A 46911-nucleotide genomic window follows, 5' to 3' on the forward strand; every position below is an offset into this window, starting at 1 on the left:
TTTACGAGCGAGTAATCGCTAGTAGCGTCGAGCAAGTTAAAAGAGAAGAAGACTTGTCTTGGCATCAGGTAAATGGAATTCATCAACAGGTATACGAACGCAAAAAAAAAGTAAATTGGGGACAAGTAAAAAGGTTGGGTTTTGACGAGATAGCAAAACATAAAGGTCACAAAAAATTTGTGACGGTAGTGAGCGATTTAGAGAAAGGAGAATTGATAGAAGTCATCGACTCTCACCAACAAGAAGAAATCGCTGAAGTTCTTCTACAGCAACCGTTAGAGGTCAGAGAGGCAGTCGAAGAAGTCAGTGTAGATATGTGGGAAGGATTTCCAAAGCTTATCGAAAAAGTGTTTCCCAATGCCCAAATTGTCGTCGATAGATTTCACGTTATGAAAGCGGTGAATGACAATCTAAATAAAATCCGAAAGCAGGTGAAGTTTAAAATCAAAATCAAAGGAGCAAAATGGTTATTGCTGAAAAACCAAAAAGACTTAAAAGAAGAGGGATTGGAAAAATTAGAGGCCGTTTTAAAACAGTCAAAACGTTTACGAAAAGCTTATCAGCTTAAAGAGGATTTTAGAGAAATTTATGAAACAACTCAAGACCCAGAGAGCGGAAAAAATAAATTTAAAGAATGGTTGTGTAAAGCACAGAGTATTTATGGTGATGCTGTCAAGACAATTCGCAATCATCTTAACACAATATGTAATTATTTCTTGAGCCGAACAACCAATGGTGTTATGGAGGGTATTAATAATCGTCTTAAACTGATAAAGCGTCAAGCTTATGGCTTTATAAATTTTGAAAATATGCGAATGCGCTTTCTGTCTTGCTTTACTTAATAAGTTTTTCTTATCACCTTGTTTTGCGAAGACCCCGATTCTCCTCGATCGCTCGGCGCGTCGTCCAGTTCTCCTCGGTTCTCCTTACGGCGGTGTCGAAGTCAATTTCGATCGCGACACCATGCAGCGAGTGGTGGTCAAAGAAGACTTTTCACCCTTTTACGCCCGACGTCTGGCCTTGAAAATGGGCTTGCGAGGAGAAGCGATCGAAGCCGTCAGCGCGATCGTCGAAAATATGTATCAGCTTTTCGTGCAGAAAGACCTCGACCTCGTCGAAATTAACCCCCTCGGCATTCGCGATACTGGCGAAGTCATGGCACTCGACGGGAAAATCACGGTCAACGACGAAGCCCTCAGCCGTCACGAAGACCTCGCTCGATTGGTTCACGAAAGCCACCTCGATTCAGAACTCTCTTCAGAAACTGCCTTTCTCAACACCGAATACGTCTCACTCGACGGCAACATCGCCATCGTCTGCAACGGGGCGGGACTCACCATGTCCACCCTCGACCTCGTCTGTCAAGCCAAAGGCAAACCCGCCAACTTCCTGAACCTCGGCAGCGAATTATGTTGGCGAGAAGCCAAACTTCCCCTTCAAGAACGCCTCAAAATTGGCTTAGAACGAGTCACCAAAGCCTCGCGAGTCAACGTCGTTCTCGTCAACCTCATCCTCGGCGTTACCTCTTGTGAAGATATCGTCGAGACCCTCATCGAAGTGGCCGAACGCAAACAGAGCGATCGTACCTATCGTTGGATAGTCCGTCCCATCGGCAGCGACTGCGACATCGCCCAAAAAGCCTTCGCCGACACCGACATTACCGTTCTCGAGAATCTCGACGAAGCCGTCGCCCTAGCCGTCAAAGCCAACAAATAACAGTCACCCGTCACCCGTGGGGTGCGTGACTTAAAAAATCGGGTGTCGAACGTGAGACCAACAAACCGTCACGCACCGCCAATGTACTCCCCTGCTCCCGCTCGTCCCATCACCGCCCTATGCAGTTCACCTCTGAAACCAAAGTTCTCATCCACGGCATCACCGAACCCCTGGCCGCCACCCATACCGTCTTGATGAAAGAATACGGTACCCAGGTCGTGGCGGGAGTTGCCCCCGGCCACGGCGGTAAAACTCAGAACGGCGTACCGATTTACGACATGGTGGAAGAGGCGGTTAAAGAGCAAGGTCCCATCGACGCCGTGGCAATTTTCGTCAAACCCTTCCTCGTTCTCGACGCCGCCTTAGAATCGATCGCCGCAGGCATTCGCAAACTGGCCATCGTCACCGAAGGAATGCCCCCGATGGACATGGTACGCTTGGTTCGCAAGGCTGACATTACCGACACCCTCGTCGTCGGCCCCACCAGTCCCGGCATCATCGTTCCCGGTCAAATTCTCCTGGGAACCCACCCCGCCCAGTTCTACACCCCCGGTTCGGTAGGAATTATCAGCCGCAGCGGAACTCTCACCTATGAAATCGCCCTCTCCCTCACACAAGCTGAGTTGGGACAGTCTATCAGTGTGGGAATCGGCGGAGATGGAATTCTCGGTTCCTCCTTCGCCCAGTGGCTGCAAATGCTCGACGAAGACGATCGCACGGAAGTCATCGTCCTCGTGGGTGAAATTGGCGGTTCCACAGAAGAAGACGCCGCCGAATACGCCGCCGAAGCCATCGACACACCTACCATCGCCTACGTCGCCGGACGCTTCGCCCCCAAAGGAAAACGCCTCGGACACGCCGGAGCGATCGTCGCGGCCCACCTCAGCGGAACGCAACAGTACACGGGAACGGCTCTCCTCGAAACGGACATCGGTACCGCCGAACATAAAATCGAGGCGTTTAAAAAGGTCGGTATTCCCGTCGCCAACCGCCCTTCAGAAATTCCCGCCTTGGTGAAGAAGGCTTTGAAGAAGAAATGATGAGGAGTCGTAGGGTGCCGTGACGCGGCCGAAAAATGTGGAACGAAGTCAGAACGATGAGATGTTACCGCGTCACGCACCGCCCCCAACCGGAAGATGATGAGATGATGAGGAGTCGTAGGGTGCCGTGACGCGGCCGAAAAATGTGGAACGAAGTCAGAACGATGAGATGTTACCGCGTCACGCACCGCCCCCAACCGGAAGATGGGGAGATGATGAGATGGGGAGATGATGGGATGAACGATCGAAACGCTGCGTCGAAAGGGTTTCACTGGCTCGATAACGATACCGTCGCCGCTTGGACGTTTCTGGCACCGGCGTTACTGTTGCTGTTGGCGTTCGTTATCGGACCGATCGGCTATCTCATCTATCTCAGCTTTACGACAGGGAGTTTTACCCAAACTGGAACGCGATGGGTGGGACTTCAGAATTACTGGCGATCGCTCGTCTCTCCCGATTTTTGGCAAGTGGTCGGAAATACGCTCTATTTCTCCGTCGCGACCGTGGTTCCCAGCATTGCGATCCCTCTGGGATTGGCGGCTTTGCTCGATCGCATCCAGACCTTTCGCGGCTTCCTCAGAAGTGCCTATTTTATCCCCTCGATTACCTCGACTGTCGCGGTGGGTTTGGGGTGGCGTTGGCTGTTTCAAACCGACGGCCCCGTCAACCACTTTTTGGACATCTTTGGAATCGATGCGATTCCCTGGTTGGGAAGTCCCGTGTGGGCGATGCCCGTGTTAATTTTACTGAGTATCTGGAAACAACTGGGTTTCAATCTGGTGTTGTTTCTGGCAGGATTGCAAACGATTCCCCAATCCCGTTACGAAGCGGCAGAATTGGACGGAGCAACGCCGTTACAACAATTCTGGCACGTCACGATTCCCGGTTTGCGCCCCACGTTGGTTTTCGTCATCGTCACCACCACTATTTTTACGCTTCGCAGTTTCGAGCAAGTGTACGTCATCACGGGAGGCGGACCGCTCAATTCCACGAATATCTTGGTGTATTACATTTACGAACAAGCCTTCGCCTTATTCGATTTGGGATACGCCGCCGCTGCTGCAACGTTGTTGTTAATGGTGGTGTTAGTTTTGGTATATTTGCAGTTGAAATTGACCAGCGAGGATAATTGATAATTTTTTATCACATCATCAGATCTTCACATCATCTCCCCGTTGGGGGCGGTGCGTGACGCGGTAATATTCTATTGACCTGACTTCGACCAACATTTTTCGGCCGCGTCACACACCCTACGCCTCTCCTCATCATCATCTCTTCATTTTCCTCGGTCTTCCACCTGCGTCGAACGTCCATAGGGCGCGTTTGTGTTCGTCGCCGTAACTGATGTGAATGGGTCGATCGCTCCCGTAATAATATAAAGAATCGAAGGGAAGTTTGCGATCGCAAATCCAATCGACAAGGCGATCGCTGGCTAAATTAACAATATAAAAATCACAAGCCGCCCCCGGTCGCTTACAGTAGTAATTGCCTTTGGTATTCTTCTCAAATGCCATGTGTTGGTCGAGGTTGGGTGCAACGCGGCCGTGACGGCGGCCGGTTGCGGGATCTTTGCGTTCGAGATATCGTTTGAGATCGGCAGAGCAAAAGCCGTAAGTTAACCCGAAGCGATCGCGGCCGAATTCGTCGATAACAGGATCGACAATCTCCTCGACGAGACGGTACAACGCCGGGAGGGTTTCGTCTGGGTTTTTCGGAAACGGATCGATGCGATCGCGGTATTTATGGTAAGTTTGCGTACAGGTACAAACGTCGTGGAGGGTTAGATATTTGCCGAGTTTGAGGGTTCCCAGTTCCACAGTTCTACGAATGCCTCGTATCGGGGTACTGTTTGTTATTTTAGTTTGGCTTTTGGCGGCCTGTTCGTCGGTGCCAGTGTTATTCGATCGCGACCTTATCGAACGGGCGATTTTACTGCAATTTCAGCAAAATCAAGAACACCTCGCTTCACAACTTAAACTCTCGCAAACGCCCGATTGGTCGGTCGATCGCGTGTCGGTGGATTTTAACGAACCTCTCACAATTCAAGACTTGCCCGCTTATCACCTCAAGGGAACTTACAATTTAATTGTAGATTTGTCCACGGGACGGAAAACTCGTAAAAAACAGCCGTTCGACTTATATATTCAAGGACAAAAAGAAGGGAAAACTTGGCGTTTGGCGCGGTATTTTAAAGGTAAAAACGAATCCGAACCGACCTGGAAAACCTACCTGATCGCTCCCGAAAACTACTAAATTGGGAAGATTCACTAAATTAAGTAAGATTTAAAATATTACCTAGCACGGTCGATTATCAATTGAACTCGTCCGTCGGCGTGTGTCACCCATCCCGTCGCTTCTTGCAGGGGCGATCGCTCTTCTTCCCGTGACTTCTCCGCTTCAGTTGTTTCCCCCAACGGCTTGGGTTCCCAGCGAGAAAACCCGCCCACCGTCACGCGATCGGGCGTTTCCCGCGACAGTCCGCCCCGTCCCGTAACCACAAACCGACTCCCCGATCGCAACGCCGAACAGCCATCGGCCACCAACCCGGACAAATCCACGACTTCTGACGAGAGTTCCACCAACGGCGAATTGGTCTCCACCTCCGGTTCTCGCAACTCCACCACACCGCTAAAAGACGACCCTAACGCCGAGGTTGCAGTAATATCGCTTTCTGGAGTCAGTTGCGATCGAAACGCCGTTCCGAACACCCCCACCGCTTCGATTTGAATGCGTCCGCCGAAGCTGTTGAGGGCGTTAGCGGTAATGTCGCTGTTATCCAACGCCACCAGGGTATCGGTGTCGATCTCGATATTTCCCCCCGGTTCCGTTCCTCGGGCGTTAGTGGAAATGCGACTTCCCCCAAACAGCCGCAAATCCGCCAAGTTCAAACGCAAACTTCCCGCCCCCGACGCACTGTCGCCGCGAATCCGTCCCCCGGATTCTAGAGTCAAACGGGAGGTGTCGATCGCCAAAGATCCCGCCTCGCCGCGATCGCTACTACTCACCGTCAGTTCCGCCCCGTCGCGCACGAGGATGCGATCGCCGTTGACGAGCAAATCTCCCGCCGCCCCGCCCCCTTCCGAACTGCTAAATACACCGCTGGGAAAGCGGGTTTGCGACTCGTCCACGAAAAAATCGCGGTTTCGCACTTCCACCGCCGCCGTGGAACCGCTTAACTCCATCTCCGAGACGTTCAACACCACCCGTCCCCCATCGCCGCCGCCGAAGGTTCCCGCACTCACCTGTCCGCCGTCTCGCGCCACCAATCGGGGCGTTTCCACGAACAAATCCGCCCCCGGTGCGTCGCTAAAGGTTGTGGTGGAGAGGGTTGCGGGAACGCCGTTTTCGTCGGTTCCGATGAGTTCGATCGCCTCCGTCGCCCGCACCGTCAGGGTTCCCGCCGCACTGGTTATCGCGTCGCCGCTGGTTCCCGTGGAAATCGCGCCTCCCTCCGCCAAACGCAAAATTCCCGTATCGACGGTTATCGTTCCGCCGCGTCCCGTACTTCCGGCTTCCGAGGTCGTGACGATGACGCTGTTGAAGGTTCCCGCGTTGACGCCGCGCACTTCCAAAACGTTCGATCGCACCGCAATACTCCCCGCATCGCCACCCCCAAGAGTAAATGAGAGAATTTGCGCTCCGTCCGCGATGAGAATGCGATCGGCGTCTAACTTGATGCGTCCGCCGTTTCCCGTGGCGGCGGTGAAACTCGACCCCGACCAACTACTTTCGCGGGTTTCGATTTCCCTCGCCCGAACTGTAAAGGTTCCCGCATTTCCCGCCCCGAAGGTATCCGCCCCGACGATCGATCCCTCTTCCACCACCAAGCGATCGCTTTCGATGAAAACGTTTCCGCCGTCCCCACTCGCCCCCGGCCCCACCGCCGCGAAAAAACCACTCGCAAAAAAATCTTCTCCTGGGGCGATTCCCCGCACGTCCACCAACGCCGTGGTACGAATTTCGATCCCGTCTCCCGGTGCGTCTCCTAGAGTATCCGCCAACAGCGTCGAACCGTCCGCTAAAAACAGATTGCGGCCGATAACCGTCAAATGTCCGCCACCATTTCCGCTGACATCCACCGAAGACGCCGCCGACAGACGAATCTCGCCCCCAGTTGCAGCAGAAACCGAATTTTCGTCGAAATTCCAAGTTCCCCCCTTCAGAGACACCAGAGAAATCGACCCGTTGGCGGCGGTGAGATTCCCCCCGGTGATGGCGATGTCACCGCCGATCAGTTGTAGCGTCGCACCGGGAGACACCGCAAATCCTAGGGCGCGATCGTCGCGGACGGTGGAAAAGTCGTCGGCGAAAGAGAGGTTGTGACCGCTTCCTGTGACGGCGATATTGCCAGAATTCGGCCCCATCTGCACTCCCAGGGGAACGGACACCGACAGCAGGGGCGGATTGTCTTCGAGAATACTGGGAAAACTGGAACCGTCGGAGAACAGCAGGCGATCGCCCGTCGTCCCGAAAAACGACCCACCGATATCGAGACGGGCGTTATCGCCGAGGGTCAGCCCGTTACGATTGAGAAGATAGAGGTTTGCGACGCCGTTGGCGCGAAGAGTTCCGTCGATAAACGAGGGCGCGTTCCCCGTGATGCGGGTAATAATGTTGGCGATCGCGGCGGAATTCTCGAACTGGGCGATCGATCCCGTTTCTAAATCGAACTGAGAAAAGCTGTGAAACAGATTGTGTCCCGCCGTCGTTCCCCCCGTAATGCGATAGAGGCGGTTATCGATTTCAACGGTGGAAGGAACGGGAAGAGAAGCATCGGGAACGATTTGCGCCGCACTGGGTTCGGACAACACCCCCAAAACGAGGGCGAGGAGAGAAACCGTGTTCGACGGCCTAAAAGTGCGGCGAACTCTCATAAACCGATACCAGAAGTAGTGTTTCAGGGAGATGAGGTTACAGGATGTCTCCCCCTCTCCCCCTCTCCCCCTCTCCCTCTCTCCCTCTCTCCCTCTCTAATCCTCTTCGTCCCCTTCCACCTGGGCGCGATACTCTTCAGCGGTGAGGGTTTCATCTAACTCGTCGTCGGGGTTGTCGAGACGCACCTTCAACAACCAGCCTTCCCCGTAAGGATCTTCAGACAAGCGTTCGGGAGATTCGATCGCCTCTTCGTTGCGATCGGTGACGGTTCCGGAAATCGGGGCGTAGAGATCTTCGACAGCTTTCACCGATTCGATCGAACCGAAGGTTTCTCCTTTTTCGACAGTATCGCCCACGTCCGGTAATTCCAAGAACACGATATCGCCCAACTCATCGAGGGCGAAGGCGCTAATACCGATCGTGGCGATTTCTCCGTCGAGGCGAACGTACTCGTGAGAGTCCAGATATCTGAGATCCTCGGGATATTCTAATGCCATAAGACTGTCTAGCAGTGGGGTCGCTATCAATATACTGGAATTTCCTGCTAGACGGAACGCCTCTGACGGCTTAACGCACCAGTTCTGGCTGTGGCGTCTCGGTTGTAGGCGTGGCGTCTTCAGACTGTTTCTGCGCCAGGTACACCGCCAATTGCGCCTCGATTTGGTCTTTGACGATTTGGCGGTACTCTAAAAAGTGTTCGGCTTGGGCGCAAACGGAGAGGTAACTGCTGATTCCGCCTCGATTGTGGCGGTACATCAGCCAGAGGTTGCGCCAAAACTGAAACCGGGTTTTTCGCAGGATTCCTTGACGCCAGGCGATCGTCAGTAACGCCCGAACGACCACCCAAGAGGTGTTTTTCTGGGTGGCTTTCCCTTTATGGGGATAGGTGGCTTCGCCGAGGAAGCGGAAATGGCGATAGGTGCGATCGAGAAACGCTGCCGGGTCGTACAATCGCCAGAAGGCGTCGATATACTCGTGGGCGATGTCTTCTAACGGACGGGTGGGGACGAAGTTCATCAACGTGGTTTGGTTGATGTTGGCGTTTTTCTCCCGCAGGCGTCCTTCTTTTTCTAAACGATGCCACAACGCGGTATCGGGAAGGGCTTGCAGCATACTGAATAAGGCGGTGGGAATGGCGGTTTTTTCGACGAATTCCACGATGCGATCGCCCGCCCCGGCTTTTTCGCCGTCGAAGCCGATGATGAATCCCGCCATGACGCGCAAGCCGGATTTCGCAATTTGAATTACGGCGTCGCTGAGAGGATCGCGGGTGTTTTGATATTTCTTGGTGGTGGCGAGGCTGTCAGCGTCGGGGGTTTCGACGCCCAAAAACACCGATCCGAAGTTACAGGCTACCATCATATCCATCAATTCCTGGTCTTTGGCCAAATCGACGGAGGCTTCGGTGGCGAAGGAGAACGGATAGTTGTGTTCCACCATCCAAGGTTGTATGGCTTTCAGCAGCAGTTTGACGTTGCGTTTGTTTCCGATGAAGTTGTCGTCTACCAGGAAGATGCTGCGACGCCACCCCAATTCGTAGAGGCGATCGAGTTCGGCGAGAAACTGTTCGGGGTTTTTGGTGCGCGGTTTGCGTCCGTAGAGGACGATAATGTCGCAAAACTCGCATTGGAAGGGACAGCCTCGGGAAAATTGCACCGACATTTCGGCGTAGGCGTCGAAGTCGAGGAGATCGAAGCGGGGAACTGGGGTTACCGTAACGTCGGGTTTTTCGCCGTTCGATCGGAACACGCCGCTGGTTTCGCCACGGGCGATCGCTTCGACGAACATCGGTAAGGTAATTTCCCCTTCGTCGAGAATGAGAAAGTCCGTCTCGACGGCTTTTAAATCCTCCGGTAACGCGGTGGGATAGGGACCGCCCACGGCGACAGCTTTTCCGCGACGTTTGGCTTGCTGCACCTGCGCCAGCATATCGTCTTTCTGGACGATCATCGCCGACATCAACACCAAATCCGCCCAGTTCCAATCCTCTTCGGTGACATCGCCCACGTTGCGATCGACCAGTTTGAATTCCCACTCTTGCGGTAAAATCGCCGCGACGGTGACGAGTCCCAACGGCGGTAACATGGCTTTGCGGCCGATGAGTTCGAGGGTTTTCTCGAAAGACCAAAAGCTTTTAGGAAACTTGGGATACAGTAACAGAACGCGCATCGTCAACCTTTCGCTCTCCCGTGCGTGACAGCATTGCCGTCAGACGGCGTGTCAAACTTTGTTGCACTATAACATTTACAAAAAATTGCGGATTCGGCCGTACAGTAGATCGGTGAATTTCCGCGCAACCGTCGATGGCTGAAGTTGTCTTAGAAAAGGTCTACAAACGATTTCCCCAGCGAGGCGACGCCTCGGAGGAAGCGGGGGTGTCGGTGTTGCGCGACATCGATTTGACGGTTCGCGACGGCGAGTTTTTGGTTCTCGTGGGACCGTCGGGATGCGGGAAAAGTACGCTGTTGCGGCTGATTGCGGGGTTGGAATCCCTGACGGCGGGAAAAATTTACATCGGCGATCGCCTGGCTAACGATCTTCCGCCAAAACGCCGCGATGTGGCGATGGTGTTTCAGAGTTACGCCCTCTATCCCCATCTCACGGTGTACGAGAATTTAGCCTTTGGCTTGCGTCGCATGGGACGCCGCAAACCGCCGCCGTGGGAGAGTTTGGCGGTGTCTGCAACGCGGAAATTTCCGAAACCGCTGCGCTACGTGACGCCTCGGGAACGGGAAATCGCCGAACGGGTGCAGCAGGTGGCGCAAATGTTGCAAATCGAGATGTTGCGCGATCGCCTTCCCAAGGAACTGTCGGGGGGACAGAAGCAGCGGGTGGCGTTGGGACGGGCGATCGCCCGCGATCCGGCGGTATTCTTAATGGACGAACCGTTGAGTAATTTGGATGCGAAGTTGCGTTCCGAGACGCGGGGTCAACTGGTGGAATTGCAGCGTCAGTTGGGAACGACGACGGTTTACGTGACGCACGATCGCATTGAAGCGATGACGATGGGCGATCGCATTGCGGTGATGAACGCCGGACAACTCCAGCAAGTGGGTGCGCCGCTGGAACTGTACGAACGCCCTGCAAACCGCTTTGTGGCGGAGTTTTTGGGGTCGCCGACGACGAATTTCATTTCGGTTCGGGTGAAGGATTCTTTGAAGTTAGTCTGTTCCCAGTTTCGCCTGACGCTTCCTTCGAGTTGGGAGAAGTGGTTGCGCCACTACGACGGACAGTCGGTGTGGCTGGGGGTGCGTCCGGAACACTTGAGTTTGAGTGCAGCGGCGGCGAAAAATTTACAATTGCGGATCGATCGCCTGGAAACCTTGGGTAGCGAAACCTATGTTATCGGGAGTGCGGTGGACGATCCGTCGTTGTCGGTACAGGCGAGACTTCCGGGCGATCGGCGGGTGGCGTTGGGGGATGTGATTTGGTTGGCGATCGATCCCGAACGGGTGCAGTTGTTCGATATGCAGACTGAAAGAGCGATCGGTTGGGTTTAGTGGTTCGATCGGCGCAACGTGGCTTTTACTGCTGGATGAACTAGATCGTCTGGAACCTGGTTGCGATCGATATACTCGTTAATTTCCGGTTGATTGTCCAAATAAAAACTCAAAGCATCGAAAACTTGTGCCAGTGTCAAATGAGGCAAATGGTTGAGAATTTCTTCTGGCATAATTCCCAAACGCCACAAACCGACAATGGCTCGGACTGAGGTACGAGTTCCAGTTACGATCGGCTCTCCGCCCAAAATTTCAGCGTTGCGCGTCACGTATCTCGAGAGCGTTTCGGAAGACATAATTCAAAGCTCGATCGCACAACTCGATCGCACAATATATCTTCCAGCATAGCAAGATTTAAAGAACTCAGCCAAAATAAAACCCCGGTGTCTTGGAGATGCCGGGGTTCTGGTTCCGTTTCTCACTGTTTCAACAATTTCTTCGCCTTTTGCCAAAAGGCTTCTAACTCCTCCAACGAATACTCCGAAAGGGGGCGATCGCACGCCGCTTCAACCTTGGCAAACCGCTCTAAAAACCGATGGTTTGTCCCGTGTAACGCTGCTTCTGGGTCGAGATCGTACCACCGCGCCAGATTAATAATCACGAACAACAAATCTCCCAACTCTTCCTGTTGGCGTTCCTTGCTTTCGTGCCGCAAAGCTTGGTGAAACTCGTCGAGTTCTTCGTGAAACTTATCCCAAACACCCTCAACGTTCTCCCATTCAAACCCCACAGCGGCAGCTTTCTTAGAAATCTTCATCCCCGCTGTCAGTGGCGGTAACGTGCGAGCGTAGCGAGTTAATTTCGAGGTCAGTGTCGGTTGAGTTTCCCCCTTTTCCTCGGCTTTTATTTTCTCCCAATTCTGTCGAACTTCCCCAGAAGTATTCGCTTCCACATCGGCGAAAACATGGGGGTGACGACGAATCAGTTTTTCGGCGATGCCATCTGCCACCTCTGCCAGGGTAAAATGACCGTATTCTCGGGCAATTTGCGCCTGTAACACCACTTGTAACAGCAAATCGCCCAATTCTTCGGCGATCGCATCGCTGTCGCCACAACGAATCGCGTCTACCGCTTCGTAAGCTTCTTCGATGATGTAGGGAATCAGACTTTCTGGGGTTTGTTCCAAATCCCAGGGACATCCTCCGTCGGGATCGCGCAGTTTGGCGACGACTTCGACGAGGCGCTGTAAGGCTTGCAACGTGGCGGTTTCTGGAGTCAGCGAATCGGACATGAGGTCGAGTGCGAAACAACTTCGCCGATCGTACCGCGATCGCGAATGACTTGCGATCGAATGTAACTATGGTGTATGATAGAAGTTCACTGGGCGGTTAGCTCAGCGGTAGAGCGCCTGCCTTACAAGCAGGATGTCACTGGTTCGATCCCAGTACCGCCCATTTTTGAATTAAATAGGATAGCAAAAGCTAAAACCCCGGTGGCATCCGGATCGATCGCTCCCCAGGACGGCCGTACCAATCGAAGGGATCGAGCCGTTCCATTCGTTGCTCCCGTCGCCACTGACGCTCTAACTCCCGATTCATCACCTCGGCTTCTTCGGCTTCTTCGGTTTCCCGTTCTTCGATGTAATCCTCCATCAACTTCTGAACCCGAGCCTGAACTTGCGCGTATTCCTCAACTCCCTCGTAAGCATAGCGGTTGTAACCGTTCTCCACGATGAGCGTTTCGAGATACTGAATCCGATCCTCGGTGTCGGGGTGCGTCGAAATCCAAGCGGGAATTGACGGCGCATCGTCCCGTTCGTGCAGTTCCACCATCACGTTCCACAACCCGTCGGCGGCGTATCCCGACGTGGCGAGAATTCGCGTTCCTAAGATATCGGCTTGTCGCTCTTGGTCGCGACTGTAATCGAAAAACATTAAATTGTTGAGAATCCCCCCAGCGTAGGGAACTAACCCCACGACGTTTCCGAACATCGTGGCGTCCACCATCCGTTGAAATCCGTGAGAGAGAACCGCGTGAGACAGTTCGTGAGCCAACAACCCCGCCAGTTCCGCTTCTGATTCCATGGCCAAAATCGCTCCGGCGTGAATAAAGATTTTTCCGCCGGGAAGGGCGAAGGCGTTGACGTTCTCGTCGAGAATCACGTAAAACTCGTAATCCATGTCCCGCCCCGTCAAATCGGCCAGGCGATCGCCGATATCGTTGACGTAATCGGTCACTCGAACATCTTCGACGAGGGGAAGCTGTTCCTGGGCGACTTCGACGAATTTCTCTCCGACGGTGTCTTCCCCTTGTAGCAGTAGCAACGCCAGTTGTAACGTCGGGATGGCCGCGAAAGGCGAACCCGTCGCGAATACACTCAACGCCCCAGTGAAAACTGAGGCGATCGCACTTTCTCGCAAGTCCGCTCGTAAATCCCGTTGGAATTCTTCAAACATTTCGTCGGCGAAACCCCGGAAATTGTCCGCCCTCGAATGTTCGGGAAGCAACAGCGAAAACTGACGGGCGGCGATGGAGGCTTCGAGCCATTTTTCGGCGTCGGCGAGATGGTAGATATAGGTTTCGACGAGTTGCGCTTCGGTGGGATACATCGACGCCGCCCGTTCGAGAACGTCGAGGGCTTCTTCGGGGCGATCGCGATCGCGCAACACCGCCGCTAACCTTAAATAACCGGGGATAAATTCGGGATGTTCTTCAATAAGGAGTTCTAGGGGGACGAAAATTCGCGTTTCGAGTCCCTGTTCGATTCCAGCAGTCGATTCGCGCCAGTATACCGCTCCGGCCGGAGAGAGTAAATCTGGGTCGGAAAACGGTACGGCTCGCGGCCTGAATTCGCCGATGTCTATAGAAAACGGTGGCTTGACTTGGCGATACAGGGCTTCGGCGTCGGTATAATTTCCAGAGAGGTATAGGCGATCGGCTTCGAGAAGAATTTGCAGGCGATCGATATCCGGTGCAAAACTCGATAGGGGATCGTCTTCGTTCTCGGTTGGGTCGGTTGTTGCTTTGGGAATGTTTCCCTCGCCGCGATCGCCCTCTATTTCCCAACGATCGGGTTCTGATTCGGCGGGAGCAGCACGTTCTTCGCTGGGCGTTTCGATATCGGACGCCTCGGGGATCTCGGGAGTGTTTTTCGTTTCAGAACGAGGAAACTTGAGGGTTTTCGTCAATCGCACCGTTGGCGAGATAGCGTAAACTTCGCTAGGGAACCCCCCAAGAGAAAGAAGACTTCCCAACGCGATGAGGGGCAGTTTTTTGAAAGGGTGCATCGCCTTAACCGAATGGGAATTGTTATCTCGATCGTTGCCTTTAATGTAACAAACGAATTGGATGGCGTTTCGAGGACGGCGATACCCCCCAAACTCTCCACTCGACGTTCGGTCATCGAGTTGCAATTTCGAGGCGTTTGACAAGCCTTTTTTAGAAAAATTTCAAAAAAATTTAGATTTTGTTACAAACAACACGAAACCCCCATAATTATTACGGTGTAGGGGCGATCGAGCTTGTCGATCGCCCCTCATACTGTTAATATTGGTAAAGAATATAAAAAATTGGGAAACATTAGCTGCTATGGGTCGCGTTGGCGTTTTGCTCCTGAACTTAGGAGGTCCGGACAAGCTCGAAGACGTCCGACCTTTTCTCTATAACCTGTTCTCCGATCCCGAAATTATCCGCTTACCGTTTCCGTGGTTGCAGAAACCGCTGGCGTGGTTGATTTCGAGTATGCGATCGCAAAAATCCCAAGAGAACTACCGAGAGATCGGTGGCGGATCGCCCCTGCGTCGCATCACGGAAGAACAAGCCAACGCCCTGCAAGCGAGCCTGGAGCAGCGAGGATACGACAGCCGCGTTTTCGTAGGAATGCGGTACTGGCATCCGTTTACCGAAGAAGCGATCGCCCAAATTCACGGTGACGATCTCGACAAACTCGTCATTCTGCCCCTGTACCCTCAGTTTTCCATCAGTACCAGCGGTTCGAGCTTCCGCCTCCTCGAAAAACTTTGGGAAGACGACCCCCAATTACAAAAAGTCGACTATACCGTCGTTCCCTCATGGTACGACCGACCGGGCTACTTACGAGCAATGGCCGATCTGATCGCCAAAGAACTCGACAAACTCCCCGATCCCGATCGCGCCCACATTTTCTTTAGCGCCCACGGCGTCCCCCGCAGCTACGTCGAAGAAGCAGGCGACCCCTACCAACAAGAAATCGAAGCTTGCACCGAGGCGATCGTCGAGACGCTCGGCCGCCCCAACGACTACACCTTAGCCTATCAAAGCCGCGTCGGCCCGGTGGAATGGCTGCAACCCTACACTGAGGATGCGATCGCCGAACTCGCCGAAAAAGGCGTCGAAACCCTCGTTGTCGTTCCCATCAGCTTCGTCTCCGAACATATCGAAACCCTGCAAGAAATCGATATGGAATATCGCGAACTGGCTGAAGAAGCGGGAATCCACAACTTCCACCGCGTCCCCGCCCTCAACACGCACCCGATGTTCGTCGAAGACTTAGCGGATTTAGTCGTCGAAGCCGCCAACGCTCCCAACCTCACTTTCGATGGCGTCATGCACCCCCCCAAACAAACCAAATTCTACCCGCCCGAACGCTGGGAATGGGGATTGACTATCTCGGCGGAACGGTGGAACGGTCGTTTGGCGATGTTGGGCTTTTTGGCCTTAATGGCGGAACTGATTACTGGATACGGACCGCTGCATTTCGTGGGCATTTTATAGAAAATGCAATATAAACGTAGGGTCGTTGCATACAGCGACCCTACAGGGTTGCGGGTTAAATTTTTCACCACAGAGACACAGAGGACACAGAGAGGTGCGATCGGTTTCGACACAACGAGATCGAAATTGACGGCCTAACGAACCGTCAACTCGTACCGTCCTCGTCCGGTGTTATCGTAAGCGTTTACCCAAACGAAATAGGTTCCCGTATAGGGCAATCGTACCTGTAACGCCGAGTTGGTGTTCCCCGGTCCAATATCGTCGTTTTGCGCGATGGGTCGAACCGCTTCGCTCAACAGCAACAGATACGTATCGAAGTCGGGGCTTTCGAGAGTAACCGTCACCGTTTGTCCCTCCCGTCCCTCAAAGCGATAGACATCGTACAAACTCCCGTCTTCGGGGAGGACTAAGTCCCCAGCTTGCAACTGACCTCGTTCCTGTAACAGCAGGTTTCCCGTTGGAGGAGACGGTGCGACGTTACGATCGCCGCTGTTGAGACTGAGGCGATAGCGTCCGGACTCCCCCCCTTGATTGGAGTTCGCCAAGAGGATGTAGCGTCCGGTTTCCGGTAGGCGAACGTGGATTCGGGCGTTACGATTTCCGCCGCCGTTGTTATCTTGGGCGACATCGCTGCCGTTGGGGCCGAGTAGAATCAGGTAGGGATCGAACTCCAAGGACGACATCGCCAGCGTCACCGTTTGGCCGGCGTTTCCTTCAAACATATAAGCGTCGAAATAGCTGTTATCGACGGGGAGGACGTTGTCGCCGTTGCCGAGTTCTCCGTCGACCGGCGGGTCGTTGAGTGCCAAGGTTTGGGGAAGTTGGGAACCCGGAAGCCGACTGCCGATTTGGGGCGTCGTCGCCACGCGGTTGTCACCGACCGAAGCCAGGAACGATCGCACGTCGCGAACGGGAATGGCGAAGCCAATGCCGATATTGCCTCCTTCGCGGCCGAGGGTGAAAATCGCCGTATTGACTCCTACCATTTCGGCGTCCGAGTTGAGTAGCGGTCCGCCGGAGTTTCCGGGGTTGATGGCCGCGTCCGTTTGAATCGTGCCGTCGTTGGGGTCGATGCGGCTGACAATACCGACAGTGAAGGTATTTTCAAAGCCGAAGGGACTGCCGATAGCAAAGGCTCGCTGTCCCACCTGTACGGAGTCGATCGGAGCGATGTCGATGGTGGGGAGGTTGCGAGCGTTACGAATTTGTAAGGCAGCTAAGTCTTGACCGCTGGGGTCGAAGCCGATGACGTCGGCGACGTATTCCCGACCGTCGGCCAGACGGACGGTGACGGTGCGTCCGGCGTTGGCGACGACGTGAGAGTTAGTCAGAACGAGACCGTCAGAGGTGACGATGCTGCCGCTTCCGGTTCCCTCTCCGGCGACGATGGCGACGACGGCGGGACTGGCTTCTTCGTAGACGCGAATGTTCGTCCGCTCGTCTTCATCTTGAGCGAGGGCAGGTCGAGGGGCCAAGGGAGTCGGCGACGCGATCGCGACCGTGGCGAGTCCGGCTGCGAGAAGGCTCGAGGCAGCGAAACGGAGAAGTCGAGAAGTCATGGTTAACGGGGAGGCGTCGGTAAATCGAGAGGTTGACCCGAACGGTTGTAGACGAGGATATCCCATTGACCGTTGAGGTTAGCTTCAAAGGCGATCGTCTTGCCGTCGTCGCTGATACTGGGATTGCGAACGGTGGCGTTGAGGCTGCCGGTGACGTTCCGCAGTTGGCGGATTTCGCGATCGTAAAGGAAAATCCCCGATCGCCCTTGACGGTTGCCCGCAAACACAATGTACCGCCCGTCGGCCGAGACGTCGGGATGTTCGGCCACCGTTGCCAGGGAGTTTAACCCTGGTATAGCAATGGTACGTTGGGTTTGCAAGTCGTATAGGTAAATATCCTGGCGTTTTTCCCGCTCCGACACGAACACGATGTACCGTCCGGCGATGTCCGGGTTCGTTTCCGCCGCCGGAGAGTTCAAACTGCGTCCGCCGGGATCGAAGGGGGTGTTGAGGAGGCGAGGATACGCCGCACACCCGCTCGAAACGGCTGCGATCGCCATCGTCATCAACCAGGTTCGGAATTTCACAGAAAAATTCGTCGAGATAGTTCTATTGTGGCGGTTTTTTGGCATCTTGCGCCAAGGCTGTGACGCTGTTTTAACTGCCATTGGGGCGATCGAGTTCGATGCCGGGTCCGCGATCGATAATTTCGATATCCCACTGTCCCCGCCGTCCCGTCTCGAACACCACATATCGCCCGTCTGAACTGATGTTGGGGTTGCGAACCCAGCCGCGATAACCGCCCGTCAGGACTTGGGTGCGTTGGGTGATGCGATCGTACAGCTCGATTTCCGGACGGCCGCGATCGCTGGCCACGTAGACTAAATAGCGCCCCGTATAGCTGAGACTGGGGGTTTCGGCGATCGCGTCCTTGCGGTTGAGTCGGGGCAACTGCGCGAACTGCTTACGTTGGAGGTCGTACAGCAAAATACTGCGGGTTCCGTCCCGGTTGGAAACGAACGCCAAAAAACGCCCGTCTCCACTCATGGCGGGCTGTTCGTCCGTGTAATAGCTGTTGAGGGCGACGGGGAGTTGGGGGCGACTCGTCGGGGTACAACTGCCGAGTCCTAAGACGGCAATTCCGAGTCCGATTCGCGTCCCCAACCGTCTCAGCCAGTCTTTGACGGGTCTTGTCTGCGCCTCTTGCGTTCCTGCCAACGTTCCTCGCGACTATCGATCGAACTGACTGGAATTGTCTTCTTCGAGTTCATCGTCGTAGGGATTATAATCGCTCGCCACGTCCGGTTCCCCGAAATCGTCGAAGTCGTCCACAGGCGGGTTCGGCGTGCGACTCGTCGGAGGACGACGACGGGGTTCCTCATCGAAATCCGGGTTAATGTCTGCATCGCGGGGCGAACTCGAGGGTTGGGGCGGTTCGTACTCTTCGTAAGTCGCCGTGGTCACGTCCGGCTCGTCTTGGGGCGGACGGGAGGGCGATCGCCCGTAACTCGAAGTGTAGTCGTCGTCCGCTAACGTGGCTTCGACTTCCGTACTCGGTCGCGTCGGGCGAGGTTGAGACGGTCGCGGACGGCGGGATGGCGAAGGACTCGTACCAGACGGGCGACTCGGCGGACGGCGAGACGGGCGACTCGGTGGACGGTTGACATCGCTGTATCCCGCATCACCCCAGGTATCGTCGTTTAAATTCACCGGGGGACGGCCGCCAGAACTCGGGGGACGGCGACGAGGGGGTTTGCGCGTCGTATCCGATGGCGGACGTCGACCGCTGCTTCCGGAACTGCGCCGCGTCGGGGGGCGTCGAGGTTCGTCTTCGTAGCCATAGGACTCCCGAGGCGATCGGCGATCGCGACTCCCCGGAATGCGACGATTGGGCGGATAAGGTTCGTAGGGTTCGATTTCCTCGAACTCCGCTTCGTACTCGTAAGCTTGATAGTCGGGGCTGACTTCCCGTTCTTCGTCCACAATGGGCGTGTTGCGTTTCGCCTGTTGCGTGACGATCCCGCGCAAACGAATGCTTTCGACGGCGAAGAATACCGCCGAACCGGTCATCAGAAACTGACCGAATTGAAGAATGGGGTCGAGACGCCATCCTTGGAAAAACAAAATCCCACCGCACAGCAAGGCCACGGCGGCGAAGAAAATATCGTGATCGCGAGCGAGATTCGGACGCGTCGATCGCAGCAGGTACAGCGCCACGCCACAGATCACCAGGGCAATGCCCATTAAACTGCCCCACCCGAAGCCGTAAGCGACTTGGGCGAGGACGGGTCGAACGCTCGTTACGTGCAGCAGGCCGCGACCGCCTAATGCGATGTTTACCATTAGCCTCTCTCCTACATCAGTCTCATCTTAGCGATTTACACAGACAATCTCCAAGGCGAGCGACGTTCTCAAATGAGAAGCAACAATGCCCACCGTCAGCTTGTCGAGCCTGCTGCTGACGCCAACTCGTAAGAACGCCGAATTAAGAGCGGCGAACTTTATCTTGTTGGCTCAGGAAAACTAGCGCCACCGTCGCCGGAATGACAACGATAACGGCTCCAGCAATCAGGCTATAGAAAAAGTTCATCAAAGAGGGGGTCATAAAACGCGCTTCCTCAAACGATACAAAATAATTCTTTACTAAGTTTAACGATTTGAGGCACGCTTGGAAAGACAGTTTCCGCCGAACCGCTCTCGAACTGCTAGGTTAGGGCGCTTTGACTGTCTCGACGGGGATCGATCGCCCCGAGAGCGAGATACAATAGAGTTCAGAAATTAGTTACAAAGCTTAATAATTGAAAGCGATCGAATGAGTACCCTAAACCTCGTCAGTTTGAGCCTCAGCGTTCTCTTAGGCTTAACTATCCTCCTAATGATTATCCGCATCGTTCTCACCTGGTATCCCCAAGCAGAACTGCAAAAATTCCCCTTCAGCCTGGTGGCGATTCCCACCGAACCCTTCCTCGCCCCTACCCGCAAAATTATTCCGCCTCTCGGGGGGGTTGACATTTCGCCCATTATATGGGTTGGAATTTTTAGCCTAATTCGCGAAATTCTCCTCGGTCAACAAGGGTTGTTGACGATGATGCGGTAGTTCGGCCGGAGAGAGGGAGAGAGGGAGAGAGGGGGAGAGGGGGAGAGAGGGAGAGGGGGAGAAACTATTAACTGTTCCCAGATCCGCTGTTCCCTGTTCCCTGCTCACTGTTCACTGTTTTTCTCCATCCACTTTTCGACGAAGTTGGTGTACACCGTACCTTCGAGGAATTCGGGGGTTTCCATAATCTTTTGGTGGAAGCCGATGGTGGTGGGGATTCCCGTGATCGCACATTCTCGGAGGGCGCGACGCATCCGAGCGATCGCCCGTTCGCGAGTCGGCCCCCAAACGATGAGTTTGCCGATCAGCGAATCGTAATAGGGGGGAATTTCGTAATCCGTGTAAACGTGGGAGTCCACGCGCACGCCGACACCGCCAGGGGGCAAATAACCGCTGATGCGTCCGGGGTGGGGGCGGAAATTGCGATCGGGATCTTCGGCGTTGATACGACATTCGATCGCGTGTCCCCGCAACTCTACCTCGCCCTGAGTCACGGGCAGCTTTTCCCCTTGAGCCACCTTAATTTGAGCCGCGATTAAGTCCAACCCGCAAATGGCTTCCGTGACCGGGTGTTCGACCTGAATTCGGGTGTTCATCTCCATAAAATAGAAATTTCCCGACGCATCGAGGAGAAATTCCACCGTTCCCGCCCCGACGTAATTAATCGCTTTGGCGACTTTGACCGCTGCCTTACCCATTTTCTGACGTAATTTCGGATCGAGTGCGGGACTGGGGGCTTCTTCGAGGAGTTTTTGATGTCGCCGCTGAATCGAACAATCCCGTTCGCCCAAGTGGACGACGTTTCCGAATTGGTCTGCCAGAATTTGAAACTCGATGTGGCGGGGGCGTTCGATAAACTTCTCCATATAAATGCCAGGATCGCCGAACGCGGCTTCAGCTTCCCCTTGGGCCGCCATAAACAGTTTCGGTAAGTCCTCAGCATTGCGAACCAGGCGCATTCCGCGTCCGCCACCCCCAGCAGTGGCTTTAATCATCACCGGATAGCCGATTTTTTCAGCCAGAGCCAGGGCTTCGCGATCGTCGCGGAGTAAACCGTCGCTCCCCGGAACCGTGGGGACGCCAATGCGATTCATGGTTTCGCGGGCGGTGGATTTGTCCCCCATCTGTCGCATGGAGTCGGGAGAGGGCCCGATAAAGGCGATTTGGTGATCGGCACAGATTTCGGCAAATCGAGCGTTTTCGGCGAGGAAACCGTAACCGGGGTGAATGGCGGTGGCGTTGCGCGTCAGGGCTGCCGAGATGATGTTGGGGATGTTGAGATAGCTTTTGTTGCTCGACGGTTCGCCAATACAGACGGCTTCGTCTGCAAGTTGGACGTGGAGGGCGTGGCGATCGACCGTGGAGTACACCGCAACGGTTGCAATGCCCATCTCCTCGCAGGTGCGGAGGATGCGAAGGGCGATTTCTCCTCGATTGGCAATGAGAATTTTCGAGAACTGCATCTTTGAGTGTCTAGGGGCAATGCGGGGATTTCGGAAGCCGGATCGGACGCGACGAAAAAATTTTCCGAAAATAGTGACAATTAACTCGTCGCTATGTTAAGTTACCATAGTGCGGTTAAAAAACGTTAACCGCGCAGATACCACGCGGATGTGGTGGAATTGGTAGACACGCACGCTTGAGGGGCGTGTGGAGCAATCCTTGCGAGTTCGAGTCTCGCCATCCGCATTGTTCGACTTGCTGTCGAAATGAGTATAGAGAAGAGGGGTAGCCACGAGCTGCCTCTCTTTTTTTGTATCCTTGTCAAAACTAGCAATCCGTGTGCGATCGTGGCGATCGCTTGGAGCAAGCTAGGTATAGCGTGAATTGAACTGGAGGGAGATATGACAATGGAAATGACGGCTGAGGAACTGTTAGAGCGCTACGCAGCGGGAGAGCGAGATTTTGCCGGAGTCGAGCTAAAAAATATCGATCTAAAAGGGAAAAATATAAGTCACTTAAATTTAAGAAACAGTTTTTTGTCTAATGTTAATATGGAGAGAGTAAACTTAAGAAATTCCGATCTGTCGGGAACGAACTTAAGTAACGTCAATTTATTTTATGCCAATCTGGAGTTTTCCAATATTTCTAATTCAAATTTAAGTAATGTCGATCTACATGGTACTCATTTAAATAGTTCTGATTTGAATCAAGCAAATCTAAGCAAGGTTAACTTAGGCTGTGCCGAATTAGAAAATGCTAACTTAAAAAATTCAAAATTTACTCAAGTTACTTTAAACGGGGCAAATTTAATAGCTGCTTGTCTTGAAAAAGCTAGTTTAAGAAAAGCCGATCTGCGGGAGACCGGACTACAGCATGCCGACTTGAGTTATGCCAACTTGCAAGAAGCAGATCTATCTGAAGCTACCTTATATGGAGCTAATCTTAGATGTGCTAATTTAAGGGGTGCTAGAATGTATACAACAATTCTGGCTGCAGCTAATTTGACTGAAGCCGATCTCAGAGGTATTGACTTAGAAGACTTAGAGACTGTCGATCTGAACGAGGCTAATCTAACGGATGCTCTCTTTGATTTAGATATTTTAGAATCTTAATGCAATCTTGGGAAGTGTTCAGAAAATCGTGACTGACCGGCCCAAAAACCTTGATTTTCCGCTTGAAAATCTGGACTTACACAAAAATCCGAGTACTCTCAATCTTGAAATATGAAAATCCAAGTTTTTTGAACTTATCGATCTGAAAATCTTACTTTCTTCTCTTAAAAAAGTTTCCTACATTTCGCATCGATCTCGATCTCTAATTCATTCTTGTGTTATATTTTGTTGAAGCCAGTATACTCAATGAATTTCAACTTAGGGAATAGAAAAAAATTCTATGTTAGTTAGTGGGCGTAGGGTGCATTAGTGAGCTACAAAATTAGGTTGAAGTTGAGCTAATTCGATTCCCATGTCACGCACCAACAACCATTTTTACGTTCTTGAAATGCCCCCGTCGGTCTTGACTTCCACCAATCGATCGTCTACATTTTTGTAGCGATAAGTCGTTACTTTCTCAACTAAATACACTAGACTTAGATCTTTGTAAATGTAGATTTTCTATCATTTATTTGAATTTTGAGTGAGTGATTATTTATATATTTTATTGATTGTTAATTATGTTATGTAAAGATCTACATCGATTTCTATATTTAGCTCGACACATTTTAAGAGTGTTTTTTTATCAAAATGAATAATTGGAGTAGACTCTTGTGGAGAAAAGTATGCAGAACAAGCAAATTCACCGTAATATTTTCTACATAGTTCTGCTACAATTTCTTTCTTAGGTTCCAACACGAATAGGAGGTTTTTAATGTGTTTTTCAAAATCGATCTCTGATGGAGAAGTCTCAGACTTCAATCTCCAAACACTAAACTTATATTTCCTTTTTGTGCCTGAATATAAATCTCCAGATTTCCAGAATTTTGTCGGCTCTAATTTTAAAAGTTCGGAAATTCTATCGGGTTGAAAATCGAAACGCGAAAGAGAAAAATACACTGCCACTTCCATGAATTTACATAATTAGTCACAGTAACGGGTGAGGCTTAATGAGAAGAGTTAGACATAGGGTGCGTTAGTGGGCTACAAAATTTGGTTGAAATTGAGCTAATTCGATTCTCAAGTAACGCAATGACGACTATATTTTACATCCTTGAGATTCACCCGTCAGTCTTGACTTCCATTAATCGATCGCCCACATTCTCGTAGCGATAAGTCGTCTTTCCATCAGCTAAATTAGTGGGAGCATCCCATTTCGGCAATTATAGATAAGCAGCTACTATTGAGAATACTGGCTTGCCTCTCACAGAGACGAATTCACCTACGTCTTGAAACGATTTTCAACAATCAATTGTCATGTATCTTCCAAAACGGGATGCTCCCAAATTAGTGTTCTATATTAAACTAATACGAAGTTCGACGCTTCTGAAATATCTGGGTTTTGGCTATAAAAATCTTCATGAGTAAAGTAAGAGTATCCATTGATTGCTCTATAATTTTCGATACCTAAATATAATGAAAGCTCCCATACAGCTTCTTGACCCATATATTCAATGTCAACTTCAGATTTCTGTAAAATATTAGATAATTCTTCAGGATGCGTATTAGGTAAGCATAAACTTAGAATTGCGAAAATAAATTGAGATACTCTGGCATCAAAATCTTCAAATTTACTATTGCTTTCTATATTCTGATTATAAAAATCACTTATTTTTACTCCTTTTTTGTAAATTAAAATCACACAATAAAGACCAGTAATTACAATAAATGATAAAACCAGTCCATTGACTTTAGAAGGCAAAAATCGAGTTGTAGATTCAATATAAAATAAATCTAAATCTTCTGATTTACTTTCGTAGACAGTTATCCATTCATTTTTAGGAGGAGATATGTAGGCACTTGAGTTGTTCGATCGAGTGATTTCTCTTACAGAAGTTATCACAGAATCAATTTGATTTGACTTAATTTGGTAATTAACAAATTCTTCACCCATAACCAGAAAGTATCGCCCTATAATATTTATAGCTTCATCTCTGTGAGAGGCAAGCCAGTATTCTCAATAGTAGCTGCTTATCTATAATTGCCGAAATGGGATGCTCCCTTAGTGGGCTACAAAATTCGGCTGAAGTCGAGTTAATTTGATTCCTACGTCACGCACCAACAACCATTTTTACAGTCTTGAGATGCCCCCGTCAGTCTTGACTTCCATCAATCGATCGCCCACATGGTCGTCAGTATAGACGATCGATTGGTTGCCATGGAGCAGGTCGGAAATCCTGTCTTCGGAAAACTGTCCCAATCGCTCCCGTTCCGGCGTCGATTTCGACAAACTCATCCGCAGCTCTGTATCGTGGAACTCCACACGCCAGAAATTTCTACATCCCCGCAAAAGCCAGCAACCCGTTTGCGATCGCCAATTTACGGTTTACGATAGTTGCGACACCGGTTACGACCCTCTCTCGACGCATTGAGCAGGCGATCGGTGTTCGATCTGTCGTTCGAGAAAAAAATAATGACGAGTTCCGTATCCACCACCGATCCGCTGTCAGAGCTGTTCGCAACGATTTGCGATCGCCGCGACAATCCCCAAGAAGGTTCCTACACCTGTAAGCTGTTCGCCGGAGGCGACAACAAGATTTTGAAGAAAATCGGCGAAGAAGCCGCAGAAGTCGTCATGGCGTGTAAAGACGACGACGCCGACGACATCGCTGGAGAAGCCGCCGATTTGATGTATCACACCCTGGTTGCCATAGCACATCATGGCGTAGATATCGAGGATGTTTACAAAAAGTTAGAGGAACGGCGGCGGTGATGAGGTGATGAGGAGTCGGTGCGTGACGATTTATCGGTCTCACGTTCGACACCCGATTTTTCAAGTCACGCACCCTACAAACTTGTCTGTGGGCGGTGTACATTGTCGGTGCGTGACGATTTATCGGTCTCACGTTCGACACCCGATTTTTCAAGTCACGCACCCTACGAAAACTGTAAAAATGGCGCACGAAACCTTAATTCAGGCGAATCTCGAAAAATTCTTGCTGGTACTGTCTGTGTCGCTGAGCGTGGTGACGCTGTCGCGGACGGTGAGCTTTATGCGCCAGATTCCTTATACGTTGCTTCTCGTCATTGTGGGGGTGCTGCTGGCGTTTGAAGACGTGCGACTGGTGAACCTCTCGCCGGAGTTGATTTTGGAGATTTTTCTACCGCCGTTGCTGTTCGAGGCGGGGTGGAATCTCCACTGGAAGGATCTCAAACGGGATTTATTTCCCGTGACGCTATTCGCCGTGGTGGGGGTGTTAGTGTCCGTTCTGGGAATCGGTTGGATGCTGGCGCAGTTTACGGACATTCCCCTGGCGGTGTCGCTGCTGGTGGGGGCGAGTTTGGCGGCGACAGATCCAGTTTCAGTGATTTCGCTATTTCGCGAGTTGGGCGTCAGTCGACGCTTGACGACATTGATGGAAGGGGAAAGTCTGTTTAACGACGGCGTGGCGGTAGTGGCGTTCGGACTTCTCGTCAGCTTAGCGTTGGGAACGGAGGAGTTTTCTGTGCGATCGACGATCGCCGATTTCGCGGTGTTCGTCGGCGTTGGCGTGGGAATGGGAAGTGCGATCGGCTTCGGGATTTCCTATCTGACGCAACGGTTCGATCTCCCTCTCGTCGAACAGTCGCTAACCCTAGTAGCCGCTTATGGAACTTACGTCATTACCGAGAACCTGGGCGGTTCCGGGGTGATTGGCGTGGTGACGACGGGGGTGATTTTGGGGAATTTCGGATCGCGCATCGGGATGAATCCGAGAACGCGGTTGTTGGTGAGCGAGTTTTGGGAGTTCATCGCCTTTTTCGTCAACTCGATCGTGTTTCTGTTGATTGGCGATCGCGTCCAGTTCGAGAGTTTACAAGAGAACCTGGTTCCGATGGGAATTGCGATCGCCGCCGTGTTGCTGACGCGGGGAATTTCGATTTTTGGGTTGGGAAGTTTGAGTAACGCGCTGGCGAACTCGAGAATTAGCGTTAAAGAACTCACGGTGTTGTGGTGGGGCGGTTTGCGCGGTTCGGTGTCCATCGCCTTGGCGTTGAGCGTTCCGGCGATGCTATCTCAACGGGAAGATATCATCGGAATCGTCTTCGGCGTGGTATTGTTCACGCTGCTGGTGCAGGGATTGACGACGAAATCCCTGTTGCAGAATCTGGGGTTACTCGACGAACAGTCTCGTCGCGAGGAGTTCGTCGAAGCGATGGCGCGTCGATCGGCTCTAGAACGGGTGTTGAACTATCTCGAAACCAGCGATCGCCCCTCCGAAATCGACGAAGAGTTTTATCAATACCAGTTTGCCTTGGTACGCGGCGAGCTGCACAAACTGCAACATCAGATCGAGGGATTGCAAAAAGAAGATCCCGACTTGCAGGATTATGCCAACGAACTCGTCAAAGAAAAACTTTTAGCCATCGAAGCCGATACTTACGCCGAATTCGTGCGATCGGGGCAGTTAAACAAAGAACTCGCCCCGTTTTTACAAGAAGTCCTTCAAAAAACGTGATGCCAATCTCGAGCAACTTTCCCAGCAGGCAATGTTACGATCGAAAATGAATTAACCGTTGAGAAGCGATCGCAGGTAGTTCTCCAGAACCATTCCAAGAACTCTCGGCGACAACGCTCGACTTTATCGCTTGGGACGGAGGGTATTGTTTTGGACGAACTGAGAATCGCGCTGGAGTTAGCCACAGATGAGGAACTCGAAGGGTTGACACAACTGCTCTTCCGTCCTCGGTTCAATCCGTTGGATTACATCAACGTTCCCGATCCGATCGAGGTGCAAAGTCGCCACCGCGAAGACTGGATCGATTCGCTCGAAACCCGGTTTCGCTTTCTCGCCGCAGATGGCTTAACAGTATTGCGCGGACAGAGCGATCGCGTCACCTACCGCGACGTATTGATCCGAATCTGTCGTTACTTAAAAATTCCCTACAACAAAGACCTCTCCACGACAGATATAGAAGCCGAAATCTTTTTACATCTAATGGGGCGCACCTGGAAACAGCTTCCCGCCTCAGAACAGAAAGCCTTGATGGTGCGGGTTCAGAAATCTCTGGCCAAGTCCAAACTTCCCCAACCCCTCCCGGTTCACGTTCAACGCGATCCCGTCGGGTGGTTAGTCAAAGGTGGAAGTGCGCTAGCAGTCAGTTCGGTGTTGCGTCCGATGTTGCTCAACCAGTTGGCGCGTCAGTTCGCCATCGAATTCGCCAAACACCAAATGGCGAAAGAAGCACTCAAAAGCGGTGCGCTGGCGACGTCGAAATTTAAAAGTTACGTGGCGTTACAGATGGCGCGGCGGGGAATGGCATCGGCGACGGCGCGATATACGATGACGCGGACGGTGTTTGCCTTTGTGGGGCCGGCGTTGTGGGCGTGGTTTTTCGCCGATATCGGCTGGCGATCGATCTCGACGAATTACGCTCGCATTATTCCCACCGTGTTCGCGTTGGCACAAATTCGCCTCACGCGCGGGGAAACGTGGGAATTTGCCTGCGGCTAGGTGTTTTCGGGCAACTCGGGAAACCGTCGGGGTCTCCAAGTTTGGAAGAGGTCTCATCAATTCCCCGAGTGGTGTACGATCGAAACACACAGCATTTCGTATCGAAGCCAGTGTCTACAGACTCGACGCGCCTTCCCGCTTGGGCGGTAATTTCCCTAGCCACCAACGGCGTGTTAATCGCGACGGTGGCCGTCCTTCTCGCTCGAGAAGGCAATTGGTCGCCGACCGTGCGAGCCGATGCCTCTGTCACCGTCGAGGCGACGCCGATGCCGCAACCGACTCCCACTCCCGAAGTGGGTCAGCGTCAGCAACCGTCTTACGAAGATTGGGTGGCGATCCTCGAAAAAGAGGCGGAGGCGATCGCCGCCAAACCCCCCGATCGCCTGTACGTCTTAGCGGGGGATTCGATTAGTTTGTGGTTTCCCAACGAACTGTTACCGCCGGGGGTCACGTGGCTCAATCAAAGCATTTCCGGAGAAGGCTCTGACGGACTCTACAACCGCCTGCCCCTCCTCGACGATACCGAACCCGAGAAAATTTTTATCAACATCGGGATTAACGATATGTTGCGGGGGACGGACGACGAAACGATTTTGGAAAACCACCGCAAAATTATTAAAGACATTCGCTGGATTCACCCAGAGACGGAAATCGTCGTGCAGTCGATTTTGCCCCACAGTGCTGAAAACGCCACCTGGGAGGAACGCGAGAAGTTACTCGAGATTCCCAATTCCCGCATTCGCAACCTCAACGCTCGTCTCGAGGCGATCGCCGAAGTCGAAGGGGCAAAATTCCTCGATTTATATCCCCTCTTCAGCGACGATGGCGGCCGGTTGCGAACCGACTACAGCACCGACGGACTCCACCTCAACCGTCGCGGTTACGAAATTTGGCGGACGGCACTACTCGTATTCGACAACGAGCGGTTGCAGGCGTCAGACTCGGTAGAATAGCAGAAAACTGACGATAAGCCACTCACCCCCAAATATGGATACAAAAGCCTTTAAACGATCGCTCCAGCAGTCCAACAACTACCACCGTCGCGGTTTCGGCCACGAAGCCGAAGTCGAGGGAATGCTGAAAACGGAGTATCAAAGCAATCTCATCGGCGAAATTCGCGCCAATAACAACACCCTGACGCGGGGTGACGTGACGATTCGCCTAGCCGAAGCCTTCGGGTTTTGCTGGGGGGTCGAGCGGGCCGTGGCCATTGCTTACGAAACCCGCAGCCACTTCCCCGCCGAGCGCATTTGGATTACCAACGAGATTATTCACAATCCTGGGGTAAATCAGCGTTTGCGCGAGATGAACGTGGGCTTTATCGAAGTCGTGGACGGAGAAAAGGATTTTTCCGGCGTCCGCGAAGGCGAAGTGGTGATTTTACCCGCGTTTGGGGCGACGGTTCAGGAAATGCAGCTTCTCAACGATCGCGGCTGTACCATCGTCGATACGACTTGTCCTTGGGTGTCGAAGGTGTGGAACAGCGTCGAAAAACACAAGAAACGCGATTACACTTCCATCGTTCACGGGAAATACAAACACGAAGAAACTCTCGCCACGACCTCCTTTGCGGGTAAGTATTTGGTGGTGTTGAATCTCGACGAGGCGCAGTACGTGGCTGACTATATTCTCCACGGCGGCGATCGCGAGGCGTTTTTCGAGAAGTTCCACAACGCACACTCGGACGGGTTCGATCCCGATCGCGATCTCGATTGCATCGGGATCGCCAACCAAACCACGATGCTGAAAAGCGAAACCGAACAAATCGGTAAGTTGTTCGAGCGCACGATGCTGCAAAAGTACGGACCGACAGAACTCAACCAACACTTTATGGCGTTTAACACCATTTGCGACGCCACCCAGGAACGCCAAGACGCCATGTTGGAATTGGTGAAAGAAGACCTCGATTCGATCGTGGTGATCGGGGGCTTTAATTCCTCGAATACGACGCACTTACAGGAAATTGCGATCGAACGGGGCATTCCCTCCTATCACATCGACAGTGGCGATCGCATCGGACCGGGAAATCGCATCGAACACAAACCTTTAAAACGAGATTTGGAGGTAACGGAAAATTGGTTGCCTGAAGGTAAACTCGTGATAGGCGTCACGTCGGGCGCTTCAACGCCGGATAAGTCGGTTGAAGAGACGATCGAGAAGATTTTTCAACTTAAAACACCTGCGTTGGTGTAAGGCGATCGCTCGTTTTAAGGGTGCATCTCACTTTTGTAAAAATATGAGTCTGGGGTGGGTTGGACTTCGGCAACGCTGCCGTCCAGGGGTGGAGCGATCGCGAAACCCAACAACAGCTCAATTCACTGCAAAGACTCCGATCTAATAAATTTACACTTTTGAGATGCACCCTTTTTAAGGGTATTATCTACTCTAAAAGGGTATCTGTTCGATTTTCATATATTTTGGGATATTTTTTTATTTATCGCTCTAGTGCTTGTTTTGTATTTTAGAAATCCCAGAACTATGCCCAATACAATTTGGAACGAATCTTTAGAAATTGGAATTCCAACTATCGATCTACAACACAAACAACTCATCGAACAAATGAGCTTGTTAGTGGATGCCATGCGCGAAAATCGTGCGAACAGCGAAATTTCCAAAATTATCAATTTTTTAGAAAAGTATATCGATCTCCACTTTGGGTTTGAAGAACAGTGTATGGAGTCTTATCGCTGTCCAGTTGCCTGTCAAAACAAAGAAGCTCACAAGAAGTTCGTCAAAAACTTTCGTGAGATTAAAGCTCAGTTCGATCGCGAAGGATCGAGTTTGTCGTTGGTGTTGAAAGTCAATCAAAGTCTTCTCGATTGGTTTCTCAACCACATTCGTAAAATCGATACCCAACTGGCGCGATCGCTGGTGTGCGATATTCATGAAAAGCCGTCTTAGCCTCACGGAAGGCTGCCAGATCGATCGAGAAGCATTAAGTTAAGTTAAGAAGCGTTACCCGATCTCGATCGCCATGCAACCGACCGAACTCAACGACACCATCGCCTTGGGAAACTCCAACCTCCACGTCAAGCCCTTGGGGATTGGGGCGTGGTCTTGGGGCGATAGCTTTTTCTGGCAATACGGCAACGGCTACGGAGAAGAACAAGTCCGACAAGCCTTCGACGCCGCTATCGATGCCGGAATCACCTTCTTCGACACCGCTGAAGTCTACGGACAGGGGGAATCCGAACGACTCCTCGGCAAATTCGCCAAAACCTGCGACACTCCCGTCCAAATCGCCACCAAATACGGACCGTTACCCTGGCGGTTCCGCAAATCCGACGTTTACGACGCCGTAACTGCCAGTCTCGATCGCCTGCAAACCGACTGTATTTCCCTCTACCAAGTCCACTGGCCGTTTACCTTCTTCATGTCCCAAGAAACCCTGATGGACGCCCTCGCCGACGAAGTGGAACGGGGTCGCATCCTCACCGTGGGAGTCAGCAACTACTCCGCCGACGAAATGCGTCTAGCCTACGACCTCCTCAACCGTCGCGGCGTTCCCCTCGCCGTCAACCAGGTTCGTTATTCGCTGCTGTCGCGGAAAGTCGAAACCAAAGGCATCGTCGAAACTGCCAAAACCCTCGGCGTAACGCTATTAGCCTACAGTCCCCTCGCCCAAGGACTCTTGACGGGGAAATATACCCCCGAAAACAGCAATCCCAGCGGCGGACGTCAACTCGATCCTAAGTTCCGCCCCGAGGGATTGCGGGCGATCGAACCCGTCACCTTGATGTTAGAACAGTTGGCGGAACGATACGCCAAAACCCCCGCCCAAATCGCCCTCAACTGGCTGATTTGTCAGGGCGGCGTGGTTCCCATTCCGGGGGCGAAAAACGCCGAACAAGCCCGACAAAACGCCGGGGCGTTGGGATGGTCTCTCATCGCCGACGACGTGAAACGTCTCGAACAAGCCAGTCGGCCGTGGCTGTGATGCAGACAGTCACCAGTCACCAGTCACCAGTCACCAGTTGAACAAGATCGCGACGCACTGCTGGAGATCCCCGGCATCTCCAAGATGCCGGGGATCTGACCTGAGTAGCAATACATATTTTATGTGTTTTGTCAATCCTCTGTCTCGAAAAGTTTTCTGCACCACTAAGTATTATCCGGTCATCCCATCACAACGCTTCCTTGGAAGGATCAATGTAAATATTGCCCCGTGGGGCGTGCGGTTTTCCACAGAAATCGAGCCGCTGTGGGCTTCGATGGCAGTTTTGCAAAACGCTAATCCCAATCCCGTTTGAGAAACTCCTTGCATGATTTGACCGATTTCAAAAGGCTCGAAAATCTGCTGTCGAACTTCTGGCTTGACGCCCGGGCCGTCGTCGGCGACGCGAACGCACAGGTCACCCTCGTCCCCGTATTCGATCGCGATTTCGACAGTCGAGCCTTTCGGCGAAAACTTCAGGGCATTGGCTAATAAATTATCGAGAACCCGACGACAGATCGTTTCGTCAGCGTCGATGGTGTGTCGAACGTCGGGAAAACGGGCGACGAGTTGGATTTGCTTGCGTTCGGCGAGAGTCTCGAACTCGCTCAACGTGGTGCGAACCAAACTGACGAAATCGACCGGTTGGTAATGAAGCTGTAACTTATTGGCATACACTTTAGCCACGATCAACAAGCTATCGACCATCGACTGCAACCGCAACCCCGAACTACTGATGTATTTGACGTATTTTCGTTGTTTGGTGTCGAGGGGAGTCGTGGCTAACATATCCGCCGACATCACGATACTGCTCAGGGGATTTCGGAAATCGTGAACTAAAGCGTTCGATAACTCTTCGCGGGTTTTTAATAACGCCTTTAACTGGTCGTATTGTTGTTTGACGCGCAGTAGCGATCGCACCCGCGCCCGCAACTCCACTGCGTTAACTGGCTTACTGATAAAATCGTTCGCACCGGCTTCGATTCCCTTGGCTAAATCGAGCTTTGAATCGAGTGCCGTTACCATTAAAATCGGTACGTGCTGATACTGGGAATGCGATCGAATATAGCGACACACCTCGAACCCGTCGAATTCCGGCATCATCGCATCGAGCAGGATCGTATCGGGAAGCTGGCGTTCGATTTCCTGTAACGCCTCCCGGCCGCTTTGGGCAAATACCAGGTCGTACCCTTCGCGAAACAACAAAATCTCGACGACTTCAAAATTGTCTGGCTCGTCGTCTACTACTAAGAGTTTCGGGGTATCGTTCATCAACATTTGCGTCGTTCCGTCTCAGCCTTTGCCAAACCGACCGATCGAGAGCGACGGGCCTCCAAATAACAACAAGAAAATTGATACGGGGACGACGAAGTTCTCATAGCTGTTCGGTGGCTCCACGGGGTTCCCCAACACTCAGCCAACTGTCGCCACGGGATTGCCAAACAACGGCAGTCTCGAAGACCGGACTGTCGTTGTTGTCTCTCGAGCGAACGTCGGCGTTAAAAGACATCGCGTTCTCGAGATCGACAGCAAGATCGCCTTCGCGTATCCGCTAGATCGAGATCCCAAACTGTAACGTTTGGGAGTGTCCGATCTCAGCTCCTGCCGACTGAGAAGGACGTTAAAGGATAGATTCTGACTCGGCCGTCGGAGACAGTAACCGTTCGAGGGTCTCTAGCAACAGTTTTAAACGCACGGGCTTAGGAATGTAATCGTCTGCACCAGCTTTGAGGCAGCGATCGCGATCGCCAGCCATCGCTAACGCCGTCAGTGCGACGATCGGCACGTCGGCGATATCGGCTTCGCCTCGGATGCGAGCGATCGCCTCCAATCCATCGACTAACGGCATTTGTACGTCCATCAAGATCGCGTCCGGTCGATGTTGTTTGGTTTTGCGAAAGGCGTCTAAACCGTTCTGGGCGATCGCCGTGCGGTAGCCGTTGGCGCAGAGGAAACTCACCAACATTTCAGCACTGGCTTTGTGGTCTTCAGCTAACAAAACCAAAGGTTTTTCAACATCCGGTATAGAGGACGAGGAAGACAAAAGATTCTCGACGTCCTCTTCTTCGATCGCGCGTTGTCCTTGAGAAATTTGGGCGGGAATCCACACCGTAAAGCAACTTCCACCCCCGACGCGACTGTCGACCTCGATGCGACCGCCGTGAAGTTCCGTCAACCGCTTCACCAACGACAACCCCAGACCCGTTCCGCTGTAAGTGCGACACAGACGGCTATCGATCTGCACGAACGGCTCGAACAGGCGATCGCAATCTTCCGGGGCGATGCCGATTCCCGTATCGCTGACGGCAAAGACCGCGTAAAACTTATCGTCGGCGTCGGAACTCTCGCTTACCAACGAGACGTCCAAACTCACGCGACCGCCATCGGGAGTAAACTTCACGGCATTGCTGAGTAGGTTGACCAAAACCTGACGCATCCGTCGTTCGTCGATATCCAGCACCACCGAGTTGTCGCGCACTTCGAGATGGAGGTGGATGTTTTGTTTCGCTGCCATCTGTTTCACGAAACTGAGACTCGACTCGCACAGTGGTAATAGCGTCGTCGGCGATCGATGAAGTTCGAGGTGTCCGGCTTCGATCTTGGATAAGTCGAGGATGTCGTTAATTAATTCCAATAAATGCCGACCGCTGCGTTCGATGGTGCCGATCGCTTTGATTTCCCGGTCGTCCAACACCCCGTAAACTTGTTCTAACAAGCCTTCGGAAATGCCTAAAATCGCGTTGAGGGGCGTTCTCAGCTCGTGGCTCATGTTGGCGAGAAATTCGTCTTTGAGGCGGGTGGCTCGGGCGAGTTCGGCGTTGGTGCGCCGGAGCGTCTCTTCAAAGCCTTTGCGATCGGTAATGTCGAGAACGGTGCCTAAAAATCCCCACAACTGGCCGCTGGCATCGAAAATCGGTTCGCCGCGAGCAGAGAGATAGCCCAGTTCTCCCGTATCGCGGTAGAAGCGATACTCGACGGCAAACGATTGTTGGGCGGCCACAGCTTGTTCGACGGTGTCGCGGTGACGCGGGCGGTCGTCGGGGTGGATGCAGGCGTCTAACTCGGCGTAAGTGGGAGCGCCTCGGTGGAGATCGCGCTTGAAAATGCGGAAGGTTTCTTCAGACCACTCGATCTGGCCGGTGTCGAGGTGGTATTCCCAACTGCCCAAACAGGCGATGCGTTGGGCGCTCAGCAACCGCGCTCGGCTCTTGCGAAGTTGCACTTCGGCCGTTTTGCGATCGCTGATGTCGCTGATGCGAACCAAGTTAAACCGGGTTCCGGCCACTTCGATGGTTTTGGCGGCTAAATTACCCCAGAAGTAGCGACCGCGACAGGTTGCGTATTCGATTTCGCGACTCCAAAACCCCCGTTCTCGAATTTCGCGGGCGATGTCTCGAATTTCTTCGAGGGTAAAGGGATGGCGCTGTAAGCTGTTGCCTTCGATACCCACGAGTTCCCATTTCGACTCGGCCTCGAACAGTTCTAAGGCGCGGCGGTTGCAATCGACGGTCAACAGCGAATCGGGATCGACGAGAAACAGGGCGTCGGTCGATTCGTTGAAAATTGCCTCTCGTAAGTCGCGGTTTTGGACTAAATCGAGTTCGACGTGCTTGCGCTCGGTGATGTCTTCTGCCACGCCAACGATGCGATCGATCTGGCCGGTTTCGTCGGTTACGGGAAAGGCGCGATCGCGAATCCAACGCAGTTGTCCGTCCGATCGCACGATGCGATATTCTTCGTCGAGGGTTCCCCCGTTAAAGGATTTAAAAAGACCGAGAACGCGATCGCGATCGTCGGGGTGAATCGAAGCTTCCCACGCTTCCTGAGTTTTGGGATATCCCGGCCCCCACAAACGCTCGTAAGACGGGCTGACGTACAGCAGTTCCTCGAATCCGGGGGTGACGATTGAAAAGACGTCCTCGATGGTTTCGGCCAGTTGCCGAAATTTGGCTTCGCTCTCTTTCAGTGCTGCGTCGGTCGCTTTGCGAGCCGTGATGTCGAAAAACATACCATCCCACACGAGGGATCCGTCCGGTTGGCGTTCGGGTTCTGAGAGTCCTTGAATCCAAACGAGACGACCTGAAGGGGCGATAAAGCGTCCTTCCCAATGCCAACGGCTTCGAGTGCGAACCGAACGGTCGATCGAGATATCGAAGCTGGGGCGATCGTCGGGGTGAATCCGGTCGAACAACGTCCTCGCGTCGCGACAGACGCCTTCGGGGTCGAGTTCGAGCAGATCTCGCAGGCGATCGCTGACGTAGAGAAAGGTTTGCCTTCCCTCGAGATCGCGGACAAACTGATCAATGACTCCCGGTGCGTTGGCGGCAATGCGTTGAAACCGGGCTTCGCTGGCTTGCAGTGCCAGTTCGGCCTGTTTGCGGTCGGTAATGTCGGTATCGGTTCCCATCATCTTCAGGAGCGTTCCCGACGCGTCTCGCCACACTCGCCCCCGCACGAGAATCCATCGCAACGAGCCGTCTTTGTGAACCATGCGATGCTCGAGGACATACTCGGGGGTGCGTCCGTCGAAACAAGCGGTGGCGGCCTCCATGACCGCGTCGCGATCGTCGGGATAGACATACTGCACCCAGCGATCGATGTCGTTGGGGATTTCGTCGTCCTCGTACCCCAAAAGGGCTTTGACGTTGGGATCGAGGTAAAACTCGCCGGTTTGAAGGTTCCACTCCCAAATCCCCACTCGGGCGGCGCGGGTGGCTAAGGCATATCGCTGCTGGCTGGTTCGCAGGGCGTCTTCGGCGGCTTTGCGAGAGCTGATGTCGAGGGCGATGGCCAGAAACAGCGATGTTCCAGACTGTTCGATTTGCTGGAGGCGAACGTCGACGGGATAAGTACTGCTGTCAGCCCGTTGGTGGACGGTTTCAAAGATGAGTTGGGGGACGCAACCGTCGACCAGAGGGGCGACGTGCTGGCGAAACCGATCGCGGCTGAAATGGGGGGTGATGTCGAGAACGCTCGCCCGCGCCATCTCTTCGGCCGTGTAGCCCAGGTTTTGCAACGCCCCGCGATTGACGTAACGAAATTGTAGGGTTTCGGCATCGATAATGTAAATTTCGTTGACACTGGCTTCGAGAACGTCGAGCAGTTGCGATCGCTCGGCGGTTTCGGCACGCAGTTGGGCGGTGCGCTGTTCGACTTGGCTCTCGAGGGTGCGGTTGAGGTCTTGTAAGGTCAGTTCGGCCTGTTTGCGATCGGTAATATCGGCGATCGCACCAATGAGTTTGACGGGCTGACCGTTTTCGCAGACGACGCGAGCGGTGGTTCTCACCCAGCGCGATCGCCCGGTCGCGGTGAGAAAGGGAACTTCGAGATCGTAACCCCGACCGCTTTCGAGGGCGAGGGCAAACGCTTCGCAGACGGTATCTCGAGCCTCGTCGGGATAGAATTCGAGCAATCGGTCGATATCGAGCAGGGGATGGGGGGAAACATCGCAGGGAAGTTCGTGAATGCGATACATTTCCTCGGTCCAGATGACTTTGCCCGCTCGCAGGTCGATCGACCACCCTCCAACTCGACTGAGACGTTGGGTTTCTTGCAGGAGGGTTTCGTTCTGGCGCAGGCGTTCTTCGGCGTGTTTGCGATCGGTGATGTCCTCGAAGGTGCCTAAAATACCGATGATGTTTCCGTCGGGATCGAGCAGCGGGACTTTGTGGGTACGTATCCAGCGAGTTTGACGCGAGGACGCCTCGCCGCGACCTTCGACGATGGTAATGGGTTCTTCGAGGTGGAGTTTGTCCCGTCCCGAGGCCATGATTTCGAGGTCGTCAGCTCGGTAGAGGGGGGCTTCGCGATACCAGGGACAGTCGAAGTCGCTCGCTCCGACGAGGTCGTCGGGATCGTCGCGTCCCGCGAGTTCGGCGAGTTTTCGGTTACATCCGAGAAAGCGACCGTCGCGATCTTTCCAAAAAATCGGTTGGGGGACGGTATCGAGAACGAGGCGCAAAAAGGCTTGGCTGTTGCGGGCGGCAGTTTGGGCGGCTCGGTGTTCGGTCAGATCTCGCACGATCGCCACACCGGCTTCGATGGGTTCGTTTTCGTCTCCGATGGGGACGACGCAGATGTTGTAGTGACGACAACCGAAGAAAAGGTCGTCGCAGGCTCGATCGCCCGCCAGGGCTTGACGGTACAGGGGTTCGATCGCCGCACAGGTGTCGGGGGGTAAGACGTCCCAGATCGTTTTTCCTTCGAGTTCGTCTTTTTGAAAGCCTCGGGTTTGACAGTTCCAACCGCCGACGGCTTGATAGCGCAAGTGGCGATCGAACAGGAGGACGGCACCCTCGGGAAAGTTATCGATGAGGGTACGCACTCGTTGCTGGCTGCGGTGCAAGCGCTCTTGGAGCTGGCGGTTGCGGGTTTCGAGGTCGCGCACGCGTTCGGCGCGATCGATGGCGGTGCTCAGGTGAACCGCGAAGTGGTGCAGGACGGCTCGCTCGGCGTCGTTCCATTGTCTCTGTTGAGGGCAGTTTCCGACCCGGATCGCTCCCCATTGGCGAGCGTCGGACCTGTGAAGGGGAACGGTGAGGTCGGTGTCTGCAATCTGGGGTTGGGGGAAGGCGGCAACGATGCGTGTGCTTCCGTCTGTGTCGTAACGCACGATCGCCACGCGATCGCCCTCGAGCCAATGCTGTATTTCTTCGACGGCTGCCTGTAAGATGTCTTCGAGTTCGAGCGATCGCCCCACGCGCAGCGCCATTTCTGCGGCGATCTGGGCGGGATCGGGAGGTGGCACACAGCGATCGTCGGTTTCGTTGCAACACCATGCTAAAGCATCGGCAACTCTTGCGAATTCCACAACGCGACAGGGAGGTAGATGTTGTTGCACCCGTTGGTGACAGACGGTTCGAGTCTCAAGAGAGTTATCGATGAGTAGAACGGTAAGGGAATGAGTCACGGTTGTTTTCGGTTGCACCGGGTCGGTACGCTCGCAGAAGCAGTACGTAGCCCTTTCGCCACAGCAGGGAGCAGGTTGGAGAATCGGTGTGTGGAGAGGGAAAGTCGAGCCACGGGAATTCCTTCGCCGAAGCCGTTCGTCCTGGGATCTCGCTTGGGGGGTGAGGGCGTGCGAACAAAACGAGTCGTTTTCGCGCGAGGCACGAACGTTTTTCGCAGCCTGGGGTTTCTGGGATCGCTCGGGACGCAAACGGAGAGCGAGGGAATTGAGGTCGCTCGCGTCGAATTTAGGAGGGGTGAGAAGACCTCTCCAAAGTCCTAAAAGTTTTCCTTTTCTGTGATAGCACGCAAATCGAAAATTAGCTGTGTTTAAAATCAATGCAGAAATGTCGATTTTATGGCTTCACTCTGCAATTTTTATAGCGATCGCTACAGTTTTTTACGCCAGTTGCACTCGATTCTTTTTGCGATCGGTCTGATTTACTGTGAAAATACTTTCTAATTTTTTAGAAAACAGAGGCTCTGCTCGGCTCAGCTTAGATGAGATTGCGTTCTGCACTGACTGTGTGCGATCGCCGAGTCTATTGACTTTTATTTCGCAAAACTTTAAGTTTTATCGGGGTTTTGACAGTCGTGACGATCGTGATGTTCGGGGAAGACGCGATGGGGAACGCCGTGCGCGATCAGATCGACGGGACATTGGTAGGTTTTTTCGAGCATTTCTGCCGAAATCTGCTTTTCTCCGTGGTAAAACAAGCGACGGTTGAGACAGCCGATCGTTTTCACGTAAGTTGAAACTGCACCGAGATCGTGGGAGACCAACACGATGGGAATTGTTTCGTTGAGCTGGCGCAGCAGTTCGTAAACGTTCGTTTGCATTTTCGGATCGATGCTGGCAGTGGGTTCGTCGAGGAGCAACACCCGTGGCTCGCTGGCTAAGGCACGAGCGATGTAAACCCGCTGTCGTTGTCCGCCGGACAGTTCCCCGATGGGGGTGCGGACAAAGTCTAACATTTCTAATTGTTCTAAGGCGTGATCGACGATGTCATCGTCCTTGGCGTTATAGCGTTTGAGCAGTCGCCGCTTTCCGAGACGACCCATTCGTACGACATCTCGCACGCGTACGGGAAACTCGCGATCGAAATCGATACCTTGCGGGACGTAGCCGATAAATCGACGCCCCTGTTTGACGGGACGGCCGAAGATCTCGACACGACCGCGCATCGGTGCGATCGATCCTAACAATACTTTTAAAAACGTCGTTTTGCCGCCGCCGTTGGGGCCGATAATGCCGATAAAATCTCCTGCTTCAACACTTAAGTTAATGTCTTCGAGAACGGGATCGCGATCGTATCCAGCCCAAAGATGACGTACTAAGATGGCAGGGGAAGACTCAGACATTTTTGAGTTGATAATTGATAGTTTGATAGGGAACGGGGAACAGGGAACGGGGAACGGGGGGTAGTGCTGCACTCTAATAATGCTGGTCGGACACGATCCTTCTGTGGCCAGGATTTGAAAGCCAAAGTAGCATTACTCCTCATTGCTACCTGAATTTTAAAACCGAATATCTTCACTCTTGACTCTTCACTCTTACCTCTACACTGAAAGACGCTCCCCCACTCCCTCGATCTTCCTCTAATCAGTTCCCAAGACTTCCGAGAAGATTTGAGACACTTCGAGTAGGTTATCAGACCAATCGCGGGCGAGGGGAGTAATTGGTATTACTTCTCCGTCGATTTCGCGAGCGATGAGTTCGGCTGACTGGGTATTGAATTCGGGTTGGGTGAAGACAATTTTAATATTTTCAGCTTGGGCTTCGCTGACGAGTTCGGCCAGTTCGGCCGCACTCGGTTCTTGTCCTCCAACTTCGATGGGAACTTGTTCGAGATCGTAGTCTCGGGCAAAGTAGCCCCAGGACGGATGAAATACGATGAATTTTCGATTTTCGAGTCCGGCTAGATTGTCGCGAATTTGCGTGTCGAGTTTGTCGAGTTCTTCGAGAAAGTTAGCGAAGTTGGTGTCGTATTCGGCTCGGTTTTCGGGATCGAGTTGTGTGAGGGCGTCGTGGATATTTCGGGCTTGGATTTTAACGAGAGTGGGAGACAGCCAAACGTGAGGATCTAAGGTTTCGCCGTCCTGTGCGTCTTCGTGTTGGTGTTGGTGTTCGTCTGCGTCTTCGTGTTGGTGTTGGTGTTGGTGTTCGTCCTCGTGGTGGTGATGAGCTGCCATTTCCATTTTGTCGATGCCTTGGGTGGAATCGACGACGAGCATTTCGGAATTAGCACTTCGGATGCGTTCCATCCAGGCTCGTTCGTAAGGGACACCAATACTAATGTAGGCTTCGGCTTCGTTGAGGGCGCGGAGTTGTTCGGGGCGTGGCTCGTAGGTAGCCGGAGATGCGCCGGGTTGCACCATCACGTTTACGTTAACATTGTCCCCACCAATTTTTTCGACGAAGTACTCCTGCGGAACGATGCTGACGGTGATGTCGAGGGTGGTGTCGGGGGAGTTCTCGGGGGAGTTCTCGGGGGTCGTGTCGTTGGACGTCGGGACGTTGCTGCACCCGACGATCGCACTGAGTCCTAGGGATACAACGGCTGTGGGAAGAGATACCCTCATCTAAGCTTTTCTCCTGTGGCCTGGCGATCGCGACCGACGCGATCGTCAGTTTTGATAACGATAATCATTTAAATAACATAGAATGCGGGTCTTGACTAGGGAGGTGGAGGGATTCTGGCAATTCCGAGGCTTGAATTGTGAAGGAAGTCTTCACGATCTGTACAAAAGTTGTAAAATTGCCGTTTCTGTGACGCTAGCTCTGCCCAAAACCCTCTTGTAACTGAATTATGAACTGTGGCTTCACAATAGGGGCGCGATCGCCAGAACGACTGATGGGTGAGGGGTGAAACCCTCTACTCAAATACAGTTTGTCAAAGGCGATCGCCGAAAAATCTGTGATTTTACCGAAATTTTAAAAATAACATTGCGATGCACTCAAATTGCTTAAGCAATTTCCGAAGTCTGTTTAAAAAACACTCGTTAAAGTTTTTGTAAAGTTCAGTGTTTTAACTCAAGACAGATTCACAAGAACTTCACTATATTAAAACTGGAAAGGCGAAGAAATGAGTTCGACTTCAAAAAAACACACCCAGGCTTTTTTGAAGCTACGTTGTTCGATAAAATTACGATTTTCAATTTCTGGTTTTCATCGAAAGGCTTAAAATTGAAAATCTTCGTCCAGCTTGACAATATGAAAACCCAGACTCAAACACAACGAGAATACTTTTCGAGCCTTAAAATAATGGGTGTTCCTGCCAAAAAAAATATCGATCTTAAGTTTTTTTTAGGCGGAGCAAAATAATGTCTAAGCCCAGTGCTGACGAACAATATATGTTGGAACTCGTCAATCGGATGCGACAAGATCCAGCGTCAGAACTCAATTTACTCCTCAATAGTCCAAGTTCGGAAGTCCGAGAAGCCTTAAGTTATTTTGATGTCGATCGAAAAATATTAGAAGAACAATGGCGTGACTTAAAAGCAGTCGCGCCCGTAGCTTGGTCGGAAAAACTCCAAGATTCAGCCCGAACCCATAACGAATTGATGGTGTATTACGATCGCCAATCGCACAATCTTCCGAACGAACCGCGTTTGCTCGATCGCATCGAAAAGACTGGATACGAAGCAGCAAAAGTTGCTGAAAATATTTTCGCCTATCCCGAATCCGTTTTTGCCGGACACGCTGGATTCGCCATAGACTGGGGTAATACCGAAACGGGAATCCAAAATCCACCGGGACATCGTATTACCCTGCTAAACGAAGACTATCGGGAACTGGGAATTTCCATCATCGAAGAAAACGATCCCAACACCACGGTCGGCTCGTTACTGATTACCCAACATTTCGGACTCGATCGCCAAGCAGCTCGGTCGAACGCCGATCCTTGGTTGTTGGGAGTCGTCTACGACGATAGCCGTCGCAACGATAACTTTTATACACCTGGCGAAGGTCTCGAAGCCGTCACCGTAGAGGTCAAAAACCGCGAAACGGGAGAAACCTACCAGACCCAAAGCTGGCGTTCTGGGGGCTACCAGTTGCAACTTCCCGCTGGAACGTACACCGCTACCTTTAAAGGAGACTTCGATCGCGACGGACGCAACGATACTGTGTCTCAACGGATCGCGGTACGAGACGAAAACATCAAACTCGACCTGATAACAGACAGCCTCGACCTGTCCACCTCTGTGACGGCGACTCTCGAGAGCGTTGACAATAGCATCGACGACGGCGAACCCAGCAATAGCAACACGCAAACCGCAAACTCCCACGGTGAAATCGCCTTTGACCGCGAACTGACCCTCTCCCTCACGCCGTTTTCCGGTCGCAGCGTGTCCGGGGATTGGCTCGAAGGACACAGCGGGTCAGACACTCTTCTGGGAAGCGACATCGACGACGCGTTAGAAGGAAACGCTGGAAACGACGTTCTCGTCGGACGCGGCGATCGCGATCGTCTCGATGGAAACGAGGGTGACGACTCGATCTTCGGAAACACCGGCCGCGACACCCTCGATGGCGGCCTCGACAACGACGATCTCTATGGCGGTCGCGAGGACGACCTCATCGTCAGCGGCGGCGGAAACGATGCAGTGATGGGCGATTTCGGAGAGGATACGGTAACGGGAGATTCGGGACACGACCTCCTCTACGGAAATGCTGGCGACGACCTCATCGATGGCGGTTTCGACAACGATACGCTGTTCGGCGGTCTCGGCGACGATACGCTGTTTGGCGGGCCGGGGGACGACGACCTCGTCGGCGATCGTGGAAACGACCTGCTCGTCGGCGGTGAGGGACGCGATCGCTTCTGGGTGAAACCCGAGACCGAAACCCTCACGATTGTTGACTTCTCCGACGACGTCGATCGCATTGTCGTCTCGGACGGGTTGGAGTACCAGGACTTTACGGTGTTCGAGGTGGGAAACGACCTGCAACTGGTGGCGGGACATCTCAGTTTGACCTTGCAAAACTGCGATCGTCTCCAACTCGACGAGACGGATTTTCTGTCCGTCTAACGCTTCCTACGAAATCCGAATCTCAACGCTTCGACTTCGCTCGCTTCGACTTCGCTCAGCGTTGATTCCGAGTGGAGTCGAGGACTCAAACAGCAGTTTCTCCGAAGCCGGTAAGACCCTCCAACCCCCCTTAGCCCCCGTACAAAGGGGGGTTGGGGGGATGTGGTGAAGACTTCTTGAAGCCCAACTATCGGACAAGGAGGGAGTTGCAAACCCAGACCAGAGCGGCACAGAACGTCAACGATTCTTCAAAAAACCTTACAGCCCAAAAGCCGACGTGCGATCGCGTGTTAACTTCGTGGGAACCAATATGTTGGCGGTGCGTGGCGAGCGATCGGTCTCACGTTCGACACCCCGTTCTTTAAGTCACGCTACTCACTGTTCACTGTTGACTGTTCACGGTTATGACTCCTCCGTCTCCTCCTCCCATTTCTCCCCGTCAGATGAACCTGTTGCGAGTCGTCGCGTCTATGGCTTGGGCTGACGGACAACTGGCGAAAGAAGAAGTCGATTTAATGCTCGATCGCTTCAGCCTGATTTTCGCCAAAAACGCCGAACAACAACAAAAGCTTCAGCAAGAGCTGCGGGAGTATTTGGTTCAAAATATTCCTCTCGAAGATTTGGTTCCCAAACTCCAAAGCCAAGAAGAGCGAGAACTCGTTTTGAAACTTGGTTACGAAACCATTGCCTCGAGTTCTCGTACCCCTGACGAACCTAAGATCAATGAAGAAGAAGCGACGGCGTATCAAAAACTCGTCGAACTGCTCGATTTACCGGAAACCGTCGTCAAAGAGATCGAAGCCACTGTCGAGCGAGAACACAGCGGCGATCGCTCTATTTTCGAAAGCCTTTCTGAATCCCTCGATAATTTTTTCAACAATTAGTTTGGCTTACGAATTCAAGATCGTAATTGGATATTTCAGTTTAAATAAGTTCGTTTTGTTTTATTAACCTGCAACTCTAATGTAGGTTGATTTGACATCCTCTCCCAGCAACCCGTTCCGGGTATGCAGGGAGATTCCTTGGGTCGCCCCAAAGATTTCCTGCTTCAACAGGTGCCAGCTAGACTGAGCCAACTCAGCCCCCGCCGCATCCCCTCCACAGGCAGTTTCGATTCCCCGTTGCCCACGGGTACAGATAACTTGTCCGCTCGCCACATCACGGGGTTTAATTGACCCGCAGTTGTGACAGTGATGAATCCTAGTTGAGAGATCTTTGCGAACCTCCACTCCACAATCTGGGCATTCCTGAGAAGTGCCACGAGCATCCACCTTGCCGTAAAAGACATCACGCTTCCAGCACACCCAGGGAAGGATCTGATTCACAAATTGACCCAATCCAGCATCTAGAGTGTGTTTGCCCAACATTCCCTTGGCCATAATGCGGAAGTCGAGATCTTCGACAAAAATCATCCCTGCGCCGTCGCAGAGGTGATGAGCCAGCTTGAAATGCCAGTCTTTTCTCGTATCGGCAATCCGTTGATGGACTCTGGCAATTTTCTTCTGGAGTTTCAGCCAGTTAGCTGACCCCTTCTGCTTTTTCTTCAATCGGCGTTGCAGCAATTTCAGCTTGCGGTGCAGATTGTTGAAAAAGCGAGGTCGCTTGACCTGTTCTCCATCAGACGTTGAAAGAAAGTACTCCAGTCCAACGTCAATCCCTACCGGATGTCCGTGAGGTATCGTGTCAGGGATATCGATGTCAGCCTGAAGGCTCAGCATAACAAAGTACCCGGATGCCTTGCGGACAATCTGGGCTTGCTTAACCTGGAATAAATCAGGAATTTTCCGCGACCACCGAACCCGAACCCAGCCCAGTTGCGGCAGCTTTATCCCCCCAACCCCCCGAACTTCGGGGGGCGAAGGGGGGATGCAGTTTTTGAGCATCTGGGGGAAGACAAAGCTTCGCATCCGGTAGGGTTTTTTGAATCGTGGAAGACCCGAACGTTTTAACCGCCACGACTCCCAAGAAGCCTCAAGTTTTCTAAGGACTTGCTGAAGAACCTGAGCGTTGACAGTCTTTAATCGGGGGTATTCAGTCTTGGCAGCGGTCAAACGCTTAGCCTGAACGTGGTAGTTCGGGAAGGGTGCATCTGCTGGCAAGATAAATTCCTGCCGCATCGAGCACGCATTCACGGGTGACTTGCGGGAATTTAGCCAGTCTTTACGTTCCCGCAGAGCAAAATTCCAGACATGGCGGCACACATCAAGAATGTGTTCGATCTCTGAAACCTGCTCCGCCGTTGGCTCTAGCTTAAATTCCCACGTCATGTTTAGCATATCTAAACTGTAGCAAATCTTTTGTAGGTTACTCCCCTCGGTCGCGCTTCGCTACACCACCAGCCAAGCCTGAGAGGGTGACAAGGTAGACGGAAGCCAGACGGGACAATTGTTTGAGAGAATAGAGGAGTCCCAAAAAAGAGGGTGGCGTTTGCGGCCACCCAACAAAAAATGCTACCGACATTCTACCAAGATTTTCTGCGCATCCATCTCAATGAGAAGCAAATTGGGATCTTAAAGTGGCTGGTCTGGATACTGCAAATGCATCGGC

General features: G+C 52.6%; 39 protein-coding genes, 2 tRNA genes and 2 pseudogenes. 21 read left to right on the top strand and 22 right to left on the bottom strand.

From position 1 onward, the window contains the following. From GEI7105_RS30780 to GEI7105_RS0115320, 4 genes are all read left to right on the top strand, one after another. Window positions 1–842 (top strand): ISL3 family transposase (locus GEI7105_RS30780; protein ID WP_035492552.1); only part of this gene is annotated, 842 nt, incomplete at its 5' end. Beyond that, the gene (locus GEI7105_RS30785; RefSeq protein ID WP_071592020.1) at window positions 802–1716 is read left to right on the top strand and encodes an ATP-grasp domain-containing protein; all 915 of its coding nucleotides are present in this window, start codon (window positions 802–804) and stop codon (window positions 1714–1716) included. The genes GEI7105_RS30780 and GEI7105_RS30785, both read left to right, overlap by 41 nt. Window positions 1717–1835: 119 nt before the next feature. Next, window positions 1836–2756 carry a succinate--CoA ligase subunit alpha gene (locus GEI7105_RS0115315; protein WP_017661318.1) on the top strand — a complete coding sequence of 307 codons (921 nt, stop codon included), beginning with the start codon at window positions 1836–1838 and terminating at the stop codon, window positions 2754–2756. Between the two features lie 236 nt (window positions 2757–2992). After that, complete coding sequence (locus tag GEI7105_RS0115320; protein WP_017661319.1) at window positions 2993–3889, top strand: carbohydrate ABC transporter permease; 897 nt, start codon at window positions 2993–2995, stop codon at window positions 3887–3889. A 135-nt stretch (window positions 3890–4024) separates the two neighbouring features. Here GEI7105_RS0115320 and GEI7105_RS0115325 read toward each other — a convergent pair whose 3' ends face one another. After that, entirely contained in the window at window positions 4025–4567 is a 543-nt protein-coding gene (locus GEI7105_RS0115325) for a hypothetical protein (protein ID WP_035493164.1), read from the bottom strand. A gap of 16 nt (window positions 4568–4583) precedes the next feature. On the opposite strand from GEI7105_RS0115325, the gene GEI7105_RS0115330 reads away from it, so the two are divergent. After that, window positions 4584–5009: a hypothetical protein gene (locus GEI7105_RS0115330; RefSeq protein ID WP_017661321.1), complete on the top strand. Its 426-nt coding sequence runs from the start codon at window positions 4584–4586 to the stop codon at window positions 5007–5009. Between the two features lie 38 nt (window positions 5010–5047). Here GEI7105_RS0115330 and GEI7105_RS0115335 read toward each other — a convergent pair whose 3' ends face one another. The 3 genes from GEI7105_RS0115335 to GEI7105_RS0115345 all read right to left on the bottom strand — a co-directional run bounded on the left by GEI7105_RS0115335 (window position 5048) and on the right by GEI7105_RS0115345 (window position 9800). Beyond that, the gene (locus tag GEI7105_RS0115335; RefSeq protein ID WP_017661322.1) at window positions 5048–7630 is read right to left on the bottom strand and encodes a beta strand repeat-containing protein; all 2583 of its coding nucleotides are present in this window, start codon (window positions 7628–7630) and stop codon (window positions 5048–5050) included. Window positions 7631–7726: 96 nt separating this feature from the next. Continuing rightward, a complete protein-coding gene (gene gcvH / locus GEI7105_RS0115340) occupies window positions 7727–8128 on the bottom strand; it encodes a glycine cleavage system protein GcvH (RefSeq protein ID WP_017661323.1) in 402 nt (133 codons plus the stop codon). A gap of 70 nt (window positions 8129–8198) precedes the next feature. Then, on the bottom strand, window positions 8199–9800 hold the full coding sequence (locus tag GEI7105_RS0115345) for a B12-binding domain-containing radical SAM protein (RefSeq protein WP_017661324.1): 1602 nt from the start codon (window positions 9798–9800) through the stop codon (window positions 8199–8201). A gap of 134 nt (window positions 9801–9934) precedes the next feature. Here GEI7105_RS0115345 and GEI7105_RS41270 point away from each other — a divergent pair. Both GEI7105_RS41270 and GEI7105_RS41275 read left to right on the top strand, forming a co-directional pair. Continuing rightward, window positions 9935–10510: pseudogene (locus GEI7105_RS41270) on the top strand (ABC transporter ATP-binding protein); the annotation flags it as partial. A 147-nt stretch (window positions 10511–10657) separates the two neighbouring features. Beyond that, window positions 10658–11131 (top strand): TOBE domain-containing protein, encoded by a 474-nt coding sequence (locus tag GEI7105_RS41275; protein WP_445958303.1) that lies wholly within the window; start codon window positions 10658–10660, stop codon window positions 11129–11131. Here GEI7105_RS41275 and GEI7105_RS0115355 read toward each other — a convergent pair. Together GEI7105_RS0115355 and mazG are read right to left on the bottom strand one after the other, a co-directional pair. Further along, window positions 11128–11427 carry a DUF433 domain-containing protein gene (locus GEI7105_RS0115355; protein ID WP_017661326.1) on the bottom strand — a complete coding sequence of 100 codons (300 nt, stop codon included), beginning with the start codon at window positions 11425–11427 and terminating at the stop codon, window positions 11128–11130. The two genes, GEI7105_RS41275 and GEI7105_RS0115355, sit on opposite strands and share 4 nt — an antisense overlap. A 122-nt stretch (window positions 11428–11549) precedes the next feature. Beyond that, window positions 11550–12362: a nucleoside triphosphate pyrophosphohydrolase gene (mazG, locus tag GEI7105_RS0115360; RefSeq protein ID WP_017661327.1), complete on the bottom strand. Its 813-nt coding sequence runs from the start codon at window positions 12360–12362 to the stop codon at window positions 11550–11552. Window positions 12363–12453: 91 nt separating this feature from the next. Here mazG and GEI7105_RS0115365 point away from each other — a divergent pair. Then, window positions 12454–12525: transfer RNA gene (locus tag GEI7105_RS0115365), tRNA-Val, on the top strand. Between the two features lie 27 nt (window positions 12526–12552). Here GEI7105_RS0115365 and GEI7105_RS30790 read toward each other — a convergent pair. Further along, window positions 12553–14265: a M48 family metallopeptidase gene (locus GEI7105_RS30790; protein WP_158413216.1), complete on the bottom strand. Its 1713-nt coding sequence runs from the start codon at window positions 14263–14265 to the stop codon at window positions 12553–12555. A gap of 394 nt (window positions 14266–14659) precedes the next feature. On the opposite strand from GEI7105_RS30790, the gene hemH reads away from it, so the two are divergent. Beyond that, the gene (hemH, locus tag GEI7105_RS0115375; protein WP_017661329.1) at window positions 14660–15823 is read left to right on the top strand and encodes a ferrochelatase; all 1164 of its coding nucleotides are present in this window, start codon (window positions 14660–14662) and stop codon (window positions 15821–15823) included. Window positions 15824–15957: 134 nt separating this feature from the next. On the opposite strand, the gene GEI7105_RS0115380 is transcribed toward hemH, so the two are convergent. From GEI7105_RS0115380 to psbX, 5 genes are all read right to left on the bottom strand, one after another. Then, on the bottom strand, window positions 15958–17382 hold the full coding sequence (locus tag GEI7105_RS0115380; protein WP_017661330.1) for a trypsin-like peptidase domain-containing protein: 1425 nt from the start codon (window positions 17380–17382) through the stop codon (window positions 15958–15960). Between the two features lie 2 nt (window positions 17383–17384). After that, window positions 17385–17909, bottom strand: a complete 525-nt coding sequence (locus GEI7105_RS0115385; RefSeq protein ID WP_245555421.1) for a TolB family protein — start codon at window positions 17907–17909, stop codon at window positions 17385–17387. 70 nt (window positions 17910–17979) lie between these two features. Further along, entirely contained in the window at window positions 17980–18540 is a 561-nt protein-coding gene (locus GEI7105_RS0115390) for a TolB family protein (protein ID WP_017661332.1), read from the bottom strand. Between the two features lie 12 nt (window positions 18541–18552). Continuing rightward, complete coding sequence (locus GEI7105_RS33585; RefSeq protein WP_017661333.1) at window positions 18553–19665, bottom strand: Ycf66 family protein; 1113 nt, start codon at window positions 19663–19665, stop codon at window positions 18553–18555. 142 nt (window positions 19666–19807) lie between these two features. Next, window positions 19808–19927 carry a photosystem II reaction center X protein gene (psbX, locus tag GEI7105_RS0115400; protein ID WP_017661334.1) on the bottom strand — a complete coding sequence of 40 codons (120 nt, stop codon included), beginning with the start codon at window positions 19925–19927 and terminating at the stop codon, window positions 19808–19810. Window positions 19928–20134: 207 nt separating this feature from the next. On the opposite strand from psbX, the gene GEI7105_RS0115405 reads away from it, so the two are divergent. Beyond that, window positions 20135–20419, top strand: coding sequence for a YggT family protein (locus tag GEI7105_RS0115405; RefSeq protein WP_017661335.1), 285 nt, complete (start codon window positions 20135–20137; stop codon window positions 20417–20419). Window positions 20420–20523: 104 nt separating this feature from the next. On the opposite strand, the gene accC is transcribed toward GEI7105_RS0115405, so the two are convergent. Continuing rightward, window positions 20524–21882: an acetyl-CoA carboxylase biotin carboxylase subunit gene (accC, locus tag GEI7105_RS0115410; RefSeq protein WP_017661336.1), complete on the bottom strand. Its 1359-nt coding sequence runs from the start codon at window positions 21880–21882 to the stop codon at window positions 20524–20526. A gap of 144 nt (window positions 21883–22026) precedes the next feature. Between accC and GEI7105_RS0115415 the strand changes: the two genes are divergently transcribed. Then, window positions 22027–22108, top strand: a tRNA-Leu gene (locus GEI7105_RS0115415). A 161-nt stretch (window positions 22109–22269) separates the two neighbouring features. Then, entirely contained in the window at window positions 22270–22974 is a 705-nt protein-coding gene (locus GEI7105_RS30800; protein ID WP_017661337.1) for a pentapeptide repeat-containing protein, read from the top strand. A gap of 558 nt (window positions 22975–23532) precedes the next feature. On the opposite strand, the gene GEI7105_RS0115425 is transcribed toward GEI7105_RS30800, so the two are convergent. From GEI7105_RS0115425 to GEI7105_RS38530, 3 genes are all read right to left on the bottom strand, one after another. Next, window positions 23533–23925 carry a DUF4279 domain-containing protein gene (locus GEI7105_RS0115425; RefSeq protein WP_017661338.1) on the bottom strand — a complete coding sequence of 131 codons (393 nt, stop codon included), beginning with the start codon at window positions 23923–23925 and terminating at the stop codon, window positions 23533–23535. 388 nt (window positions 23926–24313) lie between these two features. Continuing rightward, complete coding sequence (locus GEI7105_RS37410; RefSeq protein ID WP_144053825.1) at window positions 24314–24907, bottom strand: hypothetical protein; 594 nt, start codon at window positions 24905–24907, stop codon at window positions 24314–24316. Between the two features lie 177 nt (window positions 24908–25084). Continuing rightward, window positions 25085–25249: a hypothetical protein gene (locus tag GEI7105_RS38530; RefSeq protein WP_158413217.1), complete on the bottom strand. Its 165-nt coding sequence runs from the start codon at window positions 25247–25249 to the stop codon at window positions 25085–25087. A 201-nt stretch (window positions 25250–25450) separates the two neighbouring features. On the opposite strand from GEI7105_RS38530, the pseudogene hisE reads away from it, so the two are divergent. The 7 genes and pseudogenes from hisE to GEI7105_RS0115465 all read left to right on the top strand — a co-directional run. Next, window positions 25451–25726, top strand: a pseudogene (gene hisE, locus GEI7105_RS30805) (phosphoribosyl-ATP diphosphatase); the annotation flags it as partial. 181 nt (window positions 25727–25907) lie between these two features. Further along, entirely contained in the window at window positions 25908–27452 is a 1545-nt protein-coding gene (locus GEI7105_RS0115440) for a cation:proton antiporter (protein WP_026097695.1), read from the top strand. 150 nt (window positions 27453–27602) lie between these two features. Next, the gene (locus tag GEI7105_RS0115445; protein WP_017661342.1) at window positions 27603–28448 is read left to right on the top strand and encodes a YaaW family protein; all 846 of its coding nucleotides are present in this window, start codon (window positions 27603–27605) and stop codon (window positions 28446–28448) included. A gap of 110 nt (window positions 28449–28558) precedes the next feature. Beyond that, window positions 28559–29401, top strand: a complete 843-nt coding sequence (locus GEI7105_RS0115450; RefSeq protein ID WP_017661343.1) for a GDSL-type esterase/lipase family protein — start codon at window positions 28559–28561, stop codon at window positions 29399–29401. A gap of 34 nt (window positions 29402–29435) precedes the next feature. Beyond that, window positions 29436–30641 carry a 4-hydroxy-3-methylbut-2-enyl diphosphate reductase gene (locus GEI7105_RS0115455; RefSeq protein WP_017661344.1) on the top strand — a complete coding sequence of 402 codons (1206 nt, stop codon included), beginning with the start codon at window positions 29436–29438 and terminating at the stop codon, window positions 30639–30641. Between the two features lie 285 nt (window positions 30642–30926). Further along, window positions 30927–31349, top strand: a complete 423-nt coding sequence (locus tag GEI7105_RS0115460; protein WP_017661345.1) for a bacteriohemerythrin — start codon at window positions 30927–30929, stop codon at window positions 31347–31349. A gap of 73 nt (window positions 31350–31422) precedes the next feature. Beyond that, entirely contained in the window at window positions 31423–32385 is a 963-nt protein-coding gene (locus GEI7105_RS0115465) for an aldo/keto reductase (protein WP_017661346.1), read from the top strand. A gap of 171 nt (window positions 32386–32556) precedes the next feature. On the opposite strand, the gene GEI7105_RS0115470 is transcribed toward GEI7105_RS0115465, so the two are convergent. The 5 genes from GEI7105_RS0115470 to GEI7105_RS0115500 form a co-directional block, all read right to left on the bottom strand. Further along, window positions 32557–33654 carry an ATP-binding response regulator gene (locus GEI7105_RS0115470; RefSeq protein ID WP_035493169.1) on the bottom strand — a complete coding sequence of 366 codons (1098 nt, stop codon included), beginning with the start codon at window positions 33652–33654 and terminating at the stop codon, window positions 32557–32559. Between the two features lie 103 nt (window positions 33655–33757). After that, window positions 33758–33892 carry a hypothetical protein gene (locus GEI7105_RS40495; RefSeq protein WP_281166997.1) on the bottom strand — a complete coding sequence of 45 codons (135 nt, stop codon included), beginning with the start codon at window positions 33890–33892 and terminating at the stop codon, window positions 33758–33760. A gap of 111 nt (window positions 33893–34003) precedes the next feature. Next, window positions 34004–39292: a PAS domain S-box protein gene (locus GEI7105_RS33590; protein ID WP_144053827.1), complete on the bottom strand. Its 5289-nt coding sequence runs from the start codon at window positions 39290–39292 to the stop codon at window positions 34004–34006. 605 nt (window positions 39293–39897) lie between these two features. Beyond that, window positions 39898–40692, bottom strand: coding sequence for a metal ABC transporter ATP-binding protein (locus GEI7105_RS0115495; protein ID WP_017661352.1), 795 nt, complete (start codon window positions 40690–40692; stop codon window positions 39898–39900). Between the two features lie 237 nt (window positions 40693–40929). Beyond that, the gene (locus GEI7105_RS0115500; protein ID WP_017661353.1) at window positions 40930–41913 is read right to left on the bottom strand and encodes a metal ABC transporter solute-binding protein, Zn/Mn family; all 984 of its coding nucleotides are present in this window, start codon (window positions 41911–41913) and stop codon (window positions 40930–40932) included. Window positions 41914–42654: 741 nt separating this feature from the next. Between GEI7105_RS0115500 and GEI7105_RS33595 the strand changes: the two genes are divergently transcribed. Both GEI7105_RS33595 and GEI7105_RS0115520 read left to right on the top strand, forming a co-directional pair. Continuing rightward, a complete protein-coding gene (locus GEI7105_RS33595) occupies window positions 42655–44364 on the top strand; it encodes a CAP domain-containing protein (RefSeq protein WP_017661355.1) in 1710 nt (569 codons plus the stop codon). Window positions 44365–44768: 404 nt separating this feature from the next. Continuing rightward, window positions 44769–45248, top strand: a complete 480-nt coding sequence (locus GEI7105_RS0115520) for a tellurite resistance TerB family protein (protein ID WP_026097697.1) — start codon at window positions 44769–44771, stop codon at window positions 45246–45248. A gap of 63 nt (window positions 45249–45311) precedes the next feature. Here the strand turns inward: GEI7105_RS0115520 and GEI7105_RS0115525 are convergent, their stop codons facing one another. Next, window positions 45312–46640 carry an RNA-guided endonuclease InsQ/TnpB family protein gene (locus GEI7105_RS0115525; protein ID WP_017661357.1) on the bottom strand — a complete coding sequence of 443 codons (1329 nt, stop codon included), beginning with the start codon at window positions 46638–46640 and terminating at the stop codon, window positions 45312–45314. Between the last annotated feature and the right edge of the window lie 271 nt (window positions 46641–46911).

The sequence above is a fragment of the Baaleninema simplex PCC 7105 genome, from assembly GCF_000332355.1.
Taxonomy (GTDB): domain Bacteria; phylum Cyanobacteriota; class Cyanobacteriia; order Cyanobacteriales; family Geitlerinemataceae; genus Baaleninema; species Baaleninema simplex.

What these genes read in the sequence shown, in the direction of transcription:
- GEI7105_RS0115345 (WP_017661324.1), bottom strand. Translation starts at nt 9,800, where the DNA reads ATGCGCGTTCTGTTACTGTATCCCAAGTTTCCTAAAAGCTTTTGGTCT.
- GEI7105_RS33585 (WP_017661333.1), bottom strand. Translation starts at nt 19,665, where the DNA reads ATGGTAAACATCGCATTAGGCGGTCGCGGCCTGCTGCACGTAACGAGC.
- GEI7105_RS0115455 (WP_017661344.1), top strand. Translation starts at nt 29,436, where the DNA reads ATGGATACAAAAGCCTTTAAACGATCGCTCCAGCAGTCCAACAACTAC.
- GEI7105_RS0115330 (WP_017661321.1), top strand. Translation starts at nt 4,584, where the DNA reads ATGCCTCGTATCGGGGTACTGTTTGTTATTTTAGTTTGGCTTTTGGCG.
- GEI7105_RS0115465 (WP_017661346.1), top strand. Translation starts at nt 31,423, where the DNA reads ATGCAACCGACCGAACTCAACGACACCATCGCCTTGGGAAACTCCAAC.
- GEI7105_RS37410 (WP_144053825.1), bottom strand. Translation starts at nt 24,907, where the DNA reads ATGGGTGAAGAATTTGTTAATTACCAAATTAAGTCAAATCAAATTGAT.
- GEI7105_RS0115500 (WP_017661353.1), bottom strand. Translation starts at nt 41,913, where the DNA reads ATGAGGGTATCTCTTCCCACAGCCGTTGTATCCCTAGGACTCAGTGCG.
- GEI7105_RS0115405 (WP_017661335.1), top strand. Translation starts at nt 20,135, where the DNA reads ATGAGTACCCTAAACCTCGTCAGTTTGAGCCTCAGCGTTCTCTTAGGC.
- psbX (WP_017661334.1), bottom strand. Translation starts at nt 19,927, where the DNA reads ATGACCCCCTCTTTGATGAACTTTTTCTATAGCCTGATTGCTGGAGCC.
- GEI7105_RS0115520 (WP_026097697.1), top strand. Translation starts at nt 44,769, where the DNA reads ATGACTCCTCCGTCTCCTCCTCCCATTTCTCCCCGTCAGATGAACCTG.
- GEI7105_RS38530 (WP_158413217.1), bottom strand. Translation starts at nt 25,249, where the DNA reads ATGAGTTTGTCGAAATCGACGCCGGAACGGGAGCGATTGGGACAGTTT.
- GEI7105_RS0115460 (WP_017661345.1), top strand. Translation starts at nt 30,927, where the DNA reads ATGCCCAATACAATTTGGAACGAATCTTTAGAAATTGGAATTCCAACT.
- GEI7105_RS0115440 (WP_026097695.1), top strand. Translation starts at nt 25,908, where the DNA reads ATGGCGCACGAAACCTTAATTCAGGCGAATCTCGAAAAATTCTTGCTG.
- gcvH (WP_017661323.1), bottom strand. Translation starts at nt 8,128, where the DNA reads ATGGCATTAGAATATCCCGAGGATCTCAGATATCTGGACTCTCACGAG.
- hemH (WP_017661329.1), top strand. Translation starts at nt 14,660, where the DNA reads ATGGGTCGCGTTGGCGTTTTGCTCCTGAACTTAGGAGGTCCGGACAAG.
- mazG (WP_017661327.1), bottom strand. Translation starts at nt 12,362, where the DNA reads ATGTCCGATTCGCTGACTCCAGAAACCGCCACGTTGCAAGCCTTACAG.
- GEI7105_RS0115495 (WP_017661352.1), bottom strand. Translation starts at nt 40,692, where the DNA reads ATGTCTGAGTCTTCCCCTGCCATCTTAGTACGTCATCTTTGGGCTGGA.
- GEI7105_RS41275 (WP_445958303.1), top strand. Translation starts at nt 10,658, where the DNA reads ATGAACGCCGGACAACTCCAGCAAGTGGGTGCGCCGCTGGAACTGTAC.
- GEI7105_RS0115380 (WP_017661330.1), bottom strand. Translation starts at nt 17,382, where the DNA reads ATGACTTCTCGACTTCTCCGTTTCGCTGCCTCGAGCCTTCTCGCAGCC.
- GEI7105_RS33595 (WP_017661355.1), top strand. Translation starts at nt 42,655, where the DNA reads ATGTCTAAGCCCAGTGCTGACGAACAATATATGTTGGAACTCGTCAAT.
- GEI7105_RS0115320 (WP_017661319.1), top strand. Translation starts at nt 2,993, where the DNA reads ATGAACGATCGAAACGCTGCGTCGAAAGGGTTTCACTGGCTCGATAAC.
- GEI7105_RS0115525 (WP_017661357.1), bottom strand. Translation starts at nt 46,640, where the DNA reads ATGCTAAACATGACGTGGGAATTTAAGCTAGAGCCAACGGCGGAGCAG.
- GEI7105_RS0115425 (WP_017661338.1), bottom strand. Translation starts at nt 23,925, where the DNA reads ATGGAAGTGGCAGTGTATTTTTCTCTTTCGCGTTTCGATTTTCAACCC.
- GEI7105_RS40495 (WP_281166997.1), bottom strand. Translation starts at nt 33,892, where the DNA reads ATGTCTTTTAACGCCGACGTTCGCTCGAGAGACAACAACGACAGTCCG.
- GEI7105_RS0115470 (WP_035493169.1), bottom strand. Translation starts at nt 33,654, where the DNA reads ATGAACGATACCCCGAAACTCTTAGTAGTAGACGACGAGCCAGACAAT.
- GEI7105_RS0115315 (WP_017661318.1), top strand. Translation starts at nt 1,836, where the DNA reads ATGCAGTTCACCTCTGAAACCAAAGTTCTCATCCACGGCATCACCGAA.
- GEI7105_RS0115355 (WP_017661326.1), bottom strand. Translation starts at nt 11,427, where the DNA reads ATGTCTTCCGAAACGCTCTCGAGATACGTGACGCGCAACGCTGAAATT.
- accC (WP_017661336.1), bottom strand. Translation starts at nt 21,882, where the DNA reads ATGCAGTTCTCGAAAATTCTCATTGCCAATCGAGGAGAAATCGCCCTT.
- GEI7105_RS0115335 (WP_017661322.1), bottom strand. Translation starts at nt 7,630, where the DNA reads ATGAGAGTTCGCCGCACTTTTAGGCCGTCGAACACGGTTTCTCTCCTC.
- GEI7105_RS30800 (WP_017661337.1), top strand. Translation starts at nt 22,270, where the DNA reads ATGGAAATGACGGCTGAGGAACTGTTAGAGCGCTACGCAGCGGGAGAG.